General features: G+C 36.5%; 43 protein-coding genes and 1 riboswitch (1 of these 44 only partly in view). Of the genes, 24 read left to right on the plus strand and 19 right to left on the minus strand.

What is annotated here, in order from left to right; all coding sequences use genetic code 11:
* Positions 1-2: 2 nt before the first annotated feature.
* Positions 3-1142, minus strand: a complete 1140-nt coding sequence (locus tag NV377_RS15335) for an amidohydrolase family protein (RefSeq protein ID WP_258201664.1) — start codon at positions 1140-1142, stop codon at positions 3-5.
* A gap of 16 nt (positions 1143-1158) precedes the next feature.
* The gene (locus NV377_RS15340) at positions 1159-2274 is read right to left on the minus strand and encodes a LacI family DNA-binding transcriptional regulator (protein WP_308860139.1); all 1116 of its coding nucleotides are present in this window, start codon (positions 2272-2274) and stop codon (positions 1159-1161) included.
* A gap of 673 nt (positions 2275-2947) precedes the next feature.
* On the opposite strand from NV377_RS15340, the gene NV377_RS15345 reads away from it, so the two are divergent.
* Complete coding sequence (locus NV377_RS15345; protein ID WP_258201666.1) at positions 2948-3382, plus strand: N-acetyltransferase; 435 nt, start codon at positions 2948-2950, stop codon at positions 3380-3382.
* 117 nt (positions 3383-3499) lie between these two features.
* Here the strand turns inward: NV377_RS15345 and NV377_RS15350 are convergent, their stop codons facing one another.
* The 3 genes from NV377_RS15350 to NV377_RS15360 all read right to left on the minus strand — a co-directional run bounded on the left by NV377_RS15350 (position 3500) and on the right by NV377_RS15360 (position 5778).
* On the minus strand, positions 3500-4804 hold the full coding sequence (locus NV377_RS15350) for an alpha/beta hydrolase family protein (protein ID WP_258201667.1): 1305 nt from the start codon (positions 4802-4804) through the stop codon (positions 3500-3502).
* Positions 4805-4994: 190 nt separating this feature from the next.
* Positions 4995-5426, minus strand: coding sequence for a DUF3021 family protein (locus tag NV377_RS15355; RefSeq protein WP_258201668.1), 432 nt, complete (start codon positions 5424-5426; stop codon positions 4995-4997).
* Between the two features lie 13 nt (positions 5427-5439).
* Complete coding sequence (locus NV377_RS15360; protein ID WP_258201669.1) at positions 5440-5778, minus strand: LytTR family DNA-binding domain-containing protein; 339 nt, start codon at positions 5776-5778, stop codon at positions 5440-5442.
* A gap of 596 nt (positions 5779-6374) precedes the next feature.
* Between NV377_RS15360 and NV377_RS15365 the strand changes: the two genes are divergently transcribed.
* On the plus strand, positions 6375-7877 hold the full coding sequence (locus tag NV377_RS15365; protein WP_258201670.1) for a malate:quinone oxidoreductase: 1503 nt from the start codon (positions 6375-6377) through the stop codon (positions 7875-7877).
* 173 nt (positions 7878-8050) lie between these two features.
* Here NV377_RS15365 and NV377_RS15370 read toward each other — a convergent pair whose 3' ends face one another.
* The 3 genes from NV377_RS15370 to NV377_RS15380 all read right to left on the minus strand — a co-directional run bounded on the left by NV377_RS15370 (position 8051) and on the right by NV377_RS15380 (position 11325).
* Complete coding sequence (locus NV377_RS15370) at positions 8051-8896, minus strand: carbohydrate ABC transporter permease (RefSeq protein WP_258201671.1); 846 nt, start codon at positions 8894-8896, stop codon at positions 8051-8053.
* 14 nt (positions 8897-8910) lie between these two features.
* Positions 8911-9804 (minus strand): carbohydrate ABC transporter permease, encoded by an 894-nt coding sequence (locus tag NV377_RS15375; protein ID WP_258201672.1) that lies wholly within the window; start codon positions 9802-9804, stop codon positions 8911-8913.
* 165 nt (positions 9805-9969) lie between these two features.
* Positions 9970-11325 carry an extracellular solute-binding protein gene (locus tag NV377_RS15380; RefSeq protein ID WP_258201673.1) on the minus strand — a complete coding sequence of 452 codons (1356 nt, stop codon included), beginning with the start codon at positions 11323-11325 and terminating at the stop codon, positions 9970-9972.
* A 503-nt stretch (positions 11326-11828) separates the two neighbouring features.
* Here NV377_RS15380 and NV377_RS15385 point away from each other — a divergent pair.
* From NV377_RS15385 to NV377_RS15400, 4 genes are all read left to right on the plus strand, one after another.
* A complete protein-coding gene (locus tag NV377_RS15385; protein WP_258201674.1) occupies positions 11829-12692 on the plus strand; it encodes a BglG family transcription antiterminator in 864 nt (287 codons plus the stop codon).
* A 16-nt stretch (positions 12693-12708) separates the two neighbouring features.
* Positions 12709-13206 carry a PTS sugar transporter subunit IIA gene (locus tag NV377_RS15390; protein WP_258201675.1) on the plus strand — a complete coding sequence of 166 codons (498 nt, stop codon included), beginning with the start codon at positions 12709-12711 and terminating at the stop codon, positions 13204-13206.
* Positions 13207-13230: 24 nt separating this feature from the next.
* Positions 13231-14709 carry a PTS transporter subunit EIIC gene (locus NV377_RS15395; RefSeq protein ID WP_258201874.1) on the plus strand — a complete coding sequence of 493 codons (1479 nt, stop codon included), beginning with the start codon at positions 13231-13233 and terminating at the stop codon, positions 14707-14709.
* Positions 14710-14789: 80 nt separating this feature from the next.
* A complete protein-coding gene (locus NV377_RS15400; protein WP_258201676.1) occupies positions 14790-15044 on the plus strand; it encodes an HPr family phosphocarrier protein in 255 nt (84 codons plus the stop codon).
* A 127-nt stretch (positions 15045-15171) separates the two neighbouring features.
* Here NV377_RS15400 and NV377_RS15405 read toward each other — a convergent pair whose 3' ends face one another.
* Entirely contained in the window at positions 15172-15747 is a 576-nt protein-coding gene (locus tag NV377_RS15405) for a GNAT family N-acetyltransferase (RefSeq protein WP_258201677.1), read from the minus strand.
* 446 nt (positions 15748-16193) lie between these two features.
* Between NV377_RS15405 and NV377_RS15410 the strand changes: the two genes are divergently transcribed.
* From NV377_RS15410 to NV377_RS15435, 6 genes are all read left to right on the plus strand, one after another.
* On the plus strand, positions 16194-16682 hold the full coding sequence (locus NV377_RS15410; protein WP_258201678.1) for a DUF4358 domain-containing protein: 489 nt from the start codon (positions 16194-16196) through the stop codon (positions 16680-16682).
* 251 nt (positions 16683-16933) lie between these two features.
* Positions 16934-18058 (plus strand): SGNH/GDSL hydrolase family protein, encoded by a 1125-nt coding sequence (locus NV377_RS15415; protein WP_373425823.1) that lies wholly within the window; start codon positions 16934-16936, stop codon positions 18056-18058.
* Positions 18059-18293: 235 nt separating this feature from the next.
* Positions 18294-19844 carry an SAM-dependent methyltransferase gene (locus NV377_RS15420; protein WP_258201680.1) on the plus strand — a complete coding sequence of 517 codons (1551 nt, stop codon included), beginning with the start codon at positions 18294-18296 and terminating at the stop codon, positions 19842-19844.
* Between the two features lie 355 nt (positions 19845-20199).
* The gene (locus NV377_RS15425; RefSeq protein WP_258201681.1) at positions 20200-21234 is read left to right on the plus strand and encodes an ROK family protein; all 1035 of its coding nucleotides are present in this window, start codon (positions 20200-20202) and stop codon (positions 21232-21234) included.
* Positions 21235-21255: 21 nt separating this feature from the next.
* Positions 21256-22464: an MFS transporter gene (locus NV377_RS15430; RefSeq protein ID WP_258201682.1), complete on the plus strand. Its 1209-nt coding sequence runs from the start codon at positions 21256-21258 to the stop codon at positions 22462-22464.
* A 376-nt stretch (positions 22465-22840) separates the two neighbouring features.
* Entirely contained in the window at positions 22841-23992 is a 1152-nt protein-coding gene (locus NV377_RS15435) for an MFS transporter (RefSeq protein ID WP_258201683.1), read from the plus strand.
* A gap of 99 nt (positions 23993-24091) precedes the next feature.
* Here the strand turns inward: NV377_RS15435 and NV377_RS15440 are convergent, their stop codons facing one another.
* From NV377_RS15440 to NV377_RS15450, 3 genes are read right to left on the minus strand one after another with little or no spacing between them, the layout of a single operon-like run.
* Positions 24092-25210: a Ger(x)C family spore germination protein gene (locus tag NV377_RS15440; protein WP_258201684.1), complete on the minus strand. Its 1119-nt coding sequence runs from the start codon at positions 25208-25210 to the stop codon at positions 24092-24094.
* Positions 25207-26310, minus strand: a complete 1104-nt coding sequence (locus NV377_RS15445; protein WP_258201685.1) for a GerAB/ArcD/ProY family transporter — start codon at positions 26308-26310, stop codon at positions 25207-25209. Before NV377_RS15445 ends, NV377_RS15440 begins: the two co-directional genes overlap by 4 nt.
* Before the next feature lie 25 nt (positions 26311-26335).
* On the minus strand, positions 26336-27832 hold the full coding sequence (locus tag NV377_RS15450) for a spore germination protein (RefSeq protein ID WP_258201686.1): 1497 nt from the start codon (positions 27830-27832) through the stop codon (positions 26336-26338).
* Between the two features lie 347 nt (positions 27833-28179).
* Here NV377_RS15450 and NV377_RS15455 point away from each other — a divergent pair, with 347 nt between their 5' ends.
* From NV377_RS15455 to NV377_RS15465, 3 genes are all read left to right on the plus strand, one after another.
* Positions 28180-30324: a cellulase family glycosylhydrolase gene (locus NV377_RS15455; protein ID WP_308860141.1), complete on the plus strand. Its 2145-nt coding sequence runs from the start codon at positions 28180-28182 to the stop codon at positions 30322-30324.
* Positions 30325-30628: 304 nt separating this feature from the next.
* Positions 30629-32350 (plus strand): methyl-accepting chemotaxis protein, encoded by a 1722-nt coding sequence (locus tag NV377_RS15460; RefSeq protein WP_258201687.1) that lies wholly within the window; start codon positions 30629-30631, stop codon positions 32348-32350.
* 291 nt (positions 32351-32641) lie between these two features.
* Positions 32642-32729, plus strand: a riboswitch (cyclic di-GMP riboswitch).
* 157 nt (positions 32730-32886) lie between these two features.
* Positions 32887-38052 (plus strand): NPCBM/NEW2 domain-containing protein, encoded by a 5166-nt coding sequence (locus tag NV377_RS15465; RefSeq protein ID WP_258201688.1) that lies wholly within the window; start codon positions 32887-32889, stop codon positions 38050-38052.
* Positions 38053-38203: 151 nt separating this feature from the next.
* On the opposite strand, the gene NV377_RS15470 is transcribed toward NV377_RS15465, so the two are convergent.
* Complete coding sequence (locus NV377_RS15470; protein WP_258201689.1) at positions 38204-41332, minus strand: ATP-binding protein; 3129 nt, start codon at positions 41330-41332, stop codon at positions 38204-38206.
* Positions 41333-41705: 373 nt separating this feature from the next.
* Here NV377_RS15470 and NV377_RS15475 point away from each other — a divergent pair, with 373 nt between their 5' ends.
* A complete protein-coding gene (locus tag NV377_RS15475) occupies positions 41706-44492 on the plus strand; it encodes a glycoside hydrolase family 3 protein (RefSeq protein ID WP_258201690.1) in 2787 nt (928 codons plus the stop codon).
* Between the two features lie 256 nt (positions 44493-44748).
* Here NV377_RS15475 and NV377_RS15480 read toward each other — a convergent pair whose 3' ends face one another.
* Positions 44749-45111 carry a winged helix-turn-helix transcriptional regulator gene (locus NV377_RS15480; protein ID WP_258201691.1) on the minus strand — a complete coding sequence of 121 codons (363 nt, stop codon included), beginning with the start codon at positions 45109-45111 and terminating at the stop codon, positions 44749-44751.
* A gap of 158 nt (positions 45112-45269) precedes the next feature.
* Between NV377_RS15480 and NV377_RS15485 the strand changes: the two genes are divergently transcribed.
* Entirely contained in the window at positions 45270-46112 is an 843-nt protein-coding gene (locus NV377_RS15485) for an aldo/keto reductase (RefSeq protein ID WP_258201692.1), read from the plus strand.
* A gap of 152 nt (positions 46113-46264) precedes the next feature.
* Complete coding sequence (locus tag NV377_RS15490; protein ID WP_258201693.1) at positions 46265-46462, plus strand: YwbE family protein; 198 nt, start codon at positions 46265-46267, stop codon at positions 46460-46462.
* Positions 46463-46605: 143 nt separating this feature from the next.
* Here the strand turns inward: NV377_RS15490 and NV377_RS15495 are convergent, their stop codons facing one another.
* Positions 46606-47520 (minus strand): phosphatidate cytidylyltransferase, encoded by a 915-nt coding sequence (locus NV377_RS15495; protein WP_258201876.1) that lies wholly within the window; start codon positions 47518-47520, stop codon positions 46606-46608.
* Positions 47521-47617: 97 nt separating this feature from the next.
* Between NV377_RS15495 and NV377_RS15500 the strand changes: the two genes are divergently transcribed.
* From NV377_RS15500 to NV377_RS15525, 6 genes are all read left to right on the plus strand, one after another.
* Positions 47618-48157, plus strand: a complete 540-nt coding sequence (locus NV377_RS15500) for a hypothetical protein (protein ID WP_258201694.1) — start codon at positions 47618-47620, stop codon at positions 48155-48157.
* A 151-nt stretch (positions 48158-48308) separates the two neighbouring features.
* Positions 48309-49205: a 3-hydroxyacyl-CoA dehydrogenase gene (locus tag NV377_RS15505; RefSeq protein ID WP_258201695.1), complete on the plus strand. Its 897-nt coding sequence runs from the start codon at positions 48309-48311 to the stop codon at positions 49203-49205.
* A gap of 286 nt (positions 49206-49491) precedes the next feature.
* The gene (locus NV377_RS15510) at positions 49492-51657 is read left to right on the plus strand and encodes a methyl-accepting chemotaxis protein (RefSeq protein ID WP_258201696.1); all 2166 of its coding nucleotides are present in this window, start codon (positions 49492-49494) and stop codon (positions 51655-51657) included.
* 126 nt (positions 51658-51783) lie between these two features.
* Entirely contained in the window at positions 51784-53349 is a 1566-nt protein-coding gene (locus tag NV377_RS15515; protein WP_258201697.1) for a sensor domain-containing diguanylate cyclase, read from the plus strand.
* Between the two features lie 131 nt (positions 53350-53480).
* Entirely contained in the window at positions 53481-54956 is a 1476-nt protein-coding gene (locus NV377_RS15520) for a protein adenylyltransferase SelO (RefSeq protein ID WP_258201698.1), read from the plus strand.
* Positions 54957-55035: 79 nt separating this feature from the next.
* Positions 55036-55377: a zinc ribbon domain-containing protein YjdM gene (locus NV377_RS15525; RefSeq protein ID WP_258201699.1), complete on the plus strand. Its 342-nt coding sequence runs from the start codon at positions 55036-55038 to the stop codon at positions 55375-55377.
* Between the two features lie 148 nt (positions 55378-55525).
* Here NV377_RS15525 and NV377_RS15530 read toward each other — a convergent pair whose 3' ends face one another.
* The 4 genes from NV377_RS15530 to nrdG all read right to left on the minus strand — a co-directional run.
* A complete protein-coding gene (locus NV377_RS15530; protein ID WP_258201700.1) occupies positions 55526-56428 on the minus strand; it encodes a DUF4097 family beta strand repeat-containing protein in 903 nt (300 codons plus the stop codon).
* A 1-nt stretch (position 56429) separates the two neighbouring features.
* Positions 56430-56981 (minus strand): DUF1700 domain-containing protein, encoded by a 552-nt coding sequence (locus NV377_RS15535; RefSeq protein ID WP_258201701.1) that lies wholly within the window; start codon positions 56979-56981, stop codon positions 56430-56432.
* Positions 56974-57303 carry a PadR family transcriptional regulator gene (locus NV377_RS15540; RefSeq protein ID WP_258201702.1) on the minus strand — a complete coding sequence of 110 codons (330 nt, stop codon included), beginning with the start codon at positions 57301-57303 and terminating at the stop codon, positions 56974-56976. Before NV377_RS15540 ends, NV377_RS15535 begins: the two co-directional genes overlap by 8 nt.
* 195 nt (positions 57304-57498) lie before the next feature.
* On the minus strand, positions 57499-57671 hold the 3' end of the coding sequence (gene nrdG, locus NV377_RS15545) for an anaerobic ribonucleoside-triphosphate reductase activating protein (RefSeq protein ID WP_258201703.1). The gene runs 364 nt beyond the window's last position; the window shows 173 of its 537 coding nt (coding positions 365-537); the start codon falls outside the window, past its right edge — the gene reads right to left on this strand; its stop codon occupies positions 57499-57501.

The following is a 57671-nucleotide window of genomic DNA, read 5'->3' on the forward strand; positions in this document are numbered from 1 at the left end:
ATTCATCTCTCCGTACTCTTGGTTAACTCGAAAATCAATTCGTTAGCCATCCGCTTATTAAGATGATACGTTTCAAATTTTTCAAGACTTGTGGACAATTCTTTGATTGTCTCGATCTGGTAATCGGTCGGTGGCTCTAGTTCAACAAGTCTTTCATAGTTTTGGTAGGCCACTTTGAGCGCAGTTTCCGGAGAAAGTAAATCGATGATTTCGTATAACGCATTTGCTGCTTGCTCTGTAGACAAACCATATCCCGAATCGGTAGATATCATGAACTTATCCGGATACTGTTCTATTAACGGTACGAAATCTTCTAATGTATTGGTACTCTCGTTATTATATGCAGTAAATCCTGCAAAAAAATCAATGTACAAATTCGGATGTTTGGCCAATAACGTTTCAATATTACTTGGAGAGTTGTAAGCATTCGCATGTCCAAAAATAATGATTGTATCAGGATGCTGTTCCAATGCTTCTTCCAAATACATAATAGGGGTTCCATTCGGTGGATCGATATGCAATAGGATGGGGGTGTGATATTTCGCCGCCAGATCGTAGATTTGTGGTAAATTCCCGTCATTAGGATGCTCAGCTTTCCATTCTAGTTTGGAAACAACGGGTGAATAGATGGATGCGGCAGCGACCTCTCCGATATTCAAATAACCTTGCTCTAATTTTTCCTTTACGATTGATAGCCCCTCTTCTTCATAAATGGGGAATCCAGCAAAGGAAGGGTAGATATGTGAGGGATCCTTTTGATACTGTATCCAAGCAAGTTGATCCGTGGTTTGAGCGCTCGGCTCGGAAATATTACCAAACAATACGATTCGGTCGATACCGAATTGTTTCCATTTATTTACCGCATTTTGATTCACCGCATCGTGGTTATGAATGTCGATGACTGTAAGATCATAATAGATCTCGTGCAATTCTTTTTCAGGATCTTTGTGTTTACGAATGTTTTGAATAAGTTCCAGGTCGCCCTCCTGTGGAGTATACTCGGTTAGAGGTTTGACAATCACTTTATTGGTTGTTAGAGTTTCACTCAAATTGTCTGATGTGGATGAGGAGCATCCGATTATTAATGTGATTACAAAGAAAGTTAATGCGAAAAGTGCTATTCGATGACTCATACGGGGCATTTTCATTCCTCCATTCTCAAATAGGTTTAACGCTGTTACCTTTGAACAAGCTAGGAGTTAATCTTATCGTTTTTCCGCTCCCCCCATTGATCAATTCGAGCAGCATTTCCGCCGCCTTTATACCTATAGCGGGGTTATCTATTACGATGGATGCTAGTGGGGGATTATAGTATTTGCCTACGAAGAGTCCATCATAACCAATGACGGAGAGATGTTCGGGCACTAGAACTCCCTTTTCCGCCAAGGATGAAATAGCGCCCATAGCCATTAGATCGTTTGCGAAAAAGATAGCCGTTATTGTGGGGTTGAGATGCAGCAACTGGTGCGCACTCTCATTCCCCCCGTTACCCGTATAATCGCTCCAAAAGACGGGTGTATCTTCGACAGTTAGATGAGCCTCTTCGGTTGCTCTTCTGAAACCTTCTAGCCGTTCCCTGCTGATTTCAAAGCATTCAGGTCCGTTAACGAACCCGATCCGTCTGTGCCCACAATCAATCAAGTAGCGTGTGGCCATGTAAGCGCCCATGTTCTCATCCGTGTTAATGTTGGAGCAAAATCGGGTTAACGTCGAACTCTCAAGTACGACAGCTGGATGATTCATCTCTTTTAAGTCCTCATAGATCGGATGGTCGGCACGGAATACACTCAATAAAATACATCCGCTCAGATTGCGGAAATTCAGGATGTCGTTGAGTTCTCCTCTTGAATAGTTGTGACTACGAATGGTATAAATGATTGCACGGTAGTTGTAAGAGGCCAATGTTTTATTAATGTATGGCAGCAATTCAAAGAAAGCAGGACGTGCTTCAAAGTCGCTGTCCTCCAATAGGATTCCAATCAATTCGCTTTTCTGTCTAACCAATTCCTTAGCGGCTAAGTTTGGTACGTAACCAAGTGCATTGGCTGCTTCCAAAACTTGTACCCTCGTCTTGTTTTTGACGCCGTAGTCTCCATTCAACGCTCTGGATACTGTACTTATCGATAAGTTACAATGGAGGGCTACATCTTTTAGAGATATTTTCATTATTTCACCTAATTTCGGGAACGTTTGCAATTTCTGATTAGAATATATTACAAATGTAAATTTTTTGCAATGAATTTTTCGGGAACGTTCCCTAAGTTTGCTTGTCATTTGAGTTTTCGGAAAACTCTCGAGCTATAAATCCAATAAGTTGATTTAAATTCAACAATAAGGTATAATTATAATTTACTGTTAGATATATGTATGTTTTATGGTGAATCGTTGCTTACATAAAACTGAAGATTAATATGAAAATTAACTATTTGAATATGTGAATATGCGGCTGTGAGAATCACATACAATAGTAACTGAAACAACTTTTATTACATCAGTGCGATGTATCGATAATAATTGTTGTAAAATTTCGAATGAAATTTGAATATAAAACTAATATGATGGTGTGTTATATTACGATATAATCTTACTGAAATTATAGATTTTTATGTTAATGATGTTTACTGAACAGTTACAACAATCAGTAAATGAGGGAAACCGGATGTATCTAACAGATCAAGGCAAGGAACAATTGTTGAATCTTTTTTGGGTGAATGATACGCTCTCACTTGAGAGATGAATGAACAATTACCGTGTACAGATTTGTAAGTGGAGCCGCTATAGAGTGGTGACTGTTTCGAGAGGTAGGGCGAAACCGAAGGACAATTTGCCTTAAATATTGTAAGCCATAACCATTCACTTGGTTATGGCTTTTTTAGTTTCTGTAACTTATATTTATCAATATTAGGTTCTAATAATATGGTAATGAATGAGGGAGTCGATACTATTTATGATAAGAAAGTTCAAAAATGAAGATATTGATAGAGTGATGTCTATTTGGGAAGCTAGTACAATTAAGGCGCATCCGTTTATTGATAAGGATTACTGGAAAAGTAATTATGATACGGTGAAAAATGTTTATATGCCTATGTCAGAGACTTTTGTCTATGATGATGGGGAACATATAAAAGGTTTTATTAGTGTAATAAATAATGATTTCATAGGTGCTTTATTTGTAGATGTGAATGATCAAGGGTTAGGAATAGGAAGCCAATTGATGGATTATACAATCACGAAATATGAGAAGTTAAACTTAGCTGTATATAAAGATAATGAACAATCTGTAAGGTTTTATATGGGTAAAGGATTCAAAATAGTTGGAGAACAAAAGAATGAGGATTCTGGATATGAAGAATATATCATGGAAAAATCTAAGTTAGAATAGTTACATAGTTGAAATAACCGCAGCTTACCATTGAAGCTGCGGTTATTTTGTCTTTCATTGAACAATCCCGTCTCAAGAGAACTTAAGTTGTAATTACTTAAATCAATTATATGTTAATCAGTATGTTGTTTTGGGTGTGAAACTGCCAATCCCTTTTAATTCAAAGTCAAAGAAATTAAGAATAATTTGATTTTGAGTTTCAATACAGTAATATTTATCAATATCTGCTTTTCCACCTTGCAGCATATTTGCAAGTATAGGAGAGAAAAGTGGTAAGTCAGTCAGACTTAAATGTTTAGCACCTTGGAAATGAACGGTATATACCTCTGAAAAAGTTTTATCAGCCGCTTTATTTGCCGCATAAGTAGAGCTGTTATCTAGCTGTATCCAAACATCATCAGAGTAGAGATTAAGAAGTGGAGTCGAGTAGGTGTTACCTTTGACAACTAGATCATTAGTCTCTTTATCATAAATAAGCTCACTAAACATCGGACCATCAATGTTGACAACGGCATCTATATCATCACGCTCTCTGCCTAGCCAAACACTAGCTGCACCTCCCATTGAGTGCCCGAAAACGCCTATTTTATCTGTATTGATAAGCTGATAAATGGGATCATTATCACTTTTAGAATTATTGAGTATCATATCAATTACAAAATTCATATCGTCTGTTCGCAGCTTCATCCATTTTTGAAAGAGCACATAGGCTTGCTCAATTGTGTAAATGCCATCTTTGTTGGCATTGCTGACTTCCTGATAAAATTCTGTATTGATGATAGAAGTCTTTCCATCTTCTGAAGCGGTATAAAAGGAATGATAGGGATGGTCAATCGAAACTACTACATAACCGTGGCTTGCAAGCTCCGTATAGGTGGATGCATTGCTAGATCTTATACCGTATGCCCCATGTGAGAACACTAAAAGTGGGTATGTGTCATCTGCATTTTTGGGATACCAAAATTCCACATTAACATGTCTGTTTTCCCCCGTGTTGATAAATTCCTCAATGCGGTTTTTGTCTGTGTAGGTGTAAGTAGCGGTTGTCACTTCATATTCACCTGTAACTTTTGGTGATTGATACTGCGGAAAAACAAGTGCAGGAGCAAGTGCAATTATGAACAAAAATATCATAATAATTGCTTTTCTGACGATATGAGAGACTTTGTATTTTTTGGTGTTTACTTTGTTCCTGATAAGCGAAAACGCTCCGTTTACCGCTAGTATGAATAGCAGTACTGCAAGCAATATCCAGCGGAAACTCCAACTAATAACTGATAAAAGGGCGAGAACTGTAAATGTAATAAATATAGCAATTCTAGCCCAGTTTCTTAATCTAAGATGGTATTGCTTCGTTACAATGCAATATAATGCAAGAGTAATTTCCATCATCAAAGCAATTATAAATAGTAATGTTCCCATAGTAGTAGATTCCTTCCTTTTTCTTATTTTTTATGATGAAGTCATCATAAAAAATAAGAAAAAGGAAGTATATAGATAATCGATAAGTTGTATCTACAGGCAAATAAGTTGCAAAAAAATAGCGGTAAGCTTCAAAGCTTACCGCTATTTTTTGCAGACAAAAGCTGCTTTACTATTTTACTGCATACTCTCAAATGTTTTCTTCTTTAAATTCTTTTAGTTTTTCGTTAATCTTCTGGGCTTCTTTTTTATCATTTTGCCATGACAGTATACGAACGATGGAATAGATTACTGCTATTTCCAATACTAAAATGAGAATGCTTGACGCACTATTCACAACACCAATTACAAGAGCAAGGGAAATCAATAAAATCTCCAAAGCTAAAAAATGAATGATTATTCTTACACGCATATTATTCTCACTTATATCATTAGAAGAATACAAAATAAATCCAGTTAGGGCTCCTACAAGAGAAAAGATCATAATGATATAAATTGAATTCAAATTAAACACCATATTTGGGAAAAAGATTTGTCTCAAAATAGTTATAATAATAATTATTGATCCGAAAATTATAAAGAAAGTTTTAATGATATCCTTTGATAATTCAGTAATATTCACTTTTGTTCCTCCTTTACAATCCGAGCATATTTTTAAGCACGGGCACATACTGCCTTGATACAACAACACGTTCTCCGTTATCAAGTAATGCTTCAAATCTGCCACTTATTGATGGATGAATAACTGAAATCTTAGCTATGTTCAATACAGTTGATTTGGATGCACGAAAAAATTTCCGTTCTTTACATAAATCCTCTAACTCATAAAGCTTTTGTTTGACTTCAAAAACTCTATCGTGGCAGTAAATAAACACCTTTCCGTCAACTGCTTCGAAATAATAGATATCACTAAGTATTATACGATGAATACTGTCATTACTGTATCCAAGCAGAATGTGGCTTTCTGTTTTCAACTTATTTACTATTTCGCATATTGCTCCATCTACTTCATGGCACCTAATGAGGATTTCCTCTTCTTCTTCTTTGCTTATTTCTTCTATTGTAATTTTAATACCCTCACCTACTTCATTAAATAACTAGTGCTTTATTTCATGTAGAGATTACCCAATTGTACTCATTTGTTTGATCAGAAAAGCAGTGACTACTATATAAACAACCACTGCTGTGGGTACGATTATTTTATTTAATAATGGTAAAATTTGTACTACAATGGATAATATCAAAGAAACGTTCTTTTGAAAAGGTATATTCAGATCTGTATACGCATGAGCGTGAGGTAAGACATGTTTTTATCAGGCAATTAAAGCAAATTAGTTTGAAGGCAACTTGGAGAATGTTGTAAGATCAAGTAGAATAGAGTCAATGATGAATTTAAACAATATATAATTATTATTATAGTGATAGATATTTTTAATCCTTAAATATTTTTGAAAAGATTATAATGAATACATATAAAGTGTGTGACTAGGTAGGAAATCGGCTTGTTGTAACTGCTAAGAATGAACGCCTACGTCTTTTTTGAAAATTATAGGGGATAAGGAAGGTTAAAATGAGCGACAGACAGCAAAAAACAGACGTTATCTTAATTGGTGCCGGTGTCATGAGTGCGACTTTGGGATCTTTACTTAAAGAATTAGCACCAGAATGGGAAATTAAAGTATTTGAAAAGCTCTCAGACGCAGGAGAGGAAAGCTCTAACGAATGGAATAATGCGGGAACAGGGCATGCTGCACTGTGCGAGCTTAACTATACCTCCGAAAAATCGGACGGATCAATAGACATTAGCAAAGCTATACAGATTAATGAACAGTTTCAGCTTTCAAGACAGTTTTGGTCTTATCTTGTCAATAAAAATCTGATCCGTAATCCTCAGGAATTTATTATGCCATTACCTCATATGAGTATGGTACAAGGTGAAAAAAATGTATCGTTTTTGAAAAAACGTTATGAAGCGTTATCAGACAATCCACTATTTCAAGGGATGGAATTTTCTGATGACCCGGAAAAATTGATGGAATGGATTCCACTTATTATGGAAGGCCGTACATCGAATGAACCGATAGCAGCAACTAAAATCGACTCTGGCACAGATGTCAACTTTGGTGCGTTAACACGCATGATGTTTGACCACTTGAAGAGTAAAAACGTTCAAATAAATTATAACCATAGTGTTAGTGATCTTAGTCGTACGAGCGACGGATCATGGGAACTGAAAGTGAAAAATCTCAATAGTAATAAAGTCGAACGCCATACTGCAAAATTCGTCTTTATCGGCGGCGGTGGCGGAAGCCTTCCTTTATTACAAAAAACGGGTATTCCAGAATCTAAACATATTGGTGGATTCCCGGTTAGCGGACTATTCATGGTGTGTAATAATCCTGATGTTGTAGCGCTGCATCATGCCAAAGTATACGGGAAAGCTAAAGTTGGTGCTCCGCCAATGTCTGTTCCGCATCTGGATACTAGATTTATTGATAACAAAAAATCATTGCTGTTTGGACCATTTGCTGGCTTTTCACCGAAGTTCTTAAAAACAGGTTCAATGTTCGATCTAATTGGTTCTGTTAAACCGAATAATGTTTTGACGATGCTGGCGGCAGGTGTGAAAGAGATGTCGTTAACTAAATATCTGATCCAGCAAGTGCTATTGTCGAATGAAAAGCGTATGGAAGAATTAAGAGAATTTATCCCTAATGCGAAAAGCGAGGATTGGGGTATCGTAGTTGCAGGTCAACGCGTGCAAGTTATTAAAGATACTGTAGCAGGTGGCAGGGGAACACTTCAGTTTGGTACCGAAGTTGTTAGTGCCTCTGATGGCTCTGTAGCTGCATTGTTAGGTGCTTCTCCAGGTGCTTCTACTGCCGTTCATGTCATGCTAGACTTATTTAATAAATGCTTCCCACAGCATATTAAAGAGTGGGAGCCGAAATTAAAAGAAATGATTCCTTCTTATGGAAAGTCATTAGCGGAAAATCGCGAGCTTTTCAACGAAATTCATACTTCAACAGATAAAGTGCTTAATCTAAGTGCAAAATTACCAAAACGTAGCTAACGGTCATGATGTTAAAAACTATGGAATGCAATAAAATTGATAATTAACAAATAATCAAAGTATGAATGAAGGATTAACCTTATATAGACAAACATAAAGGCATGAACCAAGGAAAAACTTTGGTTCATGCCTTTTGCTTTTTAAGAGTAACGTGCATTTGTTTACATCCGAGCCTACTTAATAGCACCTGCCGTAACGCCTTCTGCAATTTGCTTCTGAAAGATAATGTATAAAATAAGTACAGGAACAATGGAAAGAAATAATCCAGCAAATAGAGGTCCCCACTCCGTTCGATATTGCATTTCTGTTTGCATGACAGCCATACCGACGGGAAGCGTATAAAGATCGGGTTTATTCGTAAATACCGTTCCCATAATATACTCGTTCCAAATCGTTAACCCGTTCATAATAGCTACTGAGATCAATCCTGATTTGGCTAATGGAAGCATGACTGAGAAGAATGTTTTGGAGTAACCGGCACCGTCGATATAGGCAGCTTCTTCTAATTCTCTAGGTAGCATTCTGAAAAAGCTTACTAGTACAAATATTCCAAATGGTAGAGAACTTGCTGAGTAGACAATGATTAGTCCTAGTAGGTTATTAATTAGTCCTAGATCATTTAACAAGAAGAATAGTGGAATTAATCCTAGAATCATTGGAATCATCATAGCTGATAAGTAGAGTGAGTATAGTGTGTTTCCAACTTTAAATGTGAATCTTGCTAAAATATATGCAGACGTTGAAGCTAGAAATAATGAGACGATAACACTGCCTGCTGTAACAATGATAGAGTTCGTGAAAAACCCTCCAAAGCCGTATTTAGTCCATACGTAGCTGAAATTAGACCATAATAACGGGAAATCAGGAAGTGCCCACGGTTTGTCTAACATAAATTGCTGATTGTTTTTTAATGCTCCTAGTAATGTCCAGACTAGCGGATAGACAACGGCTATAGTCCATATAAGTAAGATGAGATAGGTCAATATTCGAGCAAGCGGATGCTGCTTATTGAGTACCATGAAGGGTTCACTCCTTAGGCTAATTCAGTCGTATTTTTACTTAATAATTTTTGAAGTGCCACGGTTGTGATAAGAGATAGTACTAGAATAAGAACGCCAATGGCAGCTGCATATCCCATATGATATTGTCTGAAGCCCATTTGATACAGATAAGAGCCCATAACTTGTGTAGCATTATCTGGACCACCTTCCGTCATAATCCAAACAATAATAAATGAACCATTTAATGTGGTCATCACAATATGTAAAATACTAACCTTCATCTGATCCCAGATGAGAGGTAGTGTCAAACTCCAAAATTGTTGATTTTGCGTTGCGCCATCCAAGTCCGCAGCCTCGTAAAGTTCAGTGGGTATACTTAAAATAGCGGCAATTAACAAAATCATATAAAAACCTATACCAGCCCATATCGATGGCCATAATAATGACCACATAGCTAGGTTCTCAGATCCAAGCCAAGAAATTTGGACCGGAGTCTCGGTAAACAGTGACAAAAAACTGTTAATAAACCCTAAGTTAGGGCTGTAAAGATAACGAAATAAGACGCCAATAACGACAACGGAAATAACATTAGGAATAAAAAATATAACACGAAAAATATTTCTGCCTACAACTTTTAAGCGAGTTACGCTGACAGCGAATATAGTAGCAAGTAGCATAATTCCAATGACTTTACCGACAACTAGAAAGTAGTCATTTTTAATTGCTGTCCATATGATCGGATCAGAGAGTAGGTCGAGGAAATTTTGTATACCTATAAAATCCATATCCTTTGTTCTACCAGACCAATCAAAGAATGAGATTTGGATTCCTTTTATAATTGGATAAAGTGTAAATATACAGAAAAATAAAAATGTAGGTAATAAAAATATCGTTATAAAGCCTGTTCGTTTAAGGCGTGGAGACATGTTGTTCCTCCTTTTGTCATGATATTCGTCTAGATTCAATATCGAATATGAAGCGCACTTGGGAAGTTTGGTACTCTTGTACGATTAACGCACACAAGAGTTTCCGTCATCCACAAGCAGCGCTCCATCTTTTTGATTCAATACTATTTTATTTAAGAGATGAATCTACTTGCGTGCTTTTGCTGCTGCCTCTTCTAGACGAGTCATCCATTCTTCAGGCGTAATCTTGCCAATAGACAATGCTAAAGTAGAATCTTGTTTCACTTTTTCTACGTCTGCATTAAGTATAGTTACAGGAGCAACGACTGTAGTATCAGCATTGAAGAAGTTCATCGCATCTTTAACGACGCCACTTGCAGATGAGTTGCTTAGATCAGCTTTAACGTTCATAATCGCACCAGTTAACTCTGCCCAACGAAGAGCATTTTGTTTCGTGAATGCATATTGAAGGAAAGCTTTAGCTGCTTCAGGATTTTTAGCATCTTTAGCGATAGCAATCGTAGCTGTGTAAGGAATAACGATGTTATTTTCACCAGCTGCTTGAGCAACAGAAGGAATGAATCCGAAGTCAAAGCCTTCAGGGGTATCATTTTTCATCTCATTTTCTAACCATAGACCATTAGGAATGAAGGCAGCTTTATGTTGTAGCCATTGTGCTTGTGACTCTGTATGATTTAATGCTACGGAACCTGGATCGATCAAGCCTTTATCAACTAATTGCATAAATTGTGCTAATGCTTTTTTCACAGCATCGTTAGAGAAGCTACCTTCTTCAAGATTAACCTGACTTGTCAGAATGGAAGTATCGCCACCGTTAGCAGCAACCATTGCTGAATCTATTAGACCACCATTAATGTAATAAGGGTATACACCTGTATGGAGTAGTGCAGGCATGCCAGAAGCTTTAATTTGCTCACTTACAGCAATAAATTCATCCCAGTTCGTCGGTACTGCCCAGTTGTTTTTTGTGAAGAGTGCTTTATCGTAGAACATTCCCCATGAACCGAATACTAGCGGTAAGTTATAATTTTTATCACCGTTAAATACGGACGGTTGTGAAATTAGAATATCTTTAATTTTTTCGCCGTCTACATTGACAGCTGTATCAAGGAAACTAGTTATATCCATTAATTGATCATCAACAACCATCTGACGCTCATTGGAACCAGCGCCATCGATATAGATAACATCGGGTGGATCGTTTGAAATCCAACGAGGTTGCATTTGCTCGTTAATTTTAGGACCTGCGCTTTGAATAATATTCAGATCGGGATTGGCTTTTTTGAAACCCTCGATCACTTCTAGCCACCAAGCATCTCCATATCCGCCTACGAAGTACTGAATCTCAAAATCGCCTTTTAGACCAGTTGTTGTAGCTTCTGGATCCTTGTTAGTATCTGTAGTAGCTGGTTTGTCTGTATTAGTGCCTTTAACGTTGGTGTTGGTAGCGTTGTTACCACAAGCTACTGTTGTTAATAAGATACAAATTACGCTGCATAACAATAATGTTTTCAATTTCATTGTGTTAGCTCCCTTTTTTATAATATTTTCATTTCATCCAAGTTCAAAAAGTTGGCTTTCAGCTTCGATGCCGATTAAGACTCCTGCATTATTTCGTTATCAAAGTCAGCTTTTTGAACAACCTCATCTAGATAAGTAGGTGTACAAGCAAAAAAGGACATAAGTCGTGTAAGCATAATACTACTGCTTACATAACTAATGCCCTCTCGGTTACACGTTATGTGTTCTTATCTATTTGATTGACCATAGCATACATCCACATTTTTACATTGTCAATAAGGAATGTAATTTTTATTATATTAAAGCATAGGATGTATTAATTGACTTTGCAAAAAATTTACAATAAAATGATAATTAGTAGTTAGAAGGCGTGTTACTAGTATACTAGGCATGAGCCGAGAAAGACCAACTGTTCTTTTTGTTGGCTTTTTCGGCTCTTTTTTATAGTATGAGAATAATTATAGGGAAAAGGGACGTTGATTTCCTTTAGGGGGGCTTGGGAGTTGAGTAATGATAGCTTACTTAAAATCGATCGTATTGTAGGTAACAATGTAATCCTCACTTCTCATGCAATCACAAACAAAGAATATGTGCTATTTGGTAAAGGATTAGGGTTTACCTCAAAAGGAAATCAAAGCATTCATATCAACGACCCGCAAATAGAAAGACGATATCGATTGGATGAAGAGCAGCCGAGTAGTCAGTTTCAAGCTCTTATTGAAAATATTGATCCTCAAGTCATCCATATCTCTGAGCAAATTATCGATAAAGTAAAAGATCGGTTAGGAACTCCAGTACAGCCTAAAGTTTATTTCGCACTCCCCAATCATATTCAATTCGTCATTTACCGCTTAAAAAATGAGATGGAGATTATAAATCCATTTTTGTCTGAGACAAGATTAAGTTTTCCTCAAGAATATGAAATTGCTACAGAAGCAGTAGACATGATTAATGCGCATTTTCAATTAGAAATCCCTGAGGATGAAATCGGCTTTTTAACATTACATATTCATACCTGTACAGAAACGGTATCGGTAGGACAATTAGTCAAAGTAAGAGGGCTTCTTAACAAAATTGTTGATTATATTGAAGAAAAAATGGGCTTCAAGCTTCAAAGAACAAGTATGGATTATGTTCGGCTTGTAACACATCTTCGAGGTGCAGTGGAACGTATTATAGAGGGTCAACATATTGTTAATCCGTTTACGACAGAAATTAAAAATTTTCACTCAGATATTTATGAAATCGCAATAGAGTTAGCTGAAATTATAAGTGAAGAATTAGATGTAGTCGTTTCTGAAGATGAAATAGGTTATATAGCCATTCATTTATATCGGTTATTTCAAATTGAATTATTCACTAGATGAGAGAGAGGGATTTCGAATGTTTGCAAAGCGAATAAAAAGAGATTCGGATCTGCTTTCTTATGTTTCGATTACTGCACCTGTTACAGGGAACATGTTTTCTATAGATGAAGTACAAGATGAAGCATTCTCACGTGGATATATGGGAGATGGCGTGGCATTTGATCCAATTGAAGGAACAGTTATGGCACCGATTAGCGGTAGAATATCTTATGTTGTAGAGACGAAGCATGCTATTGTGATCGAACATGCCTCAGGACTACAATTTCTTATTCATATCGGAATAGATACCGTTGATTTACAAGGCGAAGGCTTTGAGGTTTTCGTGAAATATGGAGATCAAGTATCAGTGGGAGAGCTACTTATTACCTTTGATTTGGATCGTATTAAAACTGCAGGATATAAGCCCCATGTACTTGTCGTTGTTATCGGAGAGAAGAATATAGATCATATAGAATGTGATTTTCGTAATGTTGTTATTGCTGAGCCCCATGCATTCCGGGTTGTATTGAGCTAAATCAGAGCGGAGGCATTCGTAATGTTGTTTAGATACTTACAAAGTATTGGAAAGTCATTAATGCTACCGGTGGCAGTATTACCTGCAGCAGCTATTCTATTCCGATTTGGCAACATTGATTATGCGAGTGACTTTCATCTAGGTAGCCTAGGCGTTTGGATAAATACATATATTGCTCCCTTTTTAGATGCAGGTGGTTCTGCGATATTTGATAACTTGCCCCTTATTTTTGCTATTAGTATTGGTATAGGAATTGGCGGAGATGCTGTAGCAGCACTATCCGCTGTCATTGCATTTCTGGTCATGGATTATGTTTTTCAAAATGTGATTATCGTTTTTAGTGAATGGCCGATGTTGAATGATGAAATTGATATGGGAGTCATGGGGGGCATTATTTCGGGCATCATAGCTTCGTATTTCTACAAGCGATTTCACCAAATTCAATTGCCAGAATGGCTAGGTTTTTTTTCTGGCAAGCGCTTTGTTCCGATTGTAACTTCTGTTGCTATGGTGTTTATTGCTATAGGATTAGGTTTAATCTGGGGACCAGTTCAAGCTACATTTAATTCAATAGGACAGAACATTACAGATTTAGGTGGCATAAGTGCTTTTATCTATACGACACTAAATCGTTTACTAATTCCGTTTGGGCTACATCATGTCTTAAATAATATTGCGTGGTTTCAAGTTGGTACATATGTTAATGCAGCTGGACAGGTCTACCAAGGAGATATTGATCGTTTCTTTGGTGGAGACCCAGAAGCAGGATTATATATGACAGGTTTCTTCCCGATTATGATGTTTGCTCTGCCTGCAGCAGCATTAGCTATTGTACATACAGCCAAAAAAGAGAACAAAAAATATATTTCCTCTATATTTATTAGTGCAGCATTAGCCTCATTTCTAACTGGAATTACAGAACCATTAGAGTTTGCCTTTATGTTTACTGCTCCATTACTTTATGCCGCTCATGCTATATTATCGGGGATTAGTGCTTACGTAGTAACGGAGTTAGGAATTAGACATGGCTTTGGCTTCTCAGCAGGTTTTATTGATTATGTGCTTAATTATCCGCTTGCGGAGAAGCCTTTATTAATTATACCGATAGGACTGGCTTTTAGTGTTATTTATTACACGCTATTTCGGTTTATGATTGTACGTTTTAACATCATAACGCCAGGTAGGGAGTCTAACTTAGGAAGCGATAATAGATTACTCCCTGCATTTCCTACAGTATCAGCGACAAAAAATACGAGAAATAAGACATTTACTGAACAGGCTAATAATGTAATAGAGGCTCTTGGTGCCATAACGAATATAGAAAGTATTGATGCTTGTATTACCCGTTTAAGAGTCGTCGTGCATAGAGAGCAAGAAGTTAACGATAAGAGATTGAAAGAGCTAGGTGCCGCTGGAGTCATTCGCCTAGGTAAAGGCTCCATTCAAGTTGTGTTTGGAATGGAAGCTGAAAAGCTTAAAGATTATATTAAAACTAAAATATAGTATATGCTTTCGAGGTGAACTTTTCGTTAACAGAGAAGTTTATTCAGAAGGTAAACAAAAAGTTTTAAGGAGTGCTATAGTTGCAAAAAACATATCAGGTAATGAGTGTGTCAGGCATTCATGCTCGACCTGCGCAAAAAATTGCTGAAGTTGCACAGAGGTATACAGACGATGTTCATCTCGTTAAAGGTGGACAAATGTATAATGCCAAAAGCTTATTAATGATTCTATCTATGGGTGTAAGATATAAGGAAGAAATTACAGTAATGGCTACAGGTGAAGGATCTGAACTGATTATTGACGAGATTGGTTATTTATTATGTAATAAGCAATAAGATGAAGTTCAGTAATATAAAATCAAAGTAACTCATTTATCGAAAGTAATTTAGATCAAAACGGATGCTCCCCTTATGGGAAGCATCCGTTTTGATTTCACTAGACAAATCGAAAACTACAAAATTATTAATTAACTATTAGTGAAAACATAATTACGTCTAAAAAATAATTAGATACACTATGCATTACATATTGCCTTAGGTAACCATCTTGCTCAAAACCAAGTTTTATTAATAACTTGATGGAAGCAATATTACCTGGAATAACTTCAGCTTGAATTCTATGTAAGCTAATGTTTTCCTTACTGAATTCAAGAATGGCATTCAGAGCTTCAGTCATTATACCCTGATTCCATAAACCACTCTGCAAATCATAACCGATGGTAAGAGGAAAACGAGGGAGATCATCAAAGGTGCCTCTTACTGGCATCAATAATACAGTTCCTATAAGACTATTATCATTATGTAAAGAAATACCCCAAGGAATTAGCTTTTTTTCTTCATAAAGTTTATTCCAAGAGTTAAACAATATTGAAGATTCTTCTAAAGAAGAAGGACCGTCCCAATCTGAATATTTATAGACGTTTGGATCTTGGTAATAATGATAAAAGTCTTTTGCATCATTGCTCGTAATTTTTCTAAGAGATAGGTTTTTTGTTTGAATAGATGGGAATGATTCGAAAATGTTTTTCTGGATGTACATTGTTTTCACTCTTTCTAAAACGAAGCTTCAGTATGGATTTTCATTATCGTTAATATAAACGAGTTAAGAGGTATATAACCTCGTACAATTGTTATGCGATGACTTAGTGATTTCGATATCTATTTTAATGGATAAAACATAATGTTTAATTAAAATAAACTTAATTTTTGTGATTTATCATATTGCTGTATTAAATTGTTTGATTCTATTCAACTTGGTGTATAAGGAAGTAGTGGTTCATAATAGGATGCTAAGCTTAGGCGCGACTACCATAGAAGTTACTTGAGTAATGATGCATGCAATTAGACAATAGCGGCATAATATTACTATAATAAATTACTCAATAAACATGAAATAAATATTTATTGAGCTACATGAAACATTTTATTAAGTATTTACGTTTATTAATTAAGAAGCGCAATAAATATAATATAGGAGTGAATATAATGAATAAAAAAATGATGATTATTATGTTAATTACAGTGTTAAGTGTAATTATTACAGCTTGCTCTGGAAACAATGCACCTAAAGTAGAGTCAAAGTTGACTGCAAAAGAAATGGCAGATCAAATGTTTAAGGTAGTTGAACAACCAAAACTAATGGAATTATCAACTCAAGAAGAAGTGAAGACATTTTACACTTTAGATGTTGCTAAGCTTGAAGATTATGAAATCAGAGTACCATTAATGAACGTTCAGACAAATGAGCTTGCAATTTTAAAAGTAAAAGATGCTAAAGATATTGCTGAAGTCGAAGCAGCATTAAAAGCAAGAGCAGAAGTTGTACAAAAGCAATTTGAGACGTATCTTCCTGACCAATACGAAAATGCTAAAAACTATAAACTAATTACAAAAGGTAACTATGTAATGATGGTTATTTCTGATAAGGCAGACGATCTTGTAAAAGTATATGAAGGTTTCTTTGAAGAAAAATAAAGGTTTGTATTAAATTAAGAAAGACCGCTTGCAAAAGTTGAAGCTATTACAGCATCAGCTAGTGCAGTCGGTCTTTTTATTGTTGAGTAGATATAAAAAATCTTCATACTCCCACTCTGTTGTGAAATTAGTAAATTTTATATAAAATCAAATAATGGAATATACATCAATAGTGCGGACAAACGTTTAGAATTACATATGAAAACCTAGTTGAGTAGCAATTATTCTATATAAATGAGGTCTCTCCAGTGATGAAAAATGAACAGTTAACAGTACATGCGTTGTCTGAGATCGATAACCTTAAAGTTCATGGAAGAACAACAGGATTACTATCTCCTTTAACATTATTTTGGACAGGAAGCGGAATTGAACTTAACGTTAAAGGATCTGAGCTGTGGATTGAAGTAGAGGCACAATATGATCAATATGAGGCTTGGATAAGTATACTCATTAATAACGTTCCGATTAGTAGACTAATGCTTACAGAAGGCAGACACTGGATTTGCGTATTCCGAGGTATGAATGATCAGCACATCAAAAATGTTCGTATCGTTAAAGATGTTCAGCCTATGAGTGAAGATGCTCATTGTTGTTTGCAAATTCATGCGGTAAAGTGTGATGGTCAACTTTTACCAGTTGAGGACAAGCCTTATAAGATTGAATTTATAGGAGATAGTATTACTTCTGGTGAAGGTATTATAGGAGCGAAGTCAGAAGAAGACTGGATTCCGATGTGGTTCAGTGCGATCCATAATTATACTAGAATTACAGCAGACGCTTTGAATGCAGAATATCGTGTTATTGCTCAAAGTGGATGGGGTGTACTTACGAGTTGGGACAATAAACCCCATGCGAATATTCCAGCTTATTATGAGCAAGTTTGTGGTGTTCTAACTGGAGAAGCTAACGAATCGTTAGGAGCATTTGATGAAAATAATTTCGCTGCTTGGCAACCTGATGTTGTCGTTGTTAATCTAGGTACTAATGACAATGGTGCTTTCTATTCGCCAGAGTGGAAAGATGAAACAACAGGGAGGATATATAAACAACGATTATATGATGACGGTAGCTATAATGAGGAAGATTTGAAAGCCTTTGAAGTGGCTGCCGAGAACTTCCTTATAAAACTTAGAATATATAATCGAAATGCGCATATCGTATGGGCTTATGGCATGATCGGTATACCAATGATGCCAGCAATCTATCGAGCAGTGGATAGCTATGTTCAGAAGACCGGAGATAACAAAGTTTCTGTTCTTCAACTTCCGAATATGACAGAAGATACAGTAGGATCAAGAAGTCATCCTGGAGCTCTTGCACATGAAAGAACTGCTGACGAATTATCAAGATATATTAGAGAACTATTATCTTTGTAGTAATTACTGAAAAGTGCTATAGCCGAATTAGGATACATTTCTTTGATTTATCAAAGGGGTATATCCTTTTTTACTATTGTCAAAAGTAATTGTATTGAGTAATAAAAATAGATATTATAACTTAAATTTCATAATCCAATTAGTGCTGGAGTGTAAAAAAGGTTATGATTGTAGTAATGTAGATGAATGTATCATTCATGTAATAAATAACTGGTAGAGAGCAGGATATAATGGAATGACAGATAATCAGCAGCAGCGTTACCGCTTTAGCGAAGCACCAATATGGAATCTTAACCGCAGTTACTATGAAGAAGAAGGACTTAAGGCATGGAACAATGACCAAGTTCCTCAATATATAACGAGTAACCCAATGATTGCAACTGCCTATGCAGAAATGATCTTTGGTTTACTTCAAGATCAGGCGAACAAGGGCAACAATACTGAGCCTGTTGTAATTGTAGAGTTAGGTGCAGGTGCTGGTCGACTTGCGTATCATGTGCTAGTAGAGCTATGTAAGTTGAGAGACTTTGCGTCGATAACACTACCGCCATTCCGCTATGTTATGACGGATTTGGCGATGAATAACGTTATAGCATGGAAGGAACATCCTGCTCTGCAAGATTTCATTGCAGAAGGTATTGTTGACTTTGCAAAATTTGATGCTGTTAATGATACAGAGCTGAATCTAGTAGCATCGAATATTACGATTGGTGCAGGAGAACTGCAGCAGCCATTAATTATTGTTGCCAATTACTTCTTTGATGGTATTCCACAAGAGCTTCTATATGTTGGCGACGGTCATATATATGAAGCAGATGTGTTTGTTGATTATCCAGAGCAGGCGGATTCACTTAAACCATCAGAAGTATTAGATCAATTATCTTTACGATATGAGTATCGTCTTGCACCAGAGTATGAACAAGAAGACTTTGCTTATCGCAATGTCATTGCCACATATCAGGAGCAATTAGAAGATTCACATATTCTATGGCCGTCATCTGGCTTGAAGTGTTTAGAACGTCTGAACCAATTAACTCAGTCAGGTTTTGTATTAATTACAGCTGACAAAGGAGATAACCTATTAGATAGCTTTAAATTTGCCGAACCGCCAGAGTTGGTTCTTCATGGAGCATTTTCATTTACAGCTAACTATCATGCCTTTGTACAAGCCTACGAAGAAAGCGGAGCGATGGTGTTATTTCCACCGCATCACTATAAAAATTTGAATGTTGGTTGTTTCTTGAATGTGGACATGCCAAAAAGTTATACGAATACAAGATTAGCGTATCACAGATTTGTTGAACGATTTGGTCCAGAAGAATTCTTCAGTTTGAAAGAATGGGTAGATCGTCGAATTGATACGATGGGTATACAGCAGATATTAAGCTTTTGGCGTTTGGGCGGATACGATGCGGAATTTTTCATACAAAGTGCTAGGCAGATTTCTAGTTTATTGCCAGATGCCAACGATGAAGAATTAGCTGATCTTGCAAGTGGGATACAAATCATGTGGTCTTCGTACTATGTGATGGAACAAAAGTATGACTTAGCACTCGATGCTGGATTAATACTATTTGAGATGGACATGTACGAACAATCGAAATATTTCTTGGAGATATCGATTAATTCAGATGAAGATGAAATTGTCTCAACCGTTTATTACGGTCTAGCTGTTTGTTGCTTCGAAATGGAATTAGCTGAAGAGGGATTAGAATACACGAAAAAATTATTGGAACTTGAGCCTGATAATGAAGACGCAATGGCGATCATTCATAGTTTTGAGTAAAGTTCAATTGTAGTAGATGAGGGTCAATGCATTGGAATTGAACCGAGTATCTTTTGTAGCGTAATGAAAACGGCTCTTTTGGCATGAAATGTGCTGAGCCGTTTTTTTCATCTATTAGAGTTCTTTATCTAGTTGTTTACCAATAGCTTCTCCACGATGCTCGCTATCAATAACAAGCCCGCAAATTTCAACAAAGGGTGCCGATTCGATTGAAAATATGAGTATGAGCGCGCTTTACTAAAATATATTCATGCCAGTCAATTATTCACTTGTCAGCATGACAGATTGCTGTTATTATCATAGTGACTTATTAAACGCGTTTAATAAGTCACTATGATAATAGGTGGGGAGTACAGTGAGCGATCAACGACTTACTTCGCAACATACGAAATTAGCCATTATAGGTGCTATTCGAACTGCATTGTTAGCACAAGGAAATGCTACGAAGATTGAATTAAGTCACAAGCTAAACATAAGTTTTCCGACGATAAGCAAATTTCTCGCTTTAATGGAAAGTACGGGTGAAGTAGTATCTGTTGGACTTGATTCATCCAGTGGGGGAAGAAGAGCAAAGCGATACACATATAATCCGAATTATATGCTAGGTTTAGCTATTATTTTGGAGAAAAGTGAAACGAATTATAAAGTTTTTAATTGCTTAGGCAATGTTATTGATCAAGGTAGTACAGATAGTATTCTCCTCAAAGAGCTATCACATCTGATCACGTTTATTAAGAGTAAAAAAGATCTATATCCTACCATTTATACGGTGTCAATTGGTGTTCCAGGTGCAGTCGAAAATGGAAAAGTATTTTATATTCAAGGGTATGAAAATTATCAAAATGTTGATTTAAAACAGTTAGTAGAGGAGCAATTATCAATTGCTACTGTCATTGAAAATGATATGAATGCTGCAGTCATCGGTTATATGGCACAAAGAAAAATGAGTGAAGACGTATCCTTATTTTATTTGTATCTTGGACAAAATGGACCGGGTGCAGGTATCGTTGTTAATGGTCATATTGTACGTGGTAAAACGTTCTTCTCAGGAGAAGTTCAATTTATTCCACAATATAATGATCGTAACTTCTTAGAAGCATTAACAAGTGAAGATGATGAATCGACAAACAACAAACATTTAGATAAGCGAGTTGATGCGATTAGTCGATTAGTAGGATCAGTCACATCGATCTTAAATCCACATTATTTTATTGTTTGTGAAGAGGAAATAGACACTACTATGCTTCAACAAATTACTGAGCGAAGTTCGACATACGTACCGAAAGAACATCTTCCACTATTAGCTGCAAGTAGCTTGAAAGATGATTATTTGAGTGGATTACAGAGTTTAGGATTAAGTGTATTGATGTCGCAACAAATAGAAGACTAACACAGGGGAGCACAGATACCAATGGCAACGTTTTTTCTTATTATTATTTATTTAGCTTTCATTAGTTTAGGTTTGCCTGATTCATTACTAGGATCTGCATGGCCTGTCATGCGAGGAGATCTACATGCGTCATTAGGCACTGCGGGCATTATTTCTATGGTTATTGCAGGTAGTACGATCGTATCGAGTTTATTAAGTGGTATCGTTATTAAACGGTTTGGTACAGGGAAAGTGACATTAGTGAGCTGTCTGTTAACAGCAGTGGCATTACTAGGGTTTTCATGGTCACCTTCACTCATTTGGCTCATCATTTGTGCGATTCCACTAGGTATAGGTGCGGGTGCTGTAGATGCTGGTCTTAATAATTATGTAGCTCTTCACTACAAGGCGCATCATATGAGTTGGCTGCATTGTTTTTGGGGTGTAGGTGCGACACTAGGTCCAATTATTATGGCTTCGTTTATTGCTGGAGATAAAGTTTGGAGACAAGGTTATTTCACCGTTGCTTGTATTCAATTCATTCTTGTTGTTATACTTTTCGTTTCTTTGCCACTGTGGGATAAAGTAGCCAAAAGAAGTATGGCAACGAAAGTAGAGGCTCATTCAGAAGAAACTGAACTAGAGCTAGAACAACATGCTGAGACGAGAAAACCATGGCAAATAAAAGGCGTTAAACTAGCAATGCTAACCTTTATATTTTACTGTGGGATTGAAGCAAGTATGGGGTTGTGGGGAAGTAGCTTTCTAGTTAACATGAAAAATTTACCGGCTGCAACGGCGGCACAATGGGTATCTTGGTTTTATATAGGCATTACAGTAGGGAGAATGATTACTGGATTTATTACATTTGCAATGAGCAGCCGAATGTTAATTAGATACGGTCAGTTGATTGCTTTAGTAGGTGCAATATTACTTGTATTACCGTTACCATCCATCATTTCATTGATTGGATTTATGATTGTAGGATTAGGATTAGCACCAATATTTCCGTGTATGTTGCATGAGACACCTGCACGCTTTGGGAAGAAGAACGCTCAGTCAATCATGGGTTTCCAAATGGCCGCTGCCTATACAGGTAGTACATTAGTTCCTCCGATGCTAGGATTGTTGGCAACCAATATAACGATTGGAATTTTCCCTATATTTATTACAATATTTGCGATCGCCATGTTATTGTGTACGGAGCAGTTAAATCGTTTCATAGCAAAGCTGCGTGTAAGTGTAAGATAGAGTAATTATATATGTTAGAAAAGCCACTTTAAGTGGCTTTTCTTCGTTTATTGTAATATGAGAGCTTGACACATTATTCTATTAGGGATATTATAGACACGGTAAGTCTGTGATTGGAATGGACGTACTTCGTTCTAAGGCAAATGCATAACCAGAAGCACTTTATGTTGAAAAGAAGAATATAGTTATGAGTTAAGTAGCATTTTTCAATCCAATTAAAGATATTATAAATCTTTAATATCTTTTAAGGAAGGGGAAGTATATAATTGGAGATTTTGCTATGAGCGTGAACATGGATTTGAAAGAGGAAGATTTCGGATGACGAAATTAACCACAAAAATATTTACTAATTACATATCAGACTGGAGAAGTATTTATGAATCGTGTTGCCATATATTTATTAGCATTAGGTGCCTTTGTCGTAGGTACAGCAGAATTTATTGTTTCAGGAGTTTTAGAGATTATTTCTCGTGATTTAAATGTTTCGATTTCGTTGGCTGGCCAATTAGTAACTGTATATGCCTTATCACATGCATTTGGGGCACTTGTACTAGTTATGCTAACTGCACAGTTTGATAGAAAAAAAGTTTTATTATATTCTATGCTTGTGTTTATTTTTGGAAATATTATAGCGTTTTTCAGTTTTAATTTTAGTATGCTTATGCTATCCCGTATTGTACTAGCAATGAGCGGTGGATTATTTTTTGTTGTCGCAATTAGTTACGCTGCTCAACTTGCGCTACCTGCAAAGCGTGGCGGTGCTATCGCAACAGTTATAACTGGATTTACAATTTCTTTGGCACTAGGTGTGCCAATCGGAACACTAATTGCTGCATATTTGGATTGGCGCTATATCTATCTTATTATTGCTGCCGTTACACTTATCAATCTTATACTACTTAATAAATTCATTTCTGAATTAAAGGGTAAAAAACAGATCTCATTGAAGCAACAATTACTTTTAATGAAAGATAAGAAAATAATTAGTGGTTTATTAATGACTATATTTTGGATGCTTGGATATACAATGGTCTTTGCCTATAGTGCTCCTCTTCTAAGCAACTTAGCTGGTCTTTCTATAGAAATGATAAGTACTGCACTTTTAGTGCTTGGTTTATCTGCTTTTGTTGGCTCGCGTATTGGAGGATATGCAGTTGATAAATGGGGGCCTGTTCGAACGATTTCTATTAGTTTAATTATTCATTCAACAGCTTTATTCGTTATAACGATAACAGCAACATCCACGCTAGGTGCTTTTCTTACTATTATGGTTTGGGGTGTAGCAGCATGGACGACGACTCCTGCTAATCAATATTATTTGATCTCATTAAAACCACAATCTTCAGATATTGTCATAAGTTTTAACACTACGCTAATGAATATAGGTATGACATTAGGAGCAGCTTTAGGTGGAGTTGTAATTCAATACTCATCTGTACAGAATTTAGGCTGGATTGGCGGGACATTCATATTACTTGCGTTAGTCTGTTCCACTTTCTCGTTTGTGTCCAGTAAACAATCGCTATAAGATTAATTTGTGAGGAATAGATAAAGCTCAATAACAGGAAGGCTGCCCAGTAGCAGCCTTATTTCAATTAGCAGCCATAGATAAATTAAAGTGAAAGCATTAATTGAAAATCCCATGTTTAATTACGTGCACATTTACTTTCGCCTCAAACTCAATAGTCGGATACTTTTCAGCCCAATCAATTTTTTTCCAAGTATTATTGTGGAATGCAATTAATCGTCTTCCGATCGAGAGACTATCTGAATTTGCTTCTTGAAGTTTCTTAATCACTTTATTTGCTTCCTCGGTTAACTTTTCAGTTGTCTCCTTTTCTAAGTCATTAATTTTTTTGAATGAGTCTAAATTATTTTTTGGATCTTCGAGTATTTCGATTTTCAAATCTAACTGAATGTTGGCAGAAATATTGTCTGGATCTTGCCCTTTTACTGTTAATTTACGATCAGCTTTTAATACATTAATGTATATGTAGTTATTACTTTTTGGAACTTCGTTATTATGAACCTGAATTTTAATTTCTGCGTGTTTGCTTCGTTCATCGGCTAATAACATATAGATTGTTGATTCATTAATATCTAAATACTTGCCAGTATACTTAGAATCGTTGAACAAAGCCAACCCAATGAATTGTGCTTCTCTTTCCTGTGCTTCTAAAAGAGGTAATATAATATCAGTTGCCGGATCGTAAAAATCGGAGTACATCGGTCTAGTTTGCCGTGGTATAACGCTGTCAGCTTGGGCACTTTCAAATAGATCATTAAGATATCCGCTCATACTGCCTTTTTCATTAAGCTTTAGATGGAGTAGATCAACAGCACGCCCTTTTACAACAGCAGCATTAGCAACTAGAGAACGTCTTGGATCTCGATAAAATACATCGAGTCCCTGCTTGATATCTTGCTTCGCATAGTCTTCTCCGAACAGGAGGACAATCATTTTTGAAGCATCGAATTGACCTGAAATTTTAAGGTCAAGTTGTTTCTCGATGTCCATAGTCGTATCGCCTTCTCCAGTTACGATTTGACTCTCAGCTACTTTTGCCCCTCCTTCGCTGGAAGTAAATATTGGAATGACAATTGTGCCTAATAACTTGCCTTCCTTAGTTAAATCAAATCCAGAAGTCATAACTAGTTTTGCGTCTTTAAGTAAATTTTGATCCCAGCAACCAGTTAACAACATGATACTAAAGCATACGAGCAGGAGTTTTCTAGTCGTATTCATAAAGGTACATCCTCCTTTTCTTTTTTATTGCGAATTACTGACACAACTAAAAGGGTGAGAGGCACTATAAAGAGGAATAGAATACCGTAGATATTAGTGAAATTCTCCAATGCTTGAATAACCTTATTGTTAACGGGTATTGATAGTACGATGATTAACATCGCAGCTCCGGAGAAATATACGAAGTTTGTTCGATCCGTTTTGCGGAACATATGTGTAATACCGATAGAAGATAAATAAAGATACATCATAAATGAAGTAGCAACAGACACTACCCAGATCGAGAAAAACACTAGATCTACTCTATCAATAATATTGAAATATTTGAATTTCATAATATACAGTATAGGCTCAGGTATAAACTTTAGCGCCGCAGTTCCAAAATAAGTGATCGTTATAAATGTAAGGTATGTATAAAAAATAGTAACAAATCCGTTAGCGGTTAGGGCAACCTTTAATTTTCCTATACCCTTTCCAAGGCAATAGGGCATTACAACTAACATCAGTTCAAATCCTTGGAATGCGAAAGTAGCCTTTGTCGAACCTTTTACCATATTAGAAAAGCCACTTTCTCCTATTGGTAAAATATACAAAAAGTTAATATCCTTTAGGACGAATAGTGTGAATGCTAGTAGCACAACTAACAATAGTGAGACTACGACAAAAAAACGAGCCATCACCTTCAAGTTTTCCTTTACGCAATATACACTTATTAAGATAAGGAGAACTATTATAACCCAAATAGGAGTAAGTGGAAGTATCCATATATTAACCTTCTCTCCAAACTGGAAGGCAATTAATATTGCTGATAAAAAAAAGTAGGTAAAATAGCCGATTTTCAAGATATAGGCTATATATTTTCCTACAATGTTGCCCATCAACTCAAAGATGGTTTGTTGTGGGTATTGACGACATAATAACCAAATGACAATAATTCCGATCTGTATAAATAGGCCAGCAATAAATACTGAAATCCAAGCATCATTACTTGAAATTCTATACACATCATAAGGTAAGGAGATTACTCCAATGCCTATTTGAGTTTGAAGGATTATAAAAAAAAGTTGAAATTGAGAAATTTTGTTTTCAGCTTTTATCATTCGGATATAGCTCCCTTGATGCGGATTATTTCTTCATTTTTTTGGAGTAACGATTGATATGTCTATTTTTGTTCCAAAATATCGGCATTCTAAGTATGGCATCCTTTAAGCTATTCCAGCGAAAAGGTGCAATTGGTGCAAAATAAGGAGAACCAAATGATTCCAATGTACAAAGATGGATTAACAACGCCATTAACCCAAATACAATGCCAACAAATCCTAAAAGGGATGCTGCAAACATCATGGGGAATCTTAACAATCGTACGGCTGAACTCATCTCGCTTGATGGCACAACATAACACGCAATAGCAGTCATTGCGACGACGACAATCATCGTATTGGATACTAGACCTGCTTTTACAATGGCATCACCAATAACGAGACCTCCGACTATACTGATCGTTGTTCCGATAGACGAAGGAAGTCGAATTCCGGCTTCTCTAATTAATTCGATCGTCAATTCCATAATAAAAGCTTCAACCAATGGAGGATAAGGAATATTGTCAATTGAACCCTTAACAGTAATAGCGAGTTGTTGCGGCATCACTCCGTAATGAAATCCGATTACCGCAATATAAATAGCCGGTAACGTTACGGCAACTACAAAGCTAAATAGTCGAATGACACGAATGAAAGTTCCGACATAGACTCGACTATTATAATCATCAGGCGATTGATAAAATGCAAAGAAATTGGAAGGGATTAATAAGGCGGTAGGAGATCCATCAGCAAAAATAGCAATTTTGCCTTCCATCAGGTTAGCCTCGACTCGATCGGGACGCTCTGTATTTAACATTTGCGGAAACGGAGATGCGGTCGAATCCTCTATGTATTCTTCCAAAAATTCTGTGCTGAACACCATATCCGTAGAAATGCTTTCTAATCTTGCGATCGCTGTTTCTACAATTTTTTCATCAGCCAGACCCTTTATATAAGCTAAAGCAACCTTTGTATTTGTTTTATCACCGAGTGTTATATATTGAACATACAAGCTTTTATCAACAATTCTATGTCGAAGCAGATTTAAATTGATTGTTAGATTTTCTATAAATCCTTGATGTGATCCTCTAACGACTCTTTCATTCTCAGGTTCACTCGTAGTTCTAGCGAAATTTGCAGCTGTTTCAATGAAAAATACACGTTGCTCTCCATCGATATAGATAGCCGAAAAACCCCCAAGCAATTTTTCAGTTACATCATCAAAGCTTGTTGTATTTGGCAGGTTTCTGAAAGGGTAATTGGCTTCATTAAATTTGCTAGTAAATTCTGAAAGCTGTAAAAAAAAGTTTTGTTGTAGCTTGTCTTGATCAACAAGTGTTTCGAAATAAAATGCAATACAATCTTTGTGATTAAACACAAATCGGCGATTTTTGAGATCCTGTGTGTAAAGAAATTTAGCTTCAAGATAATTAACATTGTCTGTTATAGAACGGAAAACAGTTGTCACTACAGGTTCAGAATTTTGTGCTATTTCATTATGATCACTATTAGTGAGAGGTAAGTTAGAGTAGTGAAATCTCATCTGAACACATCCTGGTGAATTAGTATGTAAAATTTGTATATTAATAACATGCTTATTTTTGATAGAAATTATACGTAATATAACCCTATAAATGGTAATCGTTGGTTAAGTATGTCATTCCAAGTCGAAAATAAGCTGAGGAATAGTTACCGTAACTCTAACTACAGTGAATCACTAATAATTACATGAATTTAAGACCAATTATAGAGGTATTAACCTAAATAATTCCTGTGATATATTCATTTGGAAGCGCTGTCAACGGTAAAATGTTTAGGAGGAAAACTAACTTTTTACAATCGCTAACAAAAATTTTATGTTGGACTAGCCAAATTAGGGGAGGTTTTAATGTGAAACATTTTAAGAAATTATTAGTTGCTACTATTTTGTTACTTGCCTTTATGTTACCTACCGTTAGTTTCGCTGCTGAAAATACGGAGGAAAAGATTGATATACAAAAATATGCAGAAGATATGCAACCTGGATGGAACTTAGGAAATACTTTTGATGCCGTTGGTAAAGATGAAACAGCGTGGGGTAATCCTACAGTTACGAAAGAGTTTATTGAACAAATAGCTGATCAAGGATACAAAAGCATTAGGATTCCAGTTACATTCGATCAAAGAATGGAAGAAGGTCCTAGCTATACAATAGATTCACAGTTCCTAAGTCGATTAGATCAAGTTATCCAGTGGTCACTTGAAGAGAATCTGTACGTTATGATCAACATTCATCATGATTCATGGATTTGGCTAGAATCAGGAATGCAGGAAAATCATGATGCATCTCTTGCACGTTACAGTGCTATTTGGACTCAACTTGCTATTCATTATAAAAATCAGTCTACTAAGCTCATGTTCGAAAGTATTAACGAACCACGTTTTTGGGGAACTGACGAAGAAAAACAAGGGTATCTTGATGAACTGAATTCATCCTTCTACGATATCGTGAGAAAATCAGGTGGGAAAAATGACATTCGTCCGATCGTTCTACCTACGTTAGATACGGGTTCTGAACAACATAAGTTGGATGCGCTTTACAACTTTATCGATAAATTAGATGACCCTAATATTATTTCTACTGTTCATTACTATGGCTTCTGGCCGTTTAGTGTGAACATTGCTGGCTTCACTACATTTAATGAAGAAACAAAAAACGATATTATTGCTACTTTCGATCGTGTTCATGATAAGTTCACTAAAAACGGTATACCTGTTGTTATTGGTGAATTTGGATTACTGGGTTTTGATACTGACTTGAATACGATCCAACAAGGAGAAAAGCTTAAATTCTTCGAATTTATGATACACTATGCTAACGATAAAGGTTTAACGCACATGTTGTGGGATAACGGACAACATTTTGGTCGCGAAACATTCAAATGGTCGAACACGGAACTTTACGAGATGATGAAAGCTAGCTGGACGACTCGTTCTGCAACGGCGGATTCTAATTTCATCTATGTTGAGCTAGGTGAAGCAATGAAGGATGTAAACAAAACAATTAATGCAAATGGAAATAAATTAGTTTCACTTGAATTAGCAGGGGCAAAATTGGTTACTGGTCAGGATTATGATTTAGTCGGTGATGTATTAACGGTGAAAGCAAGCCTACTTAAAAGTGTAACATCATCTAGAAAACTAGGAGTTAATGCTACACTAGTTGCTAATTTTGATAAAGGTAAGAGCTGGAACTTTGATGTTATTACATACAATAAGCCAGTTGTTCAAAGTACTGTAGGTACAGCGAATAACTTTACAATTCCAACGACATTCAATGGTGATAATCTTGCTACGATGGAAGCTGTTAATGCGGATGGTAGTTTTGCAGGTCCACAAAACTGGACTTCATTCAAAGAGTTTGCCTATACGTTTGCACCTAACTATGATGCAAACAAAATTATTCTTAAAGAGAATTTCTTCAAAGAAGTTAATGATGGCACAGTAAAATTAACACTTCATTTCTGGAGTGGTGAAGTTCTTACTTATATGGTTACAAAACATGGTGATAATATTGTAGGTTATGCAGAGGAAACTGCAGCTGCTGGCAGCAATATGACACGCGCAGAATTCATTCAGATTTTAATGAATACATTCGATCTTCTTGATGAAACGGCTGTAAGTTCATTTACAGATGTGGAGAAGGATGCAACGTATGCTAATGCAGTAGCAAGTGCGGAAAAAGTTCAAATTATTAATGGTAATGGAAATAACAAATTCGGGGTTAACGATCTTATTACCCGTGAAGATACAGCTGTTATTTTGCATCGCGTTATGACATTATTGGAGATTAAAGAAGGAACTGCAACTGCAGTTACTTTTAAGGATCAAGATTCTATTAGCAAGTATGCGATAACTGCGGTTGGTAAGCTACAGCAATCTGGTATTATTCTTGGTAAGGCTAATGGATTCTATGATCCTAGTAGCTTAGCAACTAGAGTAGAAGCTACAACGATGATGTACAGACTACTTATTCAAAATTCTGACGAGAACTAATATAGGTATAACTAAAGGTGAAAATTCACCTAGTAGTTCTCCAACGAAAATTATAGCGTAATAAAGTATGACAAAGCGGTGATTTCTTCTCGATTTTCTTTCGAGGAGTGATCGCCGTTTTTTATGGGGTGTTGTTTTTTGAAGTACTCATTCTACCTTCTGTTTCACATAAAAATTCTCTAGATATGGTCGTTATTTATAGCAAACGGTTCTGTCGCAAAGCTATAGAGTTTATTGTATACTTATGATTTACTCCATATATAACTTTTGTATGCAATATTTTCTAATTTAAAGGAGAATTTCAATGAAACACTTACTCGAAAAATTTTCTTCAGTTTCGATCCGGACTAAGCTTTTTGCTCTTTCCACAATAATTTTGATCGCATCTTTTGCTGTAATGGGTTATCAGGAGTCGGTTAGAATGAAAGAGACGATTCAAGGAGAAGCGCTTGAGAAAGCACAGTCCGATTTGTTGACAGGCTACACGATAATTGATCTTCAATACCCAGGATCTTGGCATGTAGAAGAAGGGAAATTATATAAAGGCGAAACGCTTATTAATGATAACCATAGCATAGTAGATACCATTGGAGAGTTAACCAACGGCGATACTGCTACTATCTTCCTTGGAGATATACGTGTTACTACAAATGTTATGGTGGATGGCGAGCGCGCCGTGGGAACTCAGGTGTCAGATGATGTGGCCGCAAAAGTGCTGAAAGAAGGAGAAATGTACTTAGATCAGGCCAATGTGGTAGGTCATACTTATCAAGCAGCCTATATGCCGATTAAAGATGACGGAGGATCAGTTATCGGTATATGGTATGTTGGTGCTCCAGATGCGAATGAACGTATTAATATTATTACTAAGGAGATAGTTCAGGATGGTATTGTTGAAGCCCTAATTATTCTAGCTATAGCAATGTTACTGTATTTCTTACTTACTCGTCCGATCATCAATCGTATTACAGCATCAGCTAACTCGTTACAAATTATAGCTAATGGAGATTTCGCTCAAAAGGAAGTCGAAGTCAAGAGTAACGACGAAACGGGCGTATTAATGAAGTCGGTTAATAAAGTAACGAAAGACCTTAATACGATTTTAACCCAAGTAAAAGATACTTCGCATCATGTAGCGGCATCGTCCGAACAGTTAATGGCAAGCACGGAACAAACGAGTCAAGCATCTGAACAGATAAGCACTGCTATTCAAGAAATTGCATTAGGTTCAGAGAAACAATTAACTAATTTAACGTTAGCTAATGAATCTGTTTCGGAGATTTCTAGAGGTATGGACCAAGCCTCGCAATTAATTCAGAACATGGCAGATTACTCTGCAACTGTTAATGATAATGCGAAATTTGGTACGGAGACAGTAACAAAGGCTATTGATCAAATGAGTCTTGTAAATCGTACGGTTGAAGAAACGGCTAAAGTTATTCACATTTTAGAAGAGAAATCTAAGGAAATTGATGAGGTTGTCGAAGTTATCACACAAATTGCTAGTCAGACGAACTTGTTAGCACTTAATGCAGCCATTGAAGCTGCTCGAGCAGGTGAACATGGAAAAGGGTTCGCTGTCGTTGCAGACGAGGTAAGAAAACTAGCTGATCAATCAGGAAAATCTGCAGATAAGGTTAGTGAATTAATCGGACAAGTTCAAGCAGAATCTTATAAAGCTGTTCAATCGATGAATCTCGGAACGAAGGTTGTTGGGCAAGGGATGGAGCAAGTAAATCAGACAGGCGTCGTTTTCAATGAAATTGTAACAGCTATATCCGAAATTTCATCACAAAGTCAAGAAGTTGCTGCTATTGTGCAAGAAGTTAATGCAAATTCCCAAGAGATGGTTAGTATTATGGGACAGGTATCTACAATATCACAGCAATCTTCTTATAGTACGCAAAGTGTAGCGGCGTATGTGGAAGAACAAAATGCTTCCATGGAAGAAGTATCTACTTCTGCTACTAATTTAGGGCATATGGCAGAGGATTTGAAGAAATTAATAGACAAATTCAAAGTGTAATCGATTGTATATTAGACGTAAATAGATAACCTAAAAAAATTGTATTTACCTTATAAACAGCATCCCAAAGTATGGATGCTGTGTTGTTTTATTTACAATACAGTTCAAAAGATTCATTAATTAATTCAAAAAAATAACTGTTAATCTTAAATTATAGGAGTTAAGTTATAGAAAAAAATGATCATCTCGTGATAATCAATAAAAAATTATAAAAACAAAGGTTATTATACCTACTTTTTATTTGATTCCATTTGTTCATGTAATATGAGTGGATGCTATGTTACTGTTTGTATTATTAATAGGCAAACCTATAGAAATGTAGGGACGCAAAGCTACAGGGACTAAGGTTATACAATAACTATGTCAGCCAGTTGCCAAAGAGTATAACATGCTTTTTGTTTCTGAAAGTTGAATAAAGACGATGTCATATATTTTGGCGTCTTAATTGTCTAACTTTAAGTACAATTTAGCTACTCTCTGGGTAGCTTTTTTTTCGTGAAGAGGCAATACATAATTATTAATCGGGAGGTAGAAACATGAACAAAATGATCGCAATTGCAACATCTGCAGCGCTTTTAATTAATATTTCTGTAGGTGCCGCTCCAGCATTCGCTAATCAAGTTCAAAGTAATTACGAGGTAAGAACGGTATTAGAAAGTAACGTAAATAACGTTAACCAAGCTTCTACAGCTCCATTTGATCTTTATGGAAAAGACGTTCTAGTGGATTACAATGCAGTATACAAAATGGATAATGCTAACATTGGATCAATTACTAATAACGGTGGGAACTATCCGAACTCACAGATTCAAAAAGCTATTGATGGAGATATGGCTACTCATTGGGAAACAAACAAGCCTAATAGCGCCACATTTACTAATGAAGTTATTTTTAATCTTAATGCAGCTACAACATTAGATAGAATCGTTTATGCTGCTAGACAATTAGGTGCTCCAGGAAAAGGTTTTGCACAGCAATTTGAAATCTATAGCTCATCTACGGATAATGGCGATGATTTTACACTTATATCCTCAGGTGAGTATAAAGGATCAACAGGTAATATTGTTGAAATTAAATTTGCACCGACACAATTCAAACGTATTAAATTCGTATTTAAGAAAGCAAATCAAGATTGGGCAAGTGCTGCAGAATTTTCTTTCTACAAGGAAGATACAGTTAGAGATGTGGTTAGCGGCATTTTTACAGATGGAACGATGAGTGCAGTAGTTCCAGAGTACAATCAAGTAGACAAGCTTAACGCACTAGAGACTGCTGCAAAAGCACATCCGTTATATTCTTTGTTGAGAGATCAACTAGAGTTAGCCAAAAAGCTAGTAAACGGTGTAGTTGATCTGGAAGGTACAATCATTACTGCAGAGCAACGTGGAGATATGAGAAAGCATGCCGGGCAAAATCTGAGAGTCAATTTTGGTGCGAATAACCAGCCGACTGGCTTTGCAGCTATGCCAGGAGAAACAGTTAATATCTATGTAGATGTAGAGTCTGCTGATAAGTTACCTTCCGTTGTCTTTACTCAACAAGAAGCTGCTTGGAACGTATGGGCAACATCAATACAATTACATCCAGGTAAAAATACAATTACGGTACCAACATTTGCAAAAAATAGTTATTATGCTCATGACGTAACTCAAGGTGGAACGGTATATATTGTTAATCCCTATACGACAGAGGAACAAGGAAAAGCTCCGCTTATTCGCTTTGAAGGCTTAGAAAAAATACCTTTTATGACTAAAGATACAGATCCAGAAGAGTTTAAAGCTTTCTTAATCGACTATAAACAAAGATTAGATGCAGATAAAGCGGCAAATCCTAATGTTAAAGATCGTCAATTAATTGATGTAGTAGAGATGGCAAGTGATCATGTTATCTTTACTGGAACAGCTACAGTAGCGTATAACACGTTTATAACTCAAGGTAATAATCCCATGGATACAATCACAGGCTATGACGTCTGGATGAAGACAATGTTTGACTTCTATGGTTTTGATGGTAGTAGTGAGCTCCATGATCCGAAGTTAATTCGTGAAAATATTAGATTAATGCAACCATATGGAGCGATGTATGCAGCAGGTGACCATACCGGGATCCAAATTGGAACAGTTGGTACGATGCTAGCTGACTTTAACAAAGTATCACCAGGCTGGGGACTGAATCATGAGATTGGACATCGTTTGGCTGTCGGTGAACGAGAATATGGTGAAATAACGAATAATATGCTATCTATGTTGATGTCTGTTCATGCCAATTCCATAGATAACAGTATCGCCATAGATAACCGTATCCCGTATGAAAATACAATTTATAAATACGTTATCGAAGAAAATAAAGTAGTCATGAACAATCAATCTTATTTTGCAGCACTTGGAGCATATTGGCAGTTAGAATTAGCTCATCCAGGATATTGGACGGAGCTGAATAGATTGTATCGCGAGCGTAAAGTTTCTCTTGCTAACGGAGATAATTCTAAGCAACAGTATTTGGTGGAGTTTTCTTCAGAAGTGCTTGGATTGGATTTAAGTAGCTATTTTGCTAGACATGGATTCACAGTTAATCCAGAGACGAGAGAGAAGACAGCTGTATATCCTGCTCCGAAAAAACTGTGGTATTTGAATGATACGTTAATTAATTATGAGGGAACTGGAATAGAGAATAAAGATGTAGCGATAAAAGTCGGTATTACTGCTAACGCTACTGCAAAGTCTAATACATTAAACTTTACGATTGATAAATCCGTTAAAGAAGATTTCTTAGGTTATGAGATTTATAGAAACAATACGCTTGTAGGATTCACTGGTACGAATCAATTCGTTGATCAGAATGTAGATCCAAGTGTGAATTACACGTATACGATTATCGGCTATGACAAGAAGCTGAATACGCTTAATCCAGTATCGGTTAAGGCATTCATGCCAACGTTATCTGTTGAAGATTCCGTTACATTGAAGATGAATCATCCGTTTGATCCTATGAATTATGTGAAGGCAATGAACTATCAAGGCAATGATATTACGAGTGAAGTTGTTGTAAAATCCAATAATGTTAATGTTGCACGTAAAGGGAACTACCAAGTTGTATATGAAGTGAAGAGTGAACAGGCAACAGAAACGAAGACGACAAACGTTACAGTTACGAGTAATTATATGTATGCTTCTGATCTAAATGCTCAATCAGCCAAAGTTGGTTCGGGTTCTTTCCAGAAAGATAAAGCTGCTAATGGAGGCATCATTACGCTTATTAGACAAGGACTTCCGGTAACATATACTAAAGGTCTTGGCGCACATGCCAATTCTGAAGTGGTCTACAATATTGAAGGTAGAGGTTATGACTACTTTGAAAGTTATATTGGCATCGATCAAGCAGCGAAAGGTAGGCCATCTTCAGCTACATTTGAAATATATGTAGACGGACAAAAGGTATTCAATAGTGATGTATTCCTAGCAAGTACAGCACACGAATATGTAAAAGTAGCAGTTACAGGAGCGAAAGAAATTAAACTAGTTACAACAGATGCTAATAACAATGGTAACACTTATGATCATACGGTATGGGCAGATGCTAAATTCACTAACAATTCTAGTATGCCAACATTAACTGTACCTGAAGATATGGCAGTAGTTAAGTTAAATGATGAATTCGATATTTTAAGTGGCGTAGAAGCATTTGATGTCGAAGATGGGAATTTAATCAAAAAAGTTGATGTGCAATTGAACGGATTTAGTTCAGATAAAACAGGGACCTACAAAGTACAATACACAGTTACAGACAGCGATGGAAATACAGTTTCGCAATCAAGAACAGTTGTCGTGTACAGCTCTAGTCAATACGCAACTGATGTGAATTGGGATTCTGCAAGAACAGACTATAATGAAGTAAGAAGAGATAAATCAAGCACTAACGCCACATTAAAATTACTTGTTAATGGTGAAGTCAAAGAGTTCGCAAAAGGAATAGGAACACATGCCAACTCTGAGATCGTATATAACGTTGGTGATACGAACTACGAGTACTTTGAAACGTACATTGGCGTTGACCGCAATATTCCAGCACAAAATAACTCCAGTGTAATCTTTAAAATTATCGCTGATGGTCAAGAAGTGTATAATAGCGGGTTGATGAAATACAATACAGAAGCCAAATTCGTTAGAATACCAGTTAAAGGTGTGGAGCAATTAACACTAATTGTAGACAACGCAGGTAACGGCAATGCTTCCGATCACGGAAACTTTGCAGATGCTAAGTTTCTAATTTTGAACAGTATACCTGAGCTTACAATAGGTACGTCCACTTCTACTAAAGTAGGACAAGCAATATCAGTAAGCGCAGAGTACTCAGCTATCGATGCTGAAGATGGCAACATCACTTCTCAAGTAGTCGTAACTGGTGAAGATGAAGTAAACTTCAATCGTGCGGGAAAATACCCTATCACGTACACTATTACTGATAAAGATGGTAACACGATTACAAAAACAAGAATTATCGCAGTTGTTAATATGGAAGACTTTAAGTATGTATCTGATTATGACTGGAAGTCTACACAAAATAGCTATACTGCGCCTAAGAAAGATATTGCAATAAGTGGTAAAGCATTACGTTTAACGGATAAAAACAACGCGGAAGTTACTTATGCTAAAGGTATTGGTGCACATTCAACCTCTACGATTGTATATGACCTAACGGATAAAGATGTTAACTACTTCACTTCATTTGTAGGTGTAGATCGACAAATGTATAATACTGTAGGTTCAGTTACCTTTGAAGTATATGTAGATGGAGAGAAGAAATTTGATAGTGGATTAATGAATTCAAAAGACGCAGAGCAACAACTTGAAGTAAATGTTAGCGGTGCTAAAGAGCTTAAGTTAGTCGTAACTGACGGAGGAAATGGTGATGGATCAGACCATGCCGTATGGGGGGATGCGAAATTCCACTTTGCTAACGGAGATCGACTATATACAAGCGATCTAGTAACGGCAATCGAAGCGACAAAAGCTATCTCACTAGATGGTTATACTTCTGAAAGCATTGCAGCATTACAAAATAGCTTGATGAGAGCAGAAGAAGTACTAGCAAATGAAGATGCTACTCAAGCTGAAATCGACGCAGCATTAGTAGCTTTGCAGAAAGCTACAGAGGAATTAACACTATTAGACTTAACTCAGGTCATTACGATAAGTGACAAGCATTTAAATGAAGCGATAAAGAAAACTTTAGCTATAACTGGTGAGATCACTCTTGGAGATATGTATAACCTTACGTCACTTACAAGTGACTCTAGAAGAGTTAGATCACTTGATGGTTTACAGTATGCCAAAAATCTTGTGACTCTTGATATTGCAGGTAATGAAGTAGCAGACTTCTCACCATTGCAAGGCTTAACGAAATTGGAGAACTTGATTGCAGATCCTCAATTCATTGAAATGAGTAGTTTACAAGGACCGATCGTTGAAGTAGCGAATTTAGTTAAAGATATGGATGGAAACTATGTAATCCCTACTTCAGCAGGTGTTCGCAACAATGCAACGTTTAATGAAACGATCTTTGATGTTAATGAGTGGGCAGCGAATCCAGATAAGTTCACATTTGATCTTTCCAATGAAGACAAGGGAGTTTACACATTTGTAATGAATTATGAAGTTGCAGGTAACCTTGTTTTGATCATCTATATGATTGATGTTAAATAACTTGTTTCTCGCTAGGTAGTCTAAATATGCAAAGAAGCAGTCCCTCGTAGTATAAGGGGCTGCTTCTTTAATGTTCACGACTATATAGTCAATTTTCGTGGGAATATATTTGTTCTCATTACTGTACAATAGTCTAATTATACACAGTAGATTACTTATTGTAATGATCTGGAATGATGAATGAAACGGTTGTCCCTTTATTAGGTTTACTGTATATAGACAAGCCTTGACCGTACAATTGTGTTAATCGTCGGTTCGTATTGGAAAGTCCAATACCGCCTTTTCCTTTCATAGTTGGATTCAACAGTTGCATTACTTTCTCTTGATCCATACCTTTGCCATTATCGATTACTTCAATTAGTGTGTAGTTTTCTTGTTGTGTAATTCGAATATGAACGGTACCGCCTTTGTTCTGACTAAGGACGCCATGCTTAACTGCATTTTCAATTAATGGCTGCAAGGAGAGCGGAGGAAGAAGCAAGCTAATTCCCTCTTCTACTTCCCATTCAATCATCAATCTATCTTCAAAACGTACTTTTTCAATATATAAATAAGCTTCAGCAAGTTCTAGTTCATGAGAAAGCTCAACTAGTTCCCCAGTATTAAGGAAGTTAAAGCTGATCCGTAAATATGATGCAAAAGCGTAGCCTAAATTCCGCATTTTTTCGGTGTCTATATCACTTAGTGCCATTATTGAATTCAGCGTGTTAAATAGAAAATGAGGATGAATTTGTGCTTGAAGATAAGCAGCTTCTAAGCGTAAACGCTCATTAATCGTTTGCTTCAATGTAATTAGTGCTCTAATTCGGTATTTCAACTCAAGTGCATCTACTGGTTTAGTTACATAATCATTAGCACCTGATGAGAACCCAGTATAAATATCAGCAGGTTGACTTCGAGCAGTTAATAGCAGAACCGGCAAATCCGAAACGGTGTAATGCTCCCTTACTTTCTGCGTTAACTCGTAGCCGGACATATGTGGCATCATAGCATCGGTAATAAGCAAATCCCATTGTTGTGTACTTAATATTTCCAATGCTTGCCGAGCTGAATTGGCTGTTGTAATATGATATGGCTCAGTTGATAGAATACCAACAAGCACATTTAAATTAATCGGGTCGTCATCGACTGCGAGAATATTAACCTTTCTGTTATTCAATAGCGGTGGGATATGAACAGATGTTGTTAATTCTCCCAGTGTAATATTTGGAAAAATTAATCCGTTGTTCTGTTCTTCTATATCAGTTATTAAATCTTCAATTGTATGTGAATCTCGCGATACTGAAATAGCGTCTGCATCTGCTAACGACAGATTATAACTGAATATTGAACCTTTACCTAGTTCAGAGCGAACGGTTAATGTACCACCATGCAATTCTACTAACTGCTTACAAATACTTAACCCAAGACCGAGACCTCTTCCATCGCTGATGCCATAAGAGCCTTGTTCATAAGGAAGAAAAATTCGTTCCAGTGTTTCCTCATCCATACCTACACCAGTATCAGAAATATGGATGATGGCATGTTCTCCTTGGGACTCGGCGGACACAGTAATTGTTCCTCTTTCCGTATATTTGAGGGCGTTATGTAATAAGTTATATAGAATTTGTACAAGTCTTTTTTCGTCTGCCATTACTGGCGGGATAGATTCAGAAACATCCATAAGTAGTTGGATAGGTTTATCTTCAACCATAAATTTTAACATGCCAATTACACCAGGTACAATGGAACGAAGCATTAATGGTTCTTGTTGCAGTACGATATGATGTTCCTGAATTCTTGCAACATCGAGTAGATCGCCAAGCATATGCGACATGCGACGACTGATGGTTATAAGTAGCTCCATATCTTTAACGCTACTAGCATTCATCTTCTCTTTTTCTTTCGTTACAACGGTCTGAGCAATATTCATAATACCGTGCAACGGCGTTCGTAACTCGTGAGAAGTGTTGGCAAGAAATTGGTTTTTCACCTTATCAGATTGTTGTAGTTGTTCGTTCAGCTTCATATTATCTTGGGCATTATGGAAATACTTATTGAACCAGTAAGCAGAGAAACCAACAATGGCTGCGATAATATCAATGGGATAGTAAACATAAATAACATCGCTTTCAAAACTAAGTACTCCCCATAGTTCACTAGATATAATACCTGCTGCGGAAAATAGTAAGAAAATGGAACCAGTATTATTTGGTTTCTTAAAAGTCAATATTGTTACTAAATAGGCTAAAAATCCAAACGGTAAAAAATAGTATATTTTAAAAAAGTCTAGCTCGATTGATTTATACACAAATGGTGTCGTAGCAACTACTAAAAATATGGAGTAAGCAATAAATGAAACACTATATATATGAAACAATTTCTTCAAATTATAAGTAGATGAGAATCTTCTGAAGAGGACAACAATTAAAAAAGCAAGCCACATATAACTAAGTAATTTAATTTTGAGTCCCCATCCATAGCTAATAGGTAGCCATAGCATGAGTAGATTATCATGATCGGCTACAATAGATATTCCAACTATCATCGTCAGTAGCGCGAAAATTAACAAGTTCAACTCTCGTCGATTGAATAAATAGAGAATACAAGCATACAAACAGTGAAGCAATAATACGACAAACATGACAAGTTGAAATCCGATAGAATACCAATGGATATTGTCGATTGCAGCTTGCGATCCAAATTGAATTGCGCGCGTAATACCACCACTTAATGGATTATCAAAGTTCGATACTTGTACAATTAATTCAATTTCTGTCGTCCCTTCCACATAATATGATGCTGTATAAGAAACATTATCAGGTCGATAGTCACTAGCATTTTCTGCAATAACTCCAATGTTGCTTGTAGGTACTCCGTTAATCTCTATGGAAGAAGCAGCTTCGATTCCTTGCATCCAAAATGAGATCGGTTCCTCTAATGGAGATACTAGAATACGTAGTCGGTATGTTCCGTATCCCATCGGGCTATTTTCCTCATTTGTCATCAAGCTCCGCCAATCTCCTGGAACTTGAATATAACTAGATTGGTTATCGCCTGACTCTATATCGGAGTGAGATATGAGCTGGTCAGGGTAAAATGTCCATTCACCTTTTAATGGTATGCTAGAGGAATTACTTAAATTCCAATTGCGCATATCAAGTACACCATGGACAGCTTCAGGATGCTCCGGTGTAGTAAATAGTGTAGACCAAGCCAAACGAAAACCTAGAAGCATACCAATAAACAATAGTATTAGAAATATATATTTCGGAGTGGTTTTATTTATTATTCTCATCATAGTACAAAGAAATTCGACATAATTAACGTTTATTCCTTTATTTTCTATACGCTTTGGTCTCAAGAGAGGTTGTAAATGGGTCAAGTCTTTCAAGGGTACAAATTCTACTCTAAGCAATAGAACATAATTGAAAGAACAAGGCCTTCACGATCTACAAGAGTCTAATGTGAAGAGAAAGGCAAAATCGCATATAATTTACACTGTTTTTCGTACTATAATTTGCACCTTTGTTGGGCTATTATGTATATAAGCATTAACACAATAAAGGTGAATGAAAAAGTTACCTTGAGTATTGTTACAATAGCAATTTACATAGATTTCTTAACATAAGTTGAAATACTATACAATTAATTAGTAATGAGGAGTGGTTGAGTTGAGTACACAACAATTAGGAATCCCATTAGAGGGATTTGCGGAATTTAGTAGAGAAGTAGCAGCACAAGGTGCAGTACTTTTGAAAAATGAAGGGTATGTTCTTCCTCTTAAAGACGAGGATAAAATTGCAATTTTCGGAAGAACTCAAATTAATTATTACCGTAGTGGTACGGGTTCTGGTGGTAGTGTTAATGTTACACATACAACGAATCTATTAGACGGTCTTCGTAGTAAGAGTAACGTTACAGTTAATGAACAATTAGCTTCTACATATGAGCAATGGATTGAACAAAATCCTTTCGATAATGGTGGAGGCGGTTGGGCTGCTGAGCCATGGTTCCAAAAGGAAATGCCATTATCAGATGAGATAGTATCAGAGGCAAGAAGTAATTCAAGCAAAGCAATTATCGTTATTGGACGTACAGCCGGGGAAGATAAAGATAATGCCAACGAGCCAGGAAGCTATCAATTAACAGCTGATGAAAAAGCAATGTTACATGTCGTAACAGCACATTTCGAGCAAACGATCGTTGTATTGAACGTATCGAATATTATTGATATGAGTTGGTTGAATAATACAAGTTACGTTAACCCTATTTCAACGGTAATCTATGCATGGCATGGTGGCATGGAGGGTGGTAACGCAATTGCTGATGTATTAGTTGGAGATGTAACGCCTAGTGGTAAACTAACAGATACCATTGCATATACAATTGAGGATTATCCCTCAACTCCTCAATTTGGCAATGAGACTACGACCATTTATGAAGAAGATATCTATGTTGGCTATCGCTATTTCGAGACATTTTTCCCTCAGAAAGTTCAGTTTGAGTTCGGTTACGGTATATCCTATACGAATTTTGACATTGCTCAAGTAGAAGCGAAGTTAGCTTCGCAAGCGGGTGTCGATGCTATTGAAATTAGCGCTACGGTTACTAATACGGGCAATCAATTCTCGGGTAAAGAAGTTATCCAAGTTTATTATGAAGCACCACAAGGTAAGTTAGGTCAGCCAGTGAAGGTACTAGCAGCGTTCGGTAAGACGAAGGAACTTCAACCAGGAGAAACTCAAATATTGACGGTAAGTTTCCCGGTTAACTCTATGGCATCATATGATGATAGTGGTGTTACAGGCTATCGTTCTGCTTATGTATTAGAGGCAGGAACATACAAGTTACATGTTGGTAACAGCGTGAAAAATACAGTAAACGTTAGTCTAGAAGGTCAAAGCGGTTATGTTGTGGAAACGATTCAACTAGTTGAGCAACTAACTGAAGCATTGGCACCAACAGAAAGCTTTACAAGAATGGCACCAGGTTCATTGAAGGCAGATGGAACGTATGAACTTATCTCTGTTGACGTGCCAACACAACAAATTTCGTTAGCACAACGTATTGAACAGAACTTACCGAAAACAATCGAGCAAACGGGAGACCAAGGATATAAATTACAAGATGTTTACGACAAAAAAGTAAGTATCGAAACATTTATTGCTCAGCTTAGTGATCAAGACCTTGCTGCGATCGTTAGAGGTGAAGGTATGGGTAGTCCGCTTGTAACACCAGGAACAGCTTCTGCTTTTGGTGGAATTAGCGATAATCTTTACAAGCTTGGTATTCCGGTTGCTTCTTGCGCAGATGGTCCTTCTGGTATTCGTATGGACAGTGGACATAAAGCAACACAAGTTTCAATCGGAACGTTGCTTGCTGCAACATGGGATACAGAATTAGTTGAAAGACTTTACGTAATGGAAGGTCAAGAACTGCTTAGAAATGATATCGATACTCTACTAGGACCTGGACTAAACATTCGCCGTAGTCCACTTAATGGACGTAACTTTGAGTATTTCTCAGAAGATCCGCTAGTATCCGGTGCTTTTGCTGCGGCATGTACAAGTGGCATTAAAAAAGGTGGATCTAACGCTACACTGAAGCATTTCGCTTGTAACAATCAGGAGCAATACCGTACGAAGGTTGACGCTGTTGTATCTGAGCGTGCACTACGTGAGATTTACTTAAAAGGGTTTGAAATTGCCGTAAAACAAAGCGGAGCAAATTCAATTATGACTGCTTATAACCCGATTAACGGACATTGGACTGCATCTAACTATGATTTGACTACAACGATTCTTCGTGAAGAATGGGGCTTCAAAGGCATTGTGATGACAGACTGGTGGGCAGTTATGAATGATGTTGTCCATGGTGGAGCACCTAGTATGAAGAACACTAACTTTATGGTGCGTGCACAAAATGATCTATACATGGTCGTTAATAACTATGGAGCTGAAGTTAACTCCTTGGATGACAATACAATCGAATCATTAGAGAACGGTACATTAACAATTGGTGAATTACAGCGTAGTGCGATAAATATTTGTGAGTTTATTATGAACTCTATTGTATTTACAAGAGATTACGTCATTGAAGATGTTGTTGCGAAAGTAACAGCTAATCCTTCTCTTACTCCAGTAGAAATTCAATCTTTATCTGATAATGCACAAATTAAACCTGCCGTGAATGAAGCTATCTATATGAAGGTAGATGAAGCGGGTGAGTATCGTCTTATCGTTAATATTATGTCGCAGGAATTTAATACAGCTCAATCAGCAACTAATGTAATGATGAACGATCAGTTAATGACGACAATTTCAATGAATGGAACAGAAGGTAAATGGGTTAAGCAGAAGCTGATAAAAGTAGATCTAGAAGTTGGTCTATATGAGATGAAGCTTGATTTTGTTAAGCCGGGGATGCAAATCGAATGGATTGAGTTCAAGCAACTGTAAGAACGGTAGTTCAAAAAGCGGACTTTGATGACGATGGTAAAGCTAACGTAGCATAGTCGACGGCGAATATGAAGCGAACTTGGGAAGTGCGGTCCGCGTGTACCAATAACGTACACTTGCGTTTCCACCTTCCGCAAGTAGCGCTTCATCTTCTTGGACCTGAAAGCCCGCATTTTGAACCTTTAAAACTCAAATACGCAAGGGATTGCTTCCTATAAGGAAACAGTCCCTTGCGTATTTTTATTTATACAAAAAGTTAAGTATTCAATGAATTCTCTTCTAGAACGGAATATTTATCGCCGTATTGTCTAATAATATGTTGCTCGCCCCAATTACATAGCGAATCTAATATGCTGCTGAGACTTGTTCCATAGTCACTTAGTTCATATTCAACTTTCGGAGGAACTTGGTTGTAACTAATTCGATTAATGATGCCATCGGCTTCTAATTCACGTAATTGTTGCGTTAACATCTTCTGTGTAATGTGAGGCATCAATTGTTTCAATTCCGTTGTCCGTTTCTTTCCATGCGTGAGATGGCACAAGATTACACATTTCCACTTTCCACCAATGACTTCAAGTGTTGCTTCGACTGAAATATTATATTTTTTCTTAATCATTGTATGCCTCCAGATGTTTAGGTACTTTTAAGTGCCTACAGTACTTTAAAGTGCGTACTGTTATATTTGTTCGTTTTATCCTATCATAGCATTAACGAGCGATGATAACTACTTCATAACTCGATACGATATTGATGTAAATAATGGAGGAAAAGATAATGGTTAATAATTTACAAGATACAACAACGCTTCATAACGGAGTGAAAATGCCGATGTTAGGACTAGGAGTATTCCTAGTAGAGGAAGGCGCTGAGTTAGAAAATGCAGTGAAAACAGCGATTCAACACGGATACCGCAGTATCGATACTGCAGCTATTTATGGTAATGAAGAGGGAGTTGGACGTGGAATTCGTCAAGGCTTAGAACTAACAGGTCTTTCAAGAGAAGATATCTTTGTTACGTCTAAAGTATGGAATGCTGATCAAGGTTATGAGTCAACGATCGCTGCGTATGAGACAAGCTTGAAAAAGTTAGGTCTTGAATACTTGGACTTATATCTTATTCATTGGCCAGTAGCAGGTAAATTCACTGAATCATGGAGAGCGTTAGAGACGCTTTATAAAGAAGGTCGTGTGAAAGCAATAGGTGTTAGTAATTTCCTTATACATCAGCTTGAAGAAGTTATGAAAACTGCAGAGATTAAACCAATGGTCAATCAGATGGAACATCATCCGCGCTTAATTCAAAAAGAGTTGCAAGCATTTTGTAAGGAAAACGGCATTCAATTTGAAGCATGGTCTCCATTAATGCAAGGTAAGTTATTAGATAACGTTGAACTTGCAGAAATCGGAGCGAAGTACGGTAAAACTATAGCTCAAGTTATTTTGCGATGGAATTTACAAAATGGCGTCGTTACTATTCCAAAATCAACAAAAGAGCATCGTATTGTTGAAAATGCATCATTATTTGATTTTGAACTGACAAAAGAAGATATGGAGTGCATTGATGGATTAGATCAAAACGAACGCGTCGGTCCAGATCCTGATAACTTCGATTTTTAATCATATACAATAAAGCATGTTTATAGGGCGATTGCTTCTCAGATTATAGTTGAGGAGTAATCCCCTTTTTGATTTTCCTTACATAGAACGTTAGTATAAGTTATGTTACGATAAGGATTACTGATAATATAAAGCTGGAGATGAAACATACTATGGACGGAAAATTAAGAAGTAATATTAAGCCAGGACTTGAAGTGGATATCGTATTAAAGCAGGACCAACGCACGGGGAAGACTTCACGTGGAATAGTGAAAGATTTGCTAACGAATTCACCGCAACATCCGCATGGCATTAAAGTTAGACTTGAGGATGGCCGAGTGGGTCGAGTTCAACATATTGTAAATGGTTAACTGATAATAGCAATAATAAAGGTCAACTAGAGCAACTTTATAATGTAAGTTGCTTTGTTGACCTTTATATTGTAGGAAAAGCTCAAACGATTTTCATTTGTAAAAATTGTTTGAACAGCAGACGTTGCTACCGGGTTAAAACTTTACATAAAATCAAAGAAATAACGAATAACATGGAAAAATACAGGTGAAGTATAAGTTAAACTATCAATTCTACTCAAGTGACTCTTTTTCAACGCCTCGATTTTGTTGTCATCGCCAAGTAGTAAATCTCTCTTCAATACAGAAACGGTTAGACTGCCCAAGAAACCACTTAAGCTAATAAGCATACCAGATAAAATTCCGAATGTCAGGTCTAGCGGTGTTAGGTAAGGATAGATAAAGAATGATACAACGGTCGTCGCCACAAATCCACATGTGAAACCAGCCCAAGTTAGATTAGGATTAGCTGTAGGAACGACTTTTCCTTTACTATAATATATCGATGTTAAATTATGCACAACATCATTAAGTTGCGTCAAGATAACAAGATACAACACTAGCCCAGCCCCATATTGTGGCGTTGCAAATTGGAAATATGCTAGGTGGCTTAGACCGAATACCATTAGCATAAGTCCCCATTGAACCGAACTGATACTGCGGAGAAATCCGACTGTACCTTTATTAATTAATCGGGGGATAGGTAGTAATAAGAATACATAAATAGGGATAAATATAATGAACATTCCATACCATTCAATAAAGATCCAATAAAATTGCAAAGGTATAGATAAATATGCCCAAAGATATAATCTTCTGTCTGCTTTGCTCGATTTTATCATAGAGAAATATTCTTTTAGTGCAAAGAAGGTAAGTCCCATTAAGGAAATGAGCGATACTACCGGATTGAATAGAGTAGCCAAACCAAAAATGATAAGCATCCCCCACCACATTTTGATGCGAGATCCAATATTTTCGTAGTCTTTAATCGGTTGTACTTTGCGTATTACAACATAGAGTAATTGAATTATTGCGACGGCTGCTATTATTATTTCTAACTTCCATAGTGAGTTATTCAGTGCTAATCACCAACTTAATAAGAGATACGATTCCATAAAAGGGATCATATGTTATTATGAAGGAAATATACAATCTTGATAAGGGGTTATTTTAGGAATGTCAGATAATCGATCAATTTATATTTTACTTACCAATACAGGAACGTTATTTACGAAAGTTATTCAAGGTTATACGAAGGCTCCCTATAACCATGCTTCGATATCATTTGACCGACAACTAACTGAACTGTATAGCTTTGGGAGAAAGCATCCTAATAACCCTCTCAACGGTGGATTTGTTAAGGAAGATCTTAAGAATGGCACATTTAGCAAATATCCAAATACGACATGTGTGATCTACGAGCTTCAAGTATCTGAGCGTGAGGTAGTGAAAATGAAGCGAGTTTTACATATTTTTATTCGTAGTGATAGAAAATATCTCTATAATATTTTAGGCGTGATTGGTATCGCGCTCAAAGAGCCGGTTGAATTTAGTAACTCTTATTTTTGTTCACAATTTGTAGCGGAAATACTGGAGCGTTCAGGTATTAAGTTGTGGAATAAGCTTCCAGCATTAGTTACACCAGATGATTTTAGGCAGAGTGAGAAATTAGACTTAATTTACGAGGGTAAATTAAGTCAGTACAAATATGAATAGAATTTTTATTATCTATATTACAATCAGTTACCGTATGTTATGCGATAGCTGATTTTGCTTTTGTATGCCCCTTCATGTTAAAAGGTATAGGTTTGTTAATTCAGGGTAACGTAATGTGAATGGTGAATTACAATTGAAATGGAGGATGATTATGGATTATAGAAATATAACGGTTGCAGGCAGTGGTGTGTTAGGGAGTCAAATTGCTTATCAAATCGCATTTAAAGGGTTCAATGTATCGGTATATGATATTAACGACGAAGTGCTGGAACGTGCTAAAGAAAGAATTATACAGTTAAAACCGCGCTATCAAGAGGATCTAGCAGCTACAGAACAAGAAGTCAATTCAGCATATGATCGGATTTCTTTTTATTCTGAGTTAGCTAAAGCGGTGGCGGAAGCAGATCTTGTCATTGAAGCAATTCCTGAAGTAGTGCAATTGAAAATAGATTTCTATGAGCAGTTAGGTAAAGTAGCCCCTCAAAAAACGGTCTTTGCTTCGAACTCTTCAACTTTATTACCTAGCCAATTTGCCGAATCTACAGGTAGACCGCAGCAATTTTTAGCGTTGCACTTTGCTAATGAGATTTGGAAAAACAATACTGCTGAAATTATGAAACATCCAGGTACAGACACGAAGATTTTTGAAGATGTTATTGCATTTGCAAAAGCTATTGGAATGGTTGCTTTGCCTTTGCATAAAGAACAGCCTGGTTATATTTTGAATTCATTATTAGTACCTTTACTAGATGCGGCACAATTACTTCTTATAAAAGAAATTGCTGATGTAGAAACGATTGATAAAACATGGATGGTAGGAACAGGAGCACCGCTCGGTCCGTTTGCCATACTCGATGTTGTAGGAATTAACACAGCGTATAATATTGGACTAGCTAAAGCAAAAGCTACGGGCAATGAACAATACGAAAAAATAGCTAACTTATTAAAAAAGGAATATATCGATACAGGAAAGCTTGGAAGAGCTACTGGAGAGGGCTTCTACAAATATCCTAATCCTAATTTCTTGAAACCAGAATTTCTGATATGAAAAATGATTAATGAATTACCCCTATACCCAAGTGACACAATCAAGGATTAACATAAACCAAGGGCTGCGTCCTCTCACCATTCAATGGAATGTGAGAGGGCGTTTGCTTTTAAAATATAGTGCAGGACAGACTGTTTGTTATGTGTAAAAAATACAGTAATGGATGATATTAAATAGATTGCCAGTTATCACACAATGTTGTAATATAAACATTAATAAATAATGGTTATATTAATTATATTTACATTAATCATTAATAGGAAAGTTCATGTAGGGGGGAACAAACATGGAATTTAATGTAGGCGCTTTCAATGAAAGGGATAAAGAGAGAATAGTAACATCAAAAGGTAGAGGTGGATTTCTAAATTCAATAGGAACAAAGTTGTTTTTGTTTTTTTTCGTAAGTATTGTATGTGCGGTTATAGCAGTAGGAATGATTTCTTATTCTGTATCGAAAAATGCGATGGAAACAAAAGTAGCGGAGGTTTCTACACAAAGCTTACAACAAACATCAGAGAAACTAGATTATTTATTGAATTTCTATGAGAATATTTCAGTACAACTTATACTAGATCAAAATTTAATGAGCGATCTGTCCTATCGATTGAACTTAATTGAATCAGGAACGACTGAAAACAGAATGGCTACTGAGGGTAAAATTTTTGAGAAACTTAAGCAAGCAGCTACAACCAATGGTGTATATATTCACTTGTTTGACGAAAAAACTTATACCCAATTAGATACAGGTAGAGATTATAATTCAGCGTTTTTTACATCCAATAACGGCAATGTCAAAATAGATTTTTATAAGCCTTATTTTGAACAAATTATTGCTGGAAACGGAAAAGTTAGTTGGCTTGGGGCTATTGAAAAAGGAGAAGAAGGTAAAGAAGTTAATTACATATCCATGGGTAAGATGATCAAAACAAATTCCGGTAATTATTTACTATTTATCGAATTCAAAGAAGATGTTATAGCTGGAGCATTGGAGAATTCTGCAGTAAGCGCTGGGCAAATGCCAGAGTTGGTTGAGGCTAGCGGCGAATTGGTCTACTATGACAAAACAAACGTTAAAATAGTTGAAGCAAAAGATATCAAAATAGATGAGGCATTAGATGCAAAAGATGAAGCATCAGAGAAACGAACGCATTCTAATATAACGATTCCTACTAATAAACAAGCCGAACCCGATGGTTCATTTATTAAAGACGATGCTCTAATTGTATATAGCACATCTGAACGCACGGGTTGGAGATTGGAGCAATCTATTCCGATTAAAGATCTAACTAAAGGGATCAGTAGTATATTGACGGTAACATTATTAAATATAGCAGGCGCCATTATCATTTCAATAATATTAGGAGTTATTATTGCTCGGATGATAGGGAGACCAATCAAGGAAATTGGAAACTTAATGGAGAAAGTTGAACAAGGTAATCTCTCTGTACGAATGAACATACAACGAAAAGATGAAATTGGTGCACTCGGTGAAAGTTTTAATAATATGGCCGATAATGTAGCTAAGTTAATATCGAGAACTAGTGGAGCGTTAGATTATGTGCTATCAACATCTAACCAATTGCAAATGGTATCTAAGCAAATGGATATTTCGGCTAGAGAGATATCCATTGCTACTGATGAAATTGCAAAAGGAGCGGACGAGCTATCCACTCAATCTGAAAGTGGAAGTTCACATGCGTTAGCGATACAAGATGAAATGATTGTTCTTGTACAAAATAATATCGATATGCAGCAACAAGCAGTCGCTGTTAAAGATGAGAGTCGTAGTGGAATTGTTCAAATGAATTTGCTTTTGCAAAAGACGAATGACGGTGAACAATTAACAAAAGGAACGGTCGATCGAGCTGAGAAATTGATGGATAGTACAAAAGAAATTAGAAAGATACTTGTGTTACTTGATGATATTGCAAAGCATACCAATTTATTATCACTTAATGCAGCAATTGAAGCATCTAGAGCGGGTGAGCATGGTAGAGGCTTTATGGTTGTAGCTAAGGAAATTAGACAGCTTGCTGACCAATCTCGTGGCTCTATCATTGTTGTAAGTGAAATTATTGGTACGATTGTAAGTGAAATCGAGCAAACCGTGCAAGCAATGAATGCGAGTTACCCAATCTATCAGGAACAAATCTCAGTTGTTAAACGAGTAGATACAATATTCAAAACAGTAGACGGTAGGATGAATGAATTTGTAGATAAAATCGAGCATGCTTCTTATTCCGTTAATAATTTGCAGACGGCTCAATCTACGTTATCAGAGATGATTCTACACGTAAGTGCTACTGCCGAACAATCTACCGCAATATCTCAAGAAGTAGCTTCATCGTCAAGTAATCAATTATCGATTAGCGAGGATCTTATTGAAACTGCACAAAGGTTGAATGAATTGTCTATAGAACTGAAGGAGATTTTATCTGAATTTGAAGTATAAATCAACTTGAAACGTCGTGTAAGGGCTATTGTCCTGCACGACGTTTTATTATGAAATAAGACTATGAATAGTATAAAAATATGATATATTTGGTTGGAGATACTAAAAAGGAGAGCCATCACATTCATGAAGATTTCGTTAAAACATTTAATATTGTCTGTAGCGTTGCTATCCGTCATATTAACACTATTTAGCAGTACCTCATCGGGCTATAAGATGAGTAAGAAAACTTTAATAGATAACACATTAGAAACTAATCGCGTGTACGCTCAAAAATTAGCAAATACGACAGATGTATTTTTTCAGATGACGCTTCAAACGTTGGAATTAAGTGCGAAAGATATTGCCTCTTTTATGAAGAATTCAGATGCTAAAGATAAGTTGCTTAAAGAGACTGAAAGACTCAAACATCAAACTGATACCTTTAACTCCGTTATTATAGTTGATGGGGAAGGGGAAATCGTAGCGACCTCACCTCAAACACTTGATTTAGTTGGTAAACTTATGGATTCTGAAGGTGGAAAAGAAGCATTACGAGAAAAAAAACCAATTGTATCAAAACCGTACTTATCGATTACCGGACGATTAATTATTTTCATTTCTTATCCTATTTTTGATGAGGAGCAGAATTATCTAGGTCTTGTTGGCGGTAGCCTATACTTAAAAGAAGAAAATATACTTAATCAAATACTAGGGCAGCACTACTATCAAGATGGATCATATGTATATGTTGTAGACAAAGATGGTCATATTATTTATCACCAGGATCAAGATCGAATAAATGATCAGGTATCAGATAACCCAGTAGTACAACAATTAATGAACAAGCAAAGTGGAGCAGCTCGTGTTGTAAACTCACAGAATGTAGATATGCTTGCTGGTTACGCTTATATTCCGATGGTTGGCTGGGGAGTTGTCTCACAGCGACCAGCTGAAGTCGCGTTAGTTCCAACGACAGATATGATGGAAGAAATGATTCTAACATCGTTGCCTTATCTATTGTTATCATTGTTTATTATTGCATTAATCTCTCAGTTAATAGCTCAGCCATTGCAAAAACTTGCTGGATTTATTGAATCTAGTACCGAGAAAAACCAGAATGAAAGTTTGAACAAAGTAAGAGCTTGGTATTATGAAGCGATTCAATTAAAAAAGGCATTAACTTATAGTCTTGGTTTTTTGCATGAAAAAGTAGATTTTATTACGCATCAGTCCAACACAGATCCATTAACTAAGCTGACGAATAGAAGAACATTAGATGAACAAACTCAAAAATGGACCAATAACGGAACAGCTTTCTCGATTGTTATTTTGGATATTGATCATTTCAAACGAGTAAATGACACGTATGGTCATTCAGTCGGTGATGAAGTATTGAAGTTTTTAGCAGACAGAATGAGGGAAGTCGCGAGGAAAGATGATATTTGTTGCCGCTATGGTGGTGAAGAATTTGTGTTGCTCCTTCAGCATATGAATGAGGATGAAGCTTTTGAAGTAGCTGAAAAATTAAGAAGAACGATAGAAAGTACATTAAGTCCTTGCGGTGATTATATTACGATATCTGCAGGAATCTCTGCCTATCCAACTACGACAACGAACCTTTCAGATTTATTTGATGCGGCTGATCAATGTTTATATGAAGCGAAAAATAGTGGAAGAAATCAATGTATCGTTAAAGGTAATGAATCATAGAATAGGCATGGAGCGGTACCTTTGCTTGAGAACAGCAAAAGTGCCTTTTCTGTACGTACAACAACATAGAGTATAATAATCTTGTGAGAGTATAACCTAATCTTACATAACGATCTAGAAAGGATTAAACAATGACTAACAAAGACGTACCATTAGATGCAGGTTGGAATTTCGATACTAGCTATATTGATTTACCTCAATCACTTTATACAATAATTAATCCAACGCCAGTAGGGTCACCAAAGCTAGTTATTATAAATGAATCATTGGCAACGTCGTTAGGCTTAGATGCAAAAGCACTCGTAAGCGAAGAAGGTGTAGCAACGTTAGTGGGTAATATCATTCCAGACGAAGCAATACCTCTAGCTCAAGCTTATGCGGGACACCAATTTGGTCATTTCAATAGGTTAGGTGATGGAAGAGCGATACTATTAAGTGAGCAGATTACTCCGCAAGGCGAACGTGTTGATATACAGCTTAAAGGTTCTGGTCCCACACCCTATTCTAGGCGAGGTGATGGTAGAGCTGCCCTAGGACCGATGTTACGTGAGTATATTATTAGTGAAGCTATGCATGGATTGGGTATTGCTACTACTCGTAGCTTAGCGGTTGTTGCAACAGGTGAAACGGTGATACGCGAAACGAATTTGCCAGGTGCTGTACTTGTTCGTGTGGCAGCTAGTCATCTCCGAGTAGGTACGTTTGAGTATGTATCACAATGGGGTGATGATGAAGAGCTTAAGCAACTGGCGGACTATACGATAAAGCGTCATTATCCTTATATTGCTTCAGATGACAATCGTTATCTGCACTTACTTGAGGAAGTCATTAAGCACCAAGCTCATCTAATTGCTCAGTGGCAACTAGTAGGTTTTATTCATGGTGTTATGAATACTGATAATATGGCTATTAGCGGCGAAACAATTGATTATGGTCCATGCGCGTTTATGGATAGTTATGATCCTGCAACAGTATTCAGCTCTATTGATCGAGAGGGACGTTATGCTTACGGGAATCAACCATATATCGGTAGTTGGAATCTTTCACGATTTGCTGAAACACTGCTTCCATTACTTCACAACAATCATGCTGAGGCAGTTGAGTTAGCGCAAACTGCGTTATCTCACTATGCAACGGAATATTTTGATCGTTGGCTGGCGGGAATGAGAGCGAAACTCGGATTATTTAACGAAGAGGAACAAGATGAAGCATTAGTTAAAGATTTACTTGGCATCATGCACAAATACGGAGCGGATTATACGAACACATTTATTGCGTTAACTTTTAATCAGCTTGAAGATTCAGTACTTGTGGATAAGGAAGATTTCCGACAATGGTATACGAATTGGCAGGAGCGAGTGGGGAGGCAGCCACATTCAACAGAAGCAGTCCAACAGTTGATGCGTAATAGCAATCCAGCGATTATTCCTCGTAATCATCGAGTGGAAGAAGCATTAGATGCTGCCGTTAGACATAGCGATTATTCTGTCATGGTGAAACTACTAGAGGCGCTATCTAGTCCATACGAACATTCGGCTAAGCAAGCGGTGTATGCTACTTTGCCTGATGAGGAATGCGGGCCATACCGAACATTTTGTGGAACATAGTTCATAACTGTGGACAGGAATCATCCCACTCATGACGAAAGAGTAGAGTAGAACATTAATGAATGGAGAATATAACAATATGTCTAGTTTGCCAAACTGCCCTAAATGTAATTCTGAATACACATACGAGGATGGAAATATGTTGATCTGTCCAGAATGTGCTCATGAATGGACGTTGGAATCGGAAAGCGACAATACGTTGGGTACCGAGATTGTAAAAGACGGGAACGGAAATATTTTGAATGATGGTGATACTATTACGATCATCAAAGATCTTAAAGTAAAAGGAAGTTCTTCCGTTTTGAAAATTGGTACGAAAGTGAAAAATATTCGATTGGTCGATGGCGATCATAATATAGATTGTAAAATTGATGGTTTTGGAGCTATGAAGCTGAAGTCCGAATTTGTAAAAAAAGTATAACTTTGTGGACCATTCATTTATCGTTGAGTGGAGCTAGCATTACAGTTACAATAATACAGCAAAAGGCTATCCTCAGTATGATCGTTATTGATCGTACTGGGAGATAGCCTTTTTTTATCAATGACATGAATAGACACATCTATAAAAATTATTTCACTTTAATATTACCTGATTTCGTATTAATTTTGATGATCTCTGATGAAGTTCCTATTGAGTCAGGTGCATGAATATTTCCTGAATTTGAGCGTAGCTCATAGAAGCCGCTAAATCCTTCAGCAGTGGTAAATGTCACATTACCTGATGCAACAGTAACATCTGCCGCATGGGTTGTCGATTGTGAAATAGCTACGTTACCCGAGCTGCTTTTTGCAGTAACTTCACCGGATAAATTATCGATTTTTATGTTTCCTGAGTTAACAGATGTTTGAAGATTACCGGTTACAGTATCAGCATTAATATTACCTGATTTCGTAGATAGCAATACATCGTCAGCTTGGATATTTTCCGCCTTAAGATTACCAGAATACGTAGTTATTGTTGCTTGTTCTGCTATTACATTTATGACGTTAACATTTCCAGACTTTGACGTAAATGTTGCTTGTTTTGCAAGGACTTGATCAATATTAAAGTTTCCTGAATTAGTCCCAATATCGACAACATCTAGAATATGATCCTTGGGAAGAGAAATTGTAATATGAATTTTTGTGCTTTTAAAATTCATGTTAAAAATTTGAAATTTAAAATCAGTCGCTAGATCTAATTCATATTTGTTATCTACAATGGATGCCAAATTAATTTTTTCAATGGTTTCTTGATCGGTATTTCCATTAACTAGTATTGAGCCTGTATTACTGTCACTATTTACGAATTTAACATCCAAATCATTGGATGTACCAATAATCGTAATATTATTTAGAGTTTGAGCATCGAAAGTCCATTCTTTTTCAACATTCATAATCGTTTTGTCATCCATTTCGAATTTATTAAAAGTTAAACCGGTGATACCGACCACAATTAGAATGATGGCGGTAAGCATCCAACGTTTTCTCATATTATTTTCCTCCTTTAATGACGCGAACGTTCCAGTGATAGTAAGACTTCGTAATGCTCAAAAGCATTTTGCCAAGATAAATGCATGCAGCGCAGAGTAAGAGACCCAATCCAGAAATCGCTAATGCGGCAAATAGTTGACCGGGAATGAATTGGCTGGTGATCGTAAAATTGAATAAAACTAACACAGGTGCAATAACCATAATAGCCGCACTTAGCGATAGGGAAAGCCAAGTAACCCAAATCGATAAAGCAAGTGGAACGACCGCAAATACAAAATTGAGAAAGAACAATCCGATAATCGCAAAGACAGTTCTGGTTGCTGACTCTGACTTTTTAATTTTAGAAGGAGGATTTCGTAGATATTCCTCCCTAGCTTCTTGTGCCAACTCTAATGGATTACCAAGCTCAAGTGAAATTTCTTCTTCTGTCTTGCCTGCTTGTACTCCGAATGCGAAATGAGTTTCGTAATCTTCTAATAATTCATTTTGTTCCTTTATGGGCATAGACTTAAGTTCCTTACGAAGTATTGTAAGAAATTGATCTTTATTCATGGGTGGCACCATCCTCCAATAGACTAGAAACATCATTCACAAATTGATTCCATTCTTTAAGCATTTCATCCATATATTGCTCACCATTAGCAGTGAGCTTATAGTATTTTCTAGGTGGTCCTTCAGTTGATTCCTGTAAATACGTTGTACAGCGTCCCTCAGTAACTAATCTCCGCAATAGAGGATAGAGTGCTCCTTCTGCAACCTGTACATAGTTAGACACTTGTTGAACAAGTTCAAAGCCATAGCGCTCTTTTCTATGAATAAGCACTAACACACAAAGCTCTAATACACCTTTCTTAAACTGTACATTAATTTCCATAGCGTAACACCACCATTCAACGTTCATAATAGTTAGTATATATTATTGTTCAGTACTGTTTATTGTTCACTACCTAATTATGATTGTAACCGGTAGTAGTGAATAATGCAAGGTACTGCTGTAAATATTATGCTATACATCCATATAAGTATACTAGTGACTGCTATTATCTGATAAAATTAGTACAAAAAACCGTCATGATGTATGATCATCATGACGGTTATAATTTTCGTGTAATACTACGTAGCCTAATTCTAATGACGCTTGTACGTCTATAATTCTCTGATTCGAAGAGCCTTTATACCTAAGTATGGCCGATTTCTTATGCTCAATAAATCGACCATCCACTAAGATGTCTATCCAATTTA

The sequence above is a fragment of the Paenibacillus endoradicis genome (assembly GCF_024721975.1).

Bases quoted from the DNA above. Each gene is read 5' to 3' on its own strand.
- NV377_RS15335 (WP_258201664.1), bottom strand. From the start codon at position 1,142: ATGCCCCGTATGAGTCATCGAATAGCACTTTTCGCATTAACTTTCTTT.
- NV377_RS15340 (WP_308860139.1), bottom strand. From the start codon at position 2,274: ATGACAAGCAAACTTAGGGAACGTTCCCGAAAAATTCATTGCAAAAAA.
- NV377_RS15345 (WP_258201666.1), top strand. From the start codon at position 2,948: ATGATAAGAAAGTTCAAAAATGAAGATATTGATAGAGTGATGTCTATT.
- NV377_RS15350 (WP_258201667.1), bottom strand. From the start codon at position 4,804: ATGGGAACATTACTATTTATAATTGCTTTGATGATGGAAATTACTCTT.
- NV377_RS15365 (WP_258201670.1), top strand. From the start codon at position 6,375: ATGAGCGACAGACAGCAAAAAACAGACGTTATCTTAATTGGTGCCGGT.
- NV377_RS15370 (WP_258201671.1), bottom strand. From the start codon at position 8,896: ATGGTACTCAATAAGCAGCATCCGCTTGCTCGAATATTGACCTATCTC.
- NV377_RS15375 (WP_258201672.1), bottom strand. From the start codon at position 9,804: ATGTCTCCACGCCTTAAACGAACAGGCTTTATAACGATATTTTTATTA.
- NV377_RS15380 (WP_258201673.1), bottom strand. From the start codon at position 11,325: ATGAAATTGAAAACATTATTGTTATGCAGCGTAATTTGTATCTTATTA.
- NV377_RS15390 (WP_258201675.1), top strand. From the start codon at position 12,709: ATGTTTGCAAAGCGAATAAAAAGAGATTCGGATCTGCTTTCTTATGTT.
- NV377_RS15405 (WP_258201677.1), bottom strand. From the start codon at position 15,747: ATGTACATCCAGAAAAACATTTTCGAATCATTCCCATCTATTCAAACA.
- NV377_RS15410 (WP_258201678.1), top strand. From the start codon at position 16,194: ATGAATAAAAAAATGATGATTATTATGTTAATTACAGTGTTAAGTGTA.
- NV377_RS15415 (WP_373425823.1), top strand. From the start codon at position 16,934: ATGAAAAATGAACAGTTAACAGTACATGCGTTGTCTGAGATCGATAAC.
- NV377_RS15420 (WP_258201680.1), top strand. From the start codon at position 18,294: ATGACAGATAATCAGCAGCAGCGTTACCGCTTTAGCGAAGCACCAATA.
- NV377_RS15430 (WP_258201682.1), top strand. From the start codon at position 21,256: ATGGCAACGTTTTTTCTTATTATTATTTATTTAGCTTTCATTAGTTTA.
- NV377_RS15435 (WP_258201683.1), top strand. From the start codon at position 22,841: ATGAATCGTGTTGCCATATATTTATTAGCATTAGGTGCCTTTGTCGTA.
- NV377_RS15440 (WP_258201684.1), bottom strand. From the start codon at position 25,210: ATGAATACGACTAGAAAACTCCTGCTCGTATGCTTTAGTATCATGTTG.
- NV377_RS15445 (WP_258201685.1), bottom strand. From the start codon at position 26,310: ATGATAAAAGCTGAAAACAAAATTTCTCAATTTCAACTTTTTTTTATA.
- NV377_RS15450 (WP_258201686.1), bottom strand. From the start codon at position 27,832: ATGAGATTTCACTACTCTAACTTACCTCTCACTAATAGTGATCATAAT.
- NV377_RS15460 (WP_258201687.1), top strand. From the start codon at position 30,629: ATGAAACACTTACTCGAAAAATTTTCTTCAGTTTCGATCCGGACTAAG.
- NV377_RS15465 (WP_258201688.1), top strand. From the start codon at position 32,887: ATGAACAAAATGATCGCAATTGCAACATCTGCAGCGCTTTTAATTAAT.
- NV377_RS15470 (WP_258201689.1), bottom strand. From the start codon at position 41,332: ATGATGAGAATAATAAATAAAACCACTCCGAAATATATATTTCTAATA.
- NV377_RS15480 (WP_258201691.1), bottom strand. From the start codon at position 45,111: ATGATTAAGAAAAAATATAATATTTCAGTCGAAGCAACACTTGAAGTC.
- NV377_RS15485 (WP_258201692.1), top strand. From the start codon at position 45,270: ATGGTTAATAATTTACAAGATACAACAACGCTTCATAACGGAGTGAAA.
- NV377_RS15490 (WP_258201693.1), top strand. From the start codon at position 46,265: ATGGACGGAAAATTAAGAAGTAATATTAAGCCAGGACTTGAAGTGGAT.
- NV377_RS15500 (WP_258201694.1), top strand. From the start codon at position 47,618: ATGTCAGATAATCGATCAATTTATATTTTACTTACCAATACAGGAACG.
- NV377_RS15505 (WP_258201695.1), top strand. From the start codon at position 48,309: ATGGATTATAGAAATATAACGGTTGCAGGCAGTGGTGTGTTAGGGAGT.
- NV377_RS15510 (WP_258201696.1), top strand. From the start codon at position 49,492: ATGGAATTTAATGTAGGCGCTTTCAATGAAAGGGATAAAGAGAGAATA.
- NV377_RS15515 (WP_258201697.1), top strand. From the start codon at position 51,784: ATGAAGATTTCGTTAAAACATTTAATATTGTCTGTAGCGTTGCTATCC.
- NV377_RS15520 (WP_258201698.1), top strand. From the start codon at position 53,481: ATGACTAACAAAGACGTACCATTAGATGCAGGTTGGAATTTCGATACT.
- NV377_RS15525 (WP_258201699.1), top strand. From the start codon at position 55,036: ATGTCTAGTTTGCCAAACTGCCCTAAATGTAATTCTGAATACACATAC.
- NV377_RS15530 (WP_258201700.1), bottom strand. From the start codon at position 56,428: ATGAGAAAACGTTGGATGCTTACCGCCATCATTCTAATTGTGGTCGGT.
- NV377_RS15535 (WP_258201701.1), bottom strand. From the start codon at position 56,981: ATGAATAAAGATCAATTTCTTACAATACTTCGTAAGGAACTTAAGTCT.
- NV377_RS15540 (WP_258201702.1), bottom strand. From the start codon at position 57,303: ATGGAAATTAATGTACAGTTTAAGAAAGGTGTATTAGAGCTTTGTGTG.